The following is a 57,476-nucleotide window of genomic DNA, read 5'->3' as shown; positions in this document are numbered from 1 at the left end:
TCAATCCAAATGCAAAATTGTTTGCGGAAATGGAACAGGATGAGGTTCTACAAAAAATTAAATTAATCGCAGAGCCTTGGGATATAGGCCATTACGGTTACCAAGTTGGTTATTTTCCAGCCTATTTTTCTCAATGGAATGATCGTTTCCGTGATGATATGTGTCGTTTTTGGTTATGGCAAAGTGGTGAAGTGGGTGCTTTTGCAGAACGTTTTGCTGGCTCGAGCGATATTTTTAAACGAGAAGGACGATTACCACATGGTAGCTTGAATTTTATTACTGCCCATGATGGTTTTACATTACGAGATTTAGTGAGCTATAACCATAAACACAATGACGCTAACGGTGAAGAGAATCGTGACGGACGCAATGAAAATTACAGCTACAATCATGGCATAGAAGGTTCTCAACTCGATTTAGCCGATGAATGGCAAAGAGCGGTCGAAAAACGCCGTGTTTTATCGGAAAAAGGCTTGTTAGGCTCTTTATTACTGGCAAATGGTGTACCCATGCTGCTTGCTGGGGATGAGTTTGGTAACAGCCAATATGGCAATAACAATGCCTATTGCCAAGATAACGAAATTACGTGGTTAAAGTGGAATGATTTTAACCAAACCTTATTTGACTTTACCAAGCAAACCATTGCATTACGAAAAAAAATTCAAAGTCTGCAACAGGAGGCTTGGTGGTCGGATGAAAATGTCGAGTGGTTGAATACTGGGGGAAACCCTATGACCCTAGACGATTGGCATAATCGGGAAAGCAAAGCCCTACAAGTTATGTTGGACGGCAAATATCTTTTCTTAATTAATGCAAAAACTGAACCGCAATCTTTTTATTTGCCAAAGGGTAAATGGAAAAAGATTGCCGAAACTGAAAATAGCGTGATTCAACAATGTGATGTGAGCGGTATAGCATTTGAAGTGTTGGAACATATGGATGATGAAAACGATGGAGTTTGTTATGAAAAGTGATCTTAATAAATATGAATTAGTTAAAGATACTTTAGTGCTTATTTTGGCTGGTGGTCGTGGTTCCCGTTTACATGAATTAACCGATAAACGTGCTAAACCTGCGTTATATTTTGGCGGTAATCGTCGCATTATTGATTTTGCGCTTTCCAACTGTATTAACTCAGGTCTGAATCGCATTGGGGTTGTGACCCAGTATGCCGCTCACTCTTTATTACGCCATTTACAAACAGGTTGGTCATTCTTACCGCAAGAGCGTGGTGAATTCGTTGATATGTTACCTGCCCGTCAACAAATTGATGATTCTACGTGGTACCGTGGGACAGCGGATGCGGTATATCAAAATATGGCGATTATCCGTAATCACTATCGCCCAAAATACATTTTGATTCTTGCTGGCGACCATATTTATAAACAAGATTACAGTGTCATGTTGATGGATCACGTGAGAAGTGGAGCTAAATGTACAGTAGGCTGTATTGAGGTGCCTCGTTCTGAAGCGAGTGAATTTGGTGTCATGGCGGTAAACGAAAATCTTAAAGTGAAAGCCTTTGTTGAGAAACCAAAAGATCCACCAGCAATGGTCGGTAAACCAGATATTTCATTAGCGTCTATGGGGATTTATGTCTTTGATGCAGAATATCTCTATAAAATGCTAGATAGAGAAGTGAACACACCTTGCACATCTCATGACTTTGGTAAAGATGTCTTGCCAAAATGCTTAGAAGAAGGTGTGCTTTATGCGCATCCATTCAGCCGTTCTTGTATGGGGCGTAACACTGAAGGTGAAATTTATTGGCGTGATGTAGGGACACTCGATAGCTTCTGGCAAGCGAATATTGATTTAGTTTCAGAGCATCCACAATTAGATCTTTACGATCAAAGTTGGCCAATTCGTGGTAATCCAGTACAGGCTTATCCATCTAAATTTTTCTATAAAAAACCCAATATTAAACCGGTAGATAATTCGCTTATTGGTGGGGGCTGTGTGATTACCGATGCATCTATTAGTAATTCAGTGTTGTTTGATAGAGTCAAAATTGATGAAGACTCCACTGTTGATCACAGTGTCGTGTTACCGCAAGTACAAATTGGTAAAAATTGTACATTGAAAGATTGTATTATTGATCGCCATTGTATCATCCCTGATGGTATGGAAATCGGTGTGGACAAAGCCCTTGATAGTAAACGTTTCCGTGTAAGTTCTACCGGTAAAGTTGTACTTGTAACCTCAACAATGTTGAAAAAATTGCAAGGTGAAGAAGTCACTAACGAAGAACATTTGGACTAAAGTGCGGTCAATTTTGACAGTGTTTTAAGTGAACTAAAAAGATTGTGCTGTTATCAATGACAGCACAATTTTAAGTATAAAAGGAAAATTATGAGAGTTTTACATGTTTGCTCGGAGCTGTATCCCTTATTAAAAACTGGCGGACTCGCTGATGTTTTAGGAGCGTTACCTTTTGCACAAAAAGAAATTGGTATCGATACGCGTATTTTATTGCCGGCTTATCCAAAAATTTCTGCAGGTATTGAGAATACGCATGTTGTCACAGAATTTGATAATTTTGCTGGTCATGTTGTATTGCGTTATGGCGAATACAATGGCGTGGGGATTTATCTGATTGATGCACCACATCTCTATTGGCGAGAAGGAAATCCTTATCATGATACCGATTACAACGATTATGCCGATAACTATAAGCGTTTTGCGTTATTAGGTTGGGTGGGGGCAGAGCTTGCGACAGGCTTAGATAGTTGGTGGCGAGCTGAAGTGGTTCATGCTCATGATTGGCATGCAGGTTTAGCCGCCGCTTATCTCTTTAATAAAGGTCGTCCTGCAAAATCAGTATTTACGATTCATAACCTGGCATATCAAGGACAATTTGCCCACCGTCATTTACATGAAATTGGATTGCCAGAAGGGATGTTCCATGTTGATGGTTTAGAGTTATTTGGTCAAATTTCATATTTGAAAGCAGGTCTCTATTATTCTGATATGGTCACAGCAGTGAGTCCAACTTATGCGAAAGAAATTACCACACCAGACTTTGCTTATGGATTGCAAGGCTTGTTAACAGGTTTACGTGAAGCTGGCAAGTTGGTGGGGATTTTAAATGGTGTTGATCAAGAAATTTGGCATCCAAGTTGTGATGCTTATATTCAGCATCACTACAAATTGAAAGCCATCGCGGGTAAGAAGAAAAATAAAACGGATTTACAAGCTTATTTTAATTTGCCACAACAACCTGATGCACTTTTATTTGTGATGGTGACTCGCTTAACAGAACAAAAAGGCGTAGATTTACTGATTGCCACAGCGGATGAAATTGTTAAACAAGGTGGCCAACTAACCATTCTCGGTTCTGGTGCAAAACATTTGGAAGAGGGTATTTGCCAATTAGCACAACGTTACCCAGAAAATATTGCAGTAAAAATTGGCTATGATGAAGCACTTTCACATTTAATGGTTGCCGGTGGTGATGTCATTTTGGTACCAAGCCGCTTTGAACCTTGTGGATTAACTCAATTATATGGGTTGCAATATGGCACATTGCCGCTTGTTCGTGCGACGGGAGGATTAGCAGATACTGTCACGAACAGTACAAGTGAAAGCATTAAAGTGCGTACTGCAACAGGTTTTGTATTCCAAAAAGCCGAAGCAGATGATTTACGAAGTGCTATCCAGCATGCCTTTGCCTTGTGGCAAAAACAACGTGTTTGGGCGATGGTGCGTAATAATGCCATGGCACAGGACTTTAGTTGGAAAAATGCGGCCGCTCAATATGAGCAGCTCTATTTAAGCATTTTAAACTCATAATTCAATGGATTGACTCCCTCTTCGAAATAATCGCCTTTGAAGGGGGAATTTTTGTTGTTTTTTTCGTAAAAAAGCTTAAAATTTGCGCGATTTTTTTATTGAGGTTTTATTTTCTATGATCATGGACAATTTTGATTCGCCATTTCTCTACAATCGACCAAGTCTTGATGTTGAAGGCGTGAAAAAAGCAATTGTTTATAAATTAATTTTCTTAATTGGTCGTTCACCAAAAGAGGCGAGTCAACGCGATTGGCTAAATGCGACCCTTCATGCGGTACGTGATTTAGTGACTGAAGGCTGGATTACCACCGCTCGTCAATCTCGTGCAGAAGAAACCCGTCGTGTTTATTACCTTTCTATGGAATTCTTAATCGGCCGTACACTTTCTAATGCGATGATCGCAGAAGGTGTTTATGACGTGGCAGAAAAAGCCTTGGCTGAATTAAATGTTGATTTGGAAGAGATTATTGAAAAAGAAGTGGATCCTGGTTTAGGTAATGGGGGGTTAGGTCGCCTTGCTGCTTGCTTTATGGATTCATTGGCAACATTAGCCATTCCTGCGATGGGTTATGGTATTCGTTATGAATACGGTATGTTCCGCCAAAAAATTGAAAATGGTCAACAGGTTGAACGTCCAGATGATTGGTTGGAAAAAGGTGCACCTTGGGAATTTATGCGTCCATCAAAACGTTTCAGTATTGATTTTGGTGGTCATATTTATTTTGAAGATAAAAAATGTATCTGGAATCCGGCTGAAAAAGTGACCGCACTTGCATACGACCAAATGATCCCAGGCTATAAAAATGATTCGGCATCGACTTTACGTTTATGGTCTGCGCATGGTGGAGAGTTATTTGATTTAGCTGAATTTAACCGTGGTGATCATTTAGCGGCGGTGGCAACGCGTTCCGCTAACCAAAACCTTTCTCGTGTACTTTATCCTGATGATTCCACCTGGAATGGTCGTGAGTTACGCTTACGTCAAGAGTACTTCTTAGTATCAGCTTCTTTGCAAGATATTCTCCGTCGCCATTTAAGAACACACGGTACATTGAATAATCTTGCTGATAAAGTGGCGATTCACTTGAATGATACCCACCCAGCATTAGCCATTCCTGAGTTGATGCGTATTTTAATCGATTTACACGGTTACTCATGGCAAAACGCTTGGGATGTGACTCGTCGTATTTTCTCTTACACTTGCCATACTTTAATGTCAGAAGCATTAGAAACCTGGCCGGTAGAAATGATGGCGAAGATCTTACCTCGTCACTTACAAATGATTTTTGAAATTAATGATCATTTCCTTGAATATGTGAAAACGTATGTTACGACTGATATGGACTTTATCCGTCGCGTTTCACTTATCGAAGAAGGATATCAACGTAAAGTGCGTATGGGATGGTTGTCTGTTGTGGGTTCGCATAAAGTGAACGGTGTTGCGGCGATTCACTCAGATCTTATGGTGACATCAACCTTTGCTGATTTTGCTCGTATCTATCCAGAACGTTTCACCAATGTAACAAACGGTGTGACACCGCGTCGTTGGCTTGCCGTAGCGAACCCGAAATTAGCGGCTTTATTTGATCAATATATTGGTTCTGAATGGCGTTGCGATTTAAGCCAAATTGAAAAACTTAAAGCGTTTGCAGATAAAGGTGAATTTAAGCGTGCAGTAGCAGATATTAAATACGATAACAAAGTGAAATTAGCACAATATGTGAAGAAAACACTTGATATCGATTTAGATCCACATGCTTTATTTGACGTACAAGTAAAACGTATTCACGAATACAAACGTCAAATGCTTAATGTGTTACACATTATTGCACGTTATAACGAAATGCTTGCTCATCCAGAAAAAGATTGGCAGCCACGTGTGTTCATTTTAGCGGGTAAAGCGGCTTCAGCTTACTATGCAGCAAAACAAACCATTCGTTTGATTAACGATGTGGCAAGTGTCATCAATAATGATGAACGCTTAAAAGGTCGTTTAAAAGTTGTCTTTATTCCGAACTACAGCGTAAGTCTTGCACAATTAATCATTCCAGCGGCAGATATTTCTGAGCAAATCTCTCTTGCAGGAACAGAAGCATCGGGTACCAGTAACATGAAGTTTGCCTTAAATGGAGCGTTAACATTGGGTACGCTTGATGGTGCGAACGTTGAGATTTTAGATAATGTTGGTGAAGACCACATCTTTATCTTTGGTAATACGGTTGAACAAGTGGAAGCATTACGTCGCGAAGGTTATCGTCCGTTTGATTATTATCAAAATGACGAGCAATTACGTGAAGTTATTGACCAAATCATTCGTGGTGACTTCTCTCCGGAAGAACCGAACCGTTATCACTCTCTCATTCAAGGTTTACAATACCACGATTATTACCAATCTTTTGCTGATTTCCGTAGTTATGTGGAAGCGCAAAAAGCAGTAGATAAAAAATATCAAGATCGTGACGTATGGATAGCAAGTACCATTCAAAATATGGTGAACATGGGCTTCTTCTCATCAGACCGTACAATTCTTGAATATGCGAAAAATATCTGGAAAATTGAACCGTTAAAACTCGAGAAGTAAGTTCTTTTCCACTCATAGAAAACCCTGTCGGATTATTTCCACAGGGTTTCTTTTTATGCTAAAATCCACCGTCAAATTTATTGTTCATTCAGATTAGGAAAAAGTATGAAAGTTTTAGAAGGAGCGGTAGCGGCGCCAAATGCTAAAATCGCAGTGGTGATTGCTCGTTTTAACAGTTTTATTAATGAAAGTTTATTAGAAGGTGCGGTAGATGCATTAAAACGTATCGGCCAAGTGAAAGATGAGAATATCACAATCGTTCGTGCACCAGGTGCCTATGAACTTCCACTAGTGGCACGTCGTTTAGCTGAAAGCAAAAAATTTGATGCAATCGTCGCATTGGGTACGGTAATCCGTGGTGGAACAGCTCATTTTGAATATGTAGCGGGTGAAGCAAGCAGCGGTTTAGGTCAAGTGGCAATGCAAGCTGAAATTCCTGTCGCATTTGGTGTTTTAACGACTGAAAACATTGAACAAGCTATCGAGCGTGCGGGCACTAAAGCAGGTAACAAAGGTGCTGAAGCAGCATTAACAGCACTTGAAATGGTGAACCTTTTACAACAAATTGATGCGGCATAATTCCAATGACAGAGAAAAAAGAACCTGTAAAAAAAGTATCGCCACGTCGTAGAGCGAGAGAATGTGCAGTTCAAGCATTATATTCTTGGGCGATTTCTGGTAACGCACCAGAACAAGTGGAACTCACGTTCGTTGTGGATCAAGATTTAAAAGGTGTGGATAAACCTTATTTTAGCCGCCTTTTCCGTCAAACTGTAGCGAATGTAGAAGCCGTTGATTTTTCAATGAGCCATTATTTAGATCGTACATTGGATGAATTAGATCCGATTGAAAAAGCGATTTTACGCTTAGCGGTTTATGAACTTCAATTTGAGCCAGATGTGCCGTATAAAGTGGCGATTAACGAGGCGATTGAAGTGGCGAAAGTGTTTGGTGCAGATGAAAGCCATAAATACATTAACGGTGTATTGGATAAAGTCGCTCCTGCATTAGGTCGCAAATAATAATTCAAATGTAGGGTAGACAAATGTCTGCCCTTTGTTTTTTAGTGCAAAGATAAAATGAGTACGGGTGAATTTGATCTTATAAAGCTATATTTCTCAATACAAAAAGGCAATCAACACTTTGTTGATTTCAGTATTGGGGATGATTGTGCGATCACCCATATTCCTGAAGGCTATCAGCTTGCCATTACCACCGATACAATGGTCGAGGGCACGCATTTTTTATCTTCCATTTCTCCCCAAGATTTAGCGTATAAAGCTATCGCGACAAATCTAAGTGATTTAGCTGCTATGGGCGCGAAACCCGCTTGGATTTCTCTCGCACTCACATTACCTGAAATTGATGAAAACTGGATAAGCCAATTTAGTCAAAGCTTGTTTGATATATTAAATCAATATGATGTAACATTAATTGGTGGTGATACAACAAAGGGCCTACTTTCTGTAACCATTACGGCACAAGGTTTCGTATCAAAAGGAAAGGCTTTATTCCGACACAAAGCGAAAGTCGGTGATTTAATTTATGTATCGGGCACGTTAGGTGATAGCGCGGCGGGTTTAAATTGGATCTTACAAGGTAAAAGTGTGGTCGGTTTTGATACTGAATTTTTAGTCAAACGTCATCTTCACCCAACACCACGTGTTGAATTGGGTCAAACCTTAGTGGATGTAGCGCATTCATGCATTGATATTTCAGATGGTCTTGTCACTGATTTAGGACATATTTTAACAAGAAGCCAATGTTCTGCAGAGATTGAGTTATCTTCCTTGCCTTTATCTACATCACTCAAAAAAACATATAGCTTAGAAAAGGCAGAAGCGTTTGCATTAAGTGGCGGGGAAGATTATGAGCTTTGCTTTACGATTCCCGCAAATAAAAAATCTGAGATTGAGAAGTTATCCCAATCGTTGAATGTACCTTGCACTTGTATCGGAAAAATCGTTTCGCAAAATAACAATCCGATTACTTTTTTAAAAGATGGACGTGTAATCAATTATCAAGTGCCGTCTGGCTTCGATCATTTTAAGGATAAATAATGAATAGTTCACCTCTTGATAAAATTAGCTTAAAAAATCCAGTTCATTTACTTGCATTAGGTTTTGGTTCAGGATTAATTCGTCCTGCTCCGGGCACATGGGGAAGTTTAGCCGGAACGATTTTAGGTTCGGCATTATTAGCTTGTCTTGGACTAAAAATCTTTCTAATTTTGACCGCACTTTGCTTTGTGCTTGGCTGTTATCTATGCCAAAAAACCGCAGATGATATGGGCGTTCATGATCACGGTTCCATTGTTTGGGATGAATTTGTTGGGGTATTTATCGTGTTAGCCGCGATTCCAACTTTGTCGTTCCCTTGGATTGTGATTGCCTTTGTATTGTTTCGTTTCTTCGATATTTTAAAACCTTATCCTATCCGTTATTTTGACCAAAAACTGGAAAGTGGTTTTGGGATTATGGTGGATGATGTTTTAGCAGCAGGCTACGCTGTTATCGTAATTGCGATATTACGTATCGTAGGCTTGCCATGCTAAATTTGATGATTATTCATCTTGTTGGCTTGCTTTCGCCTGGCCCTGATTTTTTCTATGTCAGCCGAGTTTCAGCGATGAGTTCTCGTCGAGAAGCCATTGGTGGTGTGATTGGGATTACCATTGGTGTATTAATTTGGGCAACAGCAGCTGTTTTAGGGCTCGCCATTATTTTTGCCACTATGCCAATTATTCAAGGCATTGTGATGATGCTTGGTGGAGCCTATTTAGTTTATCTCGGCATTAAAATGGTAAAAGTGAAAACCAATGCGGTTTTTGATGAAAAGCAGAATGCAAATGTGTCAAATCAATCTACTTTAACGAGCATTATGAAAGGGTTATTAGTCAATTTATCTAATGCGAAAGTTGTGATTTATTTCAGCAGTGTGATGTCATTAGTTTTAGTTCACATTACTGAAACATCACAAATTTTGACCGCACTTGCTGTGATTACCGTAGAAACCTTTTTATATTTCTACATCATTTCGGTGCTTTTTTCGCGTTCTGTTGCAAAACAGTTTTATAGCCAATATAGTCGCTATATTGATAATGCAGCAGGGCTGATTTTTATTTTCTTCGGAATCTATTTAATTTATAGTGGCGTTCAACACGCTTTAATTTGATTAAAAAAGGACAAAACATGACATTAAAAATTGCGATCGCCGGTGCAGGCGGAAGAATGGGGCGTCAATTAATTCAAGCTGTACATAATGCAGAAGGGGCAGAATTAGGTGCTGCTTTTGAACGTAAAGGTTCCTCTTTAGTCGGCGCAGATGCTGGCGAGCTTGCGGGTATTGGTGCATTAGGTATCAAAGTATCAGATGATTTAAATGCAGAAAAAGATAACTTTGATTTGCTGATTGATTTCACGCGTCCGGAAGGCACGCTTGAGCATATCGTATTTTGTGTCGCTAATAATAAAAAGATGGTAATTGGTACCACAGGTTTTGATGATGCAGGCAAAGCCGCAATTCAAGCTGCATCGGAAAAAATTGCCATTGTATTTGCCTCAAACTTTAGCGTAGGGGTGAATTTGGTGTTTAAACTATTAGAAAAAGCCGCCAAAGTGATGGGCGATTATTGCGATATCGAAATCATTGAAGCACACCACCGCCACAAAGTGGATGCACCATCGGGTACGGCGCTTTCTATGGGCGAACACATTGCGAAAACCCTTGGTCGTGATTTGAAAACACATGGCGTATTTTGTCGTGAAGGTATTACAGGCGAACGCAAACGCGATGAAATTGGTTTCTCTACCATTCGTGCTTCAGATGTAGTAGGTGAGCATAGTGTCTGGTTTGCAGATATTGGTGAGCGTGTTGAAATTGCTCATAAAGCATCAAGCCGTATGACTTTTGCCAATGGCGCAGTGCGCGCAGGTAAATGGTTAGAAAAACAATCTCACGGATTGTTTGATATGACTGATGTATTGGATTTGAATAATTTATAACGATTGTCTTTGTTTTTTTAATACACTTACCATATAAAGGCACGCGCTTCTCAGCGGGTGCCTATTTTTTAAGTAACTAGCAGTAATACCAAATAGAGGATAAATAATGGCTTATCATGTTTCTTTAGTGAATACGGAAGATAATTCTCATAAATTAATCTTTAATAAAAATGATTTTAGAGATTTCCTCTTAAAAGAATTCAACATGCAGGAATCCTTAGATGAATATGGTCAGCTTGAATTCTATTATGATAAGGAAGATGAATCTTTTACTATTTTTTATACGGAAGGGATTGAGGGCGAATATTACATTAATACTACGGATGATGAACATATCGAGAAATTGATCGCCATTGCCAACAAACTAAATGATGGTACAAGAGTAAGAGGTGATGAAGGTGAAACATATCTCTCTTTAGAAGAGGTATATATTCACCCGGATGACATCCAAGTAACACATTTATCTTTGATGGATCGATTTAAACGATGGGTTCGGCGTAATACATGTCTCATTATATGGGCGTGTATTAGCATTAGCCTATTGATGTATAAAATCATTACGCGTGGATAAGCAAGATAGTTTTAAGTAGCTTATATAAAACACAATGAGATCAAGGTAGTTAGGGGAAAGTATCTTAATAAATATGCTTATCACAGTTCCAATTCAATATCCGTTTCCACCCGACAACAACACAGCAAAATCTCATCGGGTTGAATAAAGGCAAGGGGCTCTTCAGCGTAGGAAACCTTGCCTTTTTTGATCTTCACGCGGCAAGAACCACAATAACCTGAACGACATTGATATTCATGGTGAATCTGATGTTGTTCTAAAAAGTTAAGCAGGGAAGTTTGGTTATCAAAATCTAAGGTGATTTGGCGCTGAATAAGATGAATTTTCATGAAATAAAATAAAACAAAATTTTGCTCATTATAGAAGAAAGAGAAGTAAAACTCACGGCTCTTTTGTTGTAATATAGCGAGCTAATATTCATCATAAGGGAAGAACATGCAAACCTTTCTAAAATTAACGTGGATTTCAACCGCACTTTTATTAACGGCTTGTAGCACCATTTCAAAAGAGCCGGTTAAGCATATTGATATGTATGTAAAGCCTTATTACGATGCCAGAGATGGGCGACTTGAACAGATTAATGTGAATAAAGATATTGATGCGTTATTACTGAAAAACACACAAAAAGATTTTGAAAGTGCGGTCAATATTATTGAGAAAAAAGTGGATTTTGTTTCTCCTATGACAATGTTTGCACTTTCTGCTCGTGCTTATGATTTTGGCCTGCGGGATGAAGCGGTAAAATGGTTTTATCGTGGGCAAAACCGTTTAATCACCGCGTTATATGTGTTGGATTTAGATAAATTAACAGTATCGAATAACACAGCATTTGGGCAATTAGTGGGACAGCATGTTAATCCCTATGCGTTCTGTGATTTGAACAAGCAACACAAAGCAGCGCAAGATGCGATTGACTGGGTGAAAAATCACCCGTATCAGACTGTATTTTTACCTCAATTACCAAGCAAACATCCAGATAGAAAACAGGCATTAAAGGAAGCAGAGGCAAAACTTGATGCGCGTTTAGTTGAGCAAGACCGTTATTTTGCTAATCCTGAAAATAAAGCGAAATGGGAAAAAGAACGCCAAGATAACTTGGTGAATGAGCGATTTTGTTGGTGATTTTAAAAAAATTTAAAAATCTTAAGGTTGCTTAAGATTTCATTAAGATTTGTTGTGTTTAATAAGCATCAACAAGGCGGCAATGAGGATAATCCTTCGCTTTGAAACATGATTAATTTATGCTTAATTCTATTTAGGAGAACATGATGAAAAAATTAGCTTTAGCAACCCTTTTAGCTTTATCTACTTCAGCAGCATTTGCTGGTTTTAATGGCAATACTGCACAAGGTGGCTTCCAAGGTGGTAACCAAGGTCAACAACTTACTGTTAAACAAGCATTATCTGCGAAAGATAATTCTATGATTACCTTAGTCGGTAACATCACTCAACAAATTGATGGTGATGAATATGTTTTCACCGATGGTACAGACCAAATCAAATTAGAAATTAAAAACCGCGTTTGGAATGGCTTAAATGTGGGACCTCAGGATAAAATCCGCGTTTACGGTAAATTGGATAATGACGCTTTTGAAAAAGCTGAGCTTGAAGTAATTAGCGTTGAAAAAGCGCAATAATTCATATAATTTGAAGTGGTGGGCAAAAGCACGCCATTTTTTCGTTTTGAGAAAGAGAAAAGTGCGGTCAATATTATGCGAGTTTTATTAGTAGAAGATGATGCTCTCATCGGCAATGGTCTGCAAATTGGTTTAACGAAATCCGGCTTTATTGTAGATTGGTTTACTGATGGGCAAAGTGGATTAAATGCCTTAATCGGTGCGCCTTATGATGCAGTGGTATTGGATTTAACCCTGCCTAAACTAGATGGTTTGGATGTATTAAAACAATGGCGCTCAAATAATCAAGATGTGCCTGTGTTGATCTTAACTGCACGTGATACATTGGATGAACGGATTAAAGGCATTCAACAAGGTGCTGATGATTATCTTTGCAAGCCCTTTGCTTTGGCTGAAGTGGTGGTGCGATTACAAGCATTAATTCGTCGTCGTTATGGGCAAGTTAAACCACAGATTGAGCATGGCAATGTCAAACTCGATCCTGCTCAGCGTAAGGCTTGGTTGAATGAGGATGAAATTACATTAACCGGACGTGAATATAAATTACTCGAACTTTTTATGCTGAATAAAGAACGGGTGCTTTCTCGAGCAACCATTGAAGAAAAACTATCAAATTGGGATGAAGAATTAAGTAGCGGTGCATTGGACGTACATATTTATAATTTGCGTCAAAAACTGGGTAAACAATTTATTCGTACTGTACATGGCGTAGGCTATGCTTTAGGACAAGTTAATGAAAAATAAACGACTGAGTTTTCGTCTCTTAATCGGTTTAATTGTGACCGCACTTTGCGTGTGGTGCATTGCCACGGCTGTCGCATGGACGGTCGTCAAAAAAGAAGCTAAAGATGTGTTTAATGCACAACAAGTGCTTTTTGCTGAGCGTTTAGCGACGTCTGATTTGAAAAATGTCTTATTAGATGAAAATGCTAACTTTCCACGTGGTGGATTTAAACCACAGAAACGTCATTATGATAATGATGCTTTAGCCTTTGCTATATTTTCTAACAAAGGCGAAAGGCTATTAACCGATGGCGATAATGGCGACAAATTTATTTTTCAAAATAAGACGGGTTTTAGTAAAGAACATATTTTAGATGATGACGACGAATGGCTGATTTATTGGCAACCTGTCGGTAACGGTGAACTTGTCATTGCGGTGGGACAAGAATTGGAATACCGCGAAGAGTTGGTCAATAAAATGGTTTTCAGCCAAACAGGGATTTGGTTTGCTGGATTGCCAGTACTCTTATTGGTCGCGTTTATTGTGATTTATCGTGCATTAAAACCAATTAATCGATTGAGTCGAAACGTACAAGCTCGCCGCCCAGGTGATGTATCGTTATTAGACACCGATGATGTACCAACGGAGATTTTACCGTTAGTCCAAAACTTAAATCAATTTTTCACACGTACCAGTGAGCAGTTGGAACGGGAGCGCCGCTTTGTTTCTGATGCAGCGCATGAATTACGCAGCCCATTAGCAGCCTTGCGTATTCAAACGGAAGTCGCACAGTTGGCTGGCGATGATGCACAAACTCGTGAAATGGCTTTAGCGCATTTAACCCAAGGTATCGATCGAGCAACTCAATTAATCGAACAGCTTCTAACACTTTCCCGTTTAGATAATCTCAAGGAATTAGACAATCAAGCCCCAATTCATTGGTCAGAAATTATAACTTCACTTATCGGTGAGTTGTATTTCAGTGCACAGCAACGCCAAATCGAATTGCAGTTTGATCATCAGGGAGATCCTGCCGTTAAGCAAGGGCAGCCATTATTACTTGCTCAAATGTTGAGAAACTTGTTGGATAACGCCATTAAATATTGTCCTCAAGGCACTCTGGTTCGTGTGATTTTACAGCCACGTAAAATTCTTATTAAAGATAATGGCGGTGGTGTTGCGCCAGAAGAATTAGCAAAATTAGGGCAGCGTTTTTATCGTCCTGCAGGACAAAATGAAAAAGGAAGTGGTCTTGGATTGTCTATTGTGGCAAGAATAGCGGAATTGCATCACTATCGTTTCCGATTAGAAAACATTGAATCTAACGGGCAAATTCAAGGTTTACGAGCTATCATTGAGTTATAAAAAAGGGCGTTTAATACGCCCTTATTGTTAAAACATTCCACCAATTAATTCTAATCGACCTTTCTCAACTTTAATTTCTTTGGCGAATTTCTTAATCAGCATTTGTTTCATGTCACTTTCATCCAAGGTATAAACTGGCATCCGGCTTAATAAGGCTGCAACACCATCACTTAATAGCGGCATAACATCTTGGAGTTGCTCCATTGCACTATTAGGTTCGCCGGACCAGCGTAAAATTCGCAAGTTTTTCAAATAAAGCGCACCTTCCTGTGCGTTATATTCTGGAACGGCATCAAAGGTTAAATGCAATTTAGCTGGGTAGGTTTTACCAGATAAACGAATAAGCGTATCAACCAAACCGCTCATTTCAACACGATTGCTTTCAGTTTGCCCGATTTGAGTCACCAAATCTTTCAGTGCGTAATCGACAGAAAATAATCCAGGGATACCGAGCTTGTCATTAATCGTGCCTTTTTCACTTAAGTACTGGTTAATTTGTTGCTCGCTGATGCTAAAAGGGGAAGCTTGTACAGATAGCGTGAAGAAACCTAATGTCAGTACGGTAAGCACTTTTTTGAAAAAATGCATATTTTTCTCCTTGATTGAAAAAGAATAAAAATTTTGTAGAATGTATCGCTTATCTTTTCACGACACAATAAAAACTTTAATAAAAGAAAATATTCTTGCTATTAATTAAAACAGTCTAGTCCTATTAATTATTAGACAAATGTGTTAGCGTATGTGAAAAATTAAGTCGTTTTATTATCTTTTACTTCCGTTCAAACAGATTGCACGAACGGACCTATTGGCCGTTTATCGGTTATTTGAACATTTAACAAAGGAAAATCTATGAAAAAATTATTTTTAGTGGCTGTATTAAGTGCTTTAGTGAGTGCTTGTTCTGTTGGTGTAGGTGCTGGCGGCGGCAGTAATGGCGTAGGCGTTGGTGTAGGTCTAGGTACTGGCTTTGGATTCTAACTATTACTTTAGATAAAGCAAAGTGCGGTCAAAAAATCTTACGTTTTCAAGAAAATTAGTAGAAACTGCTTGATCTTTTGATTTAGATCACTATAATACTCCCCATATTTCGGACGCGGGGTGGAGCAGCTTGGTAGCTCGTCGGGCTCATAACCCGAAGGCCGTCGGTTCAAATCCGGCCCCCGCAACCAATAACAAGTTCAGTAATAAGAACCCCAAGTTTGGGGTTTTTTTGTACGAGAAATTTAGAAACTGGGCTTAGGTTCATTGACGAACCTAACCCTTTTTTTATGTCTGAATTTTAAGATTAGGAGCAAAAATTGGCAACATTAGAACAAAAATTGCAAGAGATGCTTCAAGGTGCAGTAGAAGACTTAGGCTGCGAACTTTGGGGGATTGAATGCCAACGTGCAGGTCGCTTTATGACCGTGCGTTTATTCATTGATAAAGACGGTGGCGTAGGCGTTGATGATTGTGCTGATGTAAGTCGTCAAGTGAGCGCGATTTTAGACGTGGAAGATCCAATTGCGGATAAATATAACCTAGAAGTGTCATCACCAGGTCTTGATCGTCCGTTATTTACGCTTGAACAATTCCAACGTTATGTGGGTGAGGATATCGCTGTGCATTTACGTATTCCTGTTTTAGATCGCCGTAAATGGCAAGGTAAATTGGAAAAAATTGAAAATGACATGTTGACACTTATTGTTGATGGTCAGGAACAAGTTCTTATTTTTGGCAACATTCAAAAAGCCAATGTAATCGCAAAATTTTAAAGGAGAAAAAGGAAAATGAGTAAAGAGATTTTGTTAGCTGCTGAAGCAGTATCTAACGAGAAGTTATTACCACGCGAAAAGATTTTTGAAGCGTTAGAGAGTGCGATTGCACTTTCAACAAAGAAAAAATATGACTATGAAACCGATATTCGCGTATCTATCAACCCTAAAACGGGTGAGTTTGATACATTCCGTCGTTGGTTGGTGGTTGATGAAGTTAAAGTGCCAACAAAAGAAATGACATTAGAAGCGGCACAATTTGAAGATCCGAATGTTCAACTTGGTGATTATGTTGAAGACCAAATTGAGTCTATCGCATTTGACCGTATTGCAATGCAAACTGCTCGCCAAGTAATCAGCACTAAAATCCGTGAAGCAGAACGTGCAAAAGTAGTTGAGCAATTCCGTTCTGAAGAAGGCAAGATTGTTACGGGTACGGTGAAAAAAGTAAATCGTGAAAGCATCATTTTAGATTTAGGCAATAAAGCTGAAGCCGTGATTATGCGTGAAGATATGCTTCCACGTGAAAACTTCCGTCCTGGCGACCGTGTTCGTGGTGTGCTTTATAAAGTGAATCCAGAAAGCAAAACGGCACAACTATTTGTGACTCGTGCGAAACCTGAAATGTTAATCGAGTTATTCCGTATTGAAGTACCAGAAATCGGCGAAGAAATGCTTGAAATTCGTGGTGCGGCACGTGATCCAGGTTCTCGTGCGAAAATTGCAGTGAAATCAAATGACAAGCGTATTGATCCAGTGGGTGCATGTGTGGGTATGCGTGGTGCACGCGTTCAAGCAATTACCAATGAGTTAGGTGGCGAACGTGTGGATATCGTACTTTGGGATGATAATCCAGCACAATATGTAATTAATGCGATGGCGCCAGCTGATGTGACTTCAATCATTGTGGATGAAGATAATCACTCAATGGATATTGCGGTTAATGCTGACAACTTAGCACAAGCAATTGGTCGTAACGGTCAAAACGTACGTTTAGCGACACAATTAACCGGTTGGACATTAAACGTCATGACTACCGAACAATTAAATGAAAAACATCAAGCTGAAGATACCAAAGTATTAAATTTATTCATGGATAAATTAGGCCTTGATGAAGAGTTTGCTCAAATCTTAGTGGATGAAGGTTTTACTTCATTAGAAGAAGTGGCTTATGTTCCAGTGAGCGAACTGACTGCAATTGATGGTTTAGAAGATGAAGATCTTATCGAAGAGTTACAAGGTCGTGCAAAAGATGCGATTACTGCAGCCGCAGCGGCAGAAGAAGAAGCCTTGAAAAAAGCGAATATCGAAGATCGTTTATTAAACCTTGAAGGCATGAATCGTCATATTGCCTTTAAATTAGCTGAAAAACAAATTACTACACTTGAAGAACTTGCAGAGCAAGGTGTAGATGATTTAGCTGATATTGAAGAATTAACCGCAGAGCAAGCCGCTGACTTTATTATGGCTGCTCGTAATATTTGCTGGTTTAGCGAAGAGTAAGGAGTTTAATAATGACTGAAGATGTAAAAAATGCGGATGCAAATGCACCGAAAAAACTAAGTATTCAACGCAGAACAAAAACAACCGTAAGCAGTACAACAGCTGGCGGTAAAGCAAAAGCGGTACAAGTTGAAGTACGCAAAAAACGTACCGTACCAACAGATGCCGCTAAAAAAGCGGAAGAAGCAGCAAAATTAAAAGCACAGCAAGAAGCTGAAGCAGCTGCAAAGAAAGCAGCTGAAGAAAAAGCACGTTTAGCCGCTGAAAAAGCGAAAGCCGAAAAAGCTAAGGTTGAAGCAGAAAAAGCTGTGAAACCAGTACAAAGTGCGGTTGAAAATAAACCTAAATCTGTTGATCCAGAAAAAGAAAAACGTAAAGCGGAAGAAGCTGAACTACGTCGCAAAGCGGAAGAACTTGCTCGTCAAAAAGCAGAAGAGCAAGCGCGCAAAGCGGCTGAAGACGCTAAACGTTATGCTGAGTCAGACTCTTCAAGTAATGATAGTTCATCAGAAGATTACACAGATTATAATTTAAGCTCTCGTTATGCTTTAGAAGCTGAAGATGAAGAAGAACGTCGTAACGAAAATCGCGGCCGTGGTAAAAATAAAGTCGCTAAAGCGAAAAAAGAACGCGATGACGTGAAAGGCGGCAATAAAAATGAGCGCGAATCTAACCGTAAAAATCAAAAAGACGGTAAATTCGGTAAAGGTAAAAATGGTAAGAAAGGTGCAGCATTACAACAAGCCTTCACAAAACCTGTTCAGGTTGTGAAACAGGATGTTGTTATTGGTGAAACGATTACTGTTGCAGAATTAGCAAATAAAATGGCAACCAAAGCGACTGAAATCATCAAAGCGATGATGAAGATGGGCGAAATGGTGACCATTAACCAAGTGCTTGACCAAGAAACAGCGCAATTAGTGGCTGAAGAATTAGGTCACAAAGTGATTCTTCGCAATGAAAATGAACTTGAAGAAGAAGTATTAGGCGATCGCGATGTTAATGCTGAAAAAGTAACTCGTGCACCGGTTGTGACCATTATGGGTCACGTTGACCATGGTAAAACTTCATTGCTTGATTACATTCGTAAAGCGAAAGTTGCTGCCGGTGAGGCGGGTGGTATTACTCAGCACATTGGTGCGTACCACGTAGAAATGGATGACGGCAAAATGATCACCTTCTTAGATACGCCGGGACACGCCGCATTTACCTCAATGCGTGCACGTGGTGCGAAAGCAACGGATATCGTAGTTCTTGTTGTTGCTGCAGATGATGGTGTGATGCCTCAAACCATTGAAGCGATTCAACACGCGAAAGCAGCAGGTGCGCCTTTAGTGGTTGCGGTGAACAAAATTGATAAACCAGAAGCAAATTCAGACCGAGTAGAACAAGAATTACTTCAACACGAAGTTATTTCAGAGAAATTCGGTGGTGATGTGCAATTCGTTCCAGTTTCTGCTAAGAAAGGTACCGGTGTTGATGACTTATTAGATGCCATCTTGCTTCAATCAGAAGTACTTGAATTAACGGCTGTAAAAGACGGCATGGCAAGCGGTGTAGTGATTGAATCTTACCTTGATAAAGGTCGTGGTCCGGTAGCGACAATTCTTGTTCAATCTGGTACTTTACGTAAAGGTGATATTGTACTTTGCGGTTTTGAATACGGTCGTGTTCGTGCAATGCGTGATGAAAACGGTAAAGAAATCGATGAAGCAGGCCCATCTATCCCTGTTGAGGTGTTAGGTCTTTCTGGTGTACCAGCTGCGGGTGATGAAGCAACTGTAGTACGTGATGAGAAAAAAGCACGTGAAGTGGCGTTACACCGTCAAGGTAAGTTCCGTGAAGTGAAACTTGCTCGTCAGCAAAAAGCGAAACTTGAAAATATGTTTAGTAATATGACTGAAGGTGATGTTGCTGAACTGAATATCATCGTGAAAGCAGACGTACAGGGTTCTGTGGAAGCGATTATTCAATCGTTACAAGATCTTTCTACTGATGAAGTGAAAGTGAAAGTTGTTGGTTCTGGTGTCGGTGGTATTTCTGAAACTGATGCAACCCTAGCGGCAGCCTCTAATGCGATTATTGTTGGCTTTAACGTACGTGCGGACGCTTCTGCTCGCCGTATTATCGAAGCAGAAAATATTGACCTTCGTTATTACTCTATCATTTATGAACTCTTAAATGATGTGAAAGCAGCGATGAGCGGTATGTTACAACCTGAATTCAAACAAGAAATCATTGGCTTGGCTGAAGTGCGTGATGTGTTCAAACATCCGAAATTTGGTGCAATCGCAGGTTGTATGGTGACCGAAGGTGTAGTAAAACGTAACAACCCAATCCGCGTATTACGTGATAACGTGGTGATCTTTGAAGGTGAATTGGAATCTCTCCGTCGCTTTAAAGATGATGTCTCTGAAGTCCGTAATGGTATGGAATGTGGTATCGGCGTTAAAAACTACAATGACGTAAAAGTCGGCGACCAAATCGAGGTGTTTGAAGTCGTTGAAATTAAACGTTCAATCTAATCGATAAAAAGAGCGGTCAAAATTCAACGTATTTTTGACCGCTTTTTAATAAGAGAAATATTATGGCAAGAGAATTTAAACGCAGCGATCGTGTTGCACAAGAATTACAAAAAGAAATCGCCATCATTTTACAACGTGAAGTGAAAGATCTCCGTATTGGCATGGTAACCGTGTCTGATGTGGAAGTATCAAGCGATTTAGCTTATGCAAAAGTGTTTGTGACATTTTTGTTTGATCATGATGAAGTGGCGATTGCACAAGGCATGAAAGGGTTAGAAAAAGCGGCACCTTATATTCGTTCATTAGTAGGTAAAGCAATGCGCTTGCGCATTGTGCCGGAAATTCGTTTCTTCTACGATCAATCCTTAGTTGAAGGGATGCGTATGTCTAATTTAGTGACAAACGTGGTACGTGAAGACGAGAAAAAACACGTTGAGGAAAATGACTAATGTCGAGACCTCGTAAGCGTGGACGTGATATTGATGGCGTATTTTTATTAGATAAGCCACAAGGTATGTCATCTAATGACATTATGCAAAAGGTGAAACGCTTATTCCAAGCGAATAAAGCAGGGCATACCGGTGCGCTCGATCCATTAGCAACAGGTATGCTACCTATTTGCTTAGGCGAAGCGACAAAGTTTTCCCAGTTTTTATTAGATGCAGATAAACGCTATGTGGTCACAGCAAAATTAGGTGAACGTACGGATACCTCAGATGCAGAAGGACAAGTGGTCGAGACGCGACCTGTCAATGTAGAAACATCACAAATTTTGACCGCACTTGAACAATTCCGTGGTGATATTTTACAAGTGCCAACCATGTTTTCTGCATTGAAGCACAATGGAAAACCGTTATATGAGTATGCTCGCGTAGGCATTACAGTAGAACGTGAAGCACGTCCTATCACGATTTTTGAGCTAAACTTTATCGAGTATCAAGCACCTTTTCTAACCTTAGAAGTGCATTGTTCTAAAGGAACTTATATCCGTACATTAGTGGATGATTTAGGTGAGGTATTAGGTTGTGGCGCTCATGTGACAGTGTTACGTCGAACTGCAGTTGCGGATTATCCAACAGAAAAGATGATGAAATGGGATGCTTTGCAAGCGCTTGCAGAGCAAGGCGATCTTGCACAACTTGATCGACATCTTTTACCGACAGATACAGCAGTCAGTAAATTACCCGCATTACAGTTAACTGCTGAGCAAAGTAAAGGTATTGGCTTTGGACAACGAGTCAAATTTGCTAATGAAGCCAAATTACATGGTCAAGTGCGGTTGTTTTCTGACGAGAATATCTTTTTAGGCGTAGCTCTTGTAGATGATAATAATGTAATTCGTCCACAACGTTTGATTACACAATCTCTCTAATCATTTGCCTTTCTGTTTTAATTCCAGTAATCTCACCTGTAACCTTTTAATTGCAATCTATGTAAATAAGATATTACAGGTGAATTATGGATGTCCTTAATCATTTACGTCAGGAAATTGATGCGCTCGATCGCGAACTGATTCAACTTTTTGCTAAACGCCTCGAATTGGTGACCCAAGTCGGCGAAGTAAAGCACGAAAAAGGTTTACCAATTTATGCACCTGATCGTGAATTAGCGATGTTACAAGCACGCCGAGAAGAAGCGGCTAAAGCAGGAATCTCTCCACAACTCATTGAAGATGTGCTCCGTCGTTTCATGCGTGAGTCTTACTCCAATGAAAATCAATTTGGTTTTAAAACCCTGAATCCAGCCATTAACAAAATTGTTATCGTCGGTGGTTATGGAAAAATGGGGCAGTTATTTGCCCGCTATTTGCGTGCTTCCGGTTATCCTATTTCTATTTTAGATCGTGATGATTGGGATGTGGCAGAACGCATTTTAACGAATGCGGATGTTGTTATTATCTCAGTACCGATTGATCACACGTTAGAAACCATAGAACGTTTAAAGCCCTATTTAACGGAAAATATGCTACTGGCGGATCTCACTTCCGTGAAACGTGCTCCATTAGCTAAAATGTTAGAGGTGCATAAAGGGGCGGTAGTTGGATTGCATCCAATGTTTGGCCCTGATATTGCGAGCATGGCAAAACAAGTGGTTGTACGTTGTGATGGGCGTTTTAGTGAACGTTATGAATGGTTGCTAGAGCAAATTCAAATCTGGGGTGCAAAAATTTACCAAATTGATGCAGCGGAGCACGACCACAATATGACGTACATTCAAGCATTACGTCACTTTTCTACCTTTGCGAATGGTCTGCATCTTTCTAAACAGCCCGTCAATTTAAGCAATTTATTGGCATTATCTTCCCCGATTTATCGTTTGGAATTAGCCATGATTGGTCGTCTATTCGCCCAAGATGCGGCACTTTATGCCGATATTATCATGGATAAGCCAGAAAATTTAGATGTGATTGAAAGCTTGAAACAAACGTATGAAGAGGCATTACAATTCTTTGAAAAAGGCGATCGCCAAGGATTTATTGATGCTTTCCATCAAGTGAGAGAATGGTTTGGGGAATATTCCGATCAATTCTTGCAAGAGAGTCGCCAGTTATTGCAACAAGCTCACGATTTACGACATGTGTAAAATAAAAGTGCGGTTAAAACTAACCGCACTTTTTTGTTGCAGCTATTGTCTTGCTAACCGTAGGTTTTGTGGAATTGCCTCAAAGTTAGAACGGAATGGATTGATGTCCAATCCACCACGACGCGTATAACGTGCATAGACGGTGAGTTTTTCTGGTTTGGCGTAATGCATCAAGTCACAGAAAATACGCTCAACACACTGCTCGTGAAACTCATTATGTTGACGGAAAGACACGATGTAGCGGAGAAGTTTTTCGCGATCGATTTGTTTACCCACATAATGAATTTGTACGGTTCCCCAATCCGGCTGACTCGTAATAAGACAGTTAGATTTCAATAAATGGCTTACTAAGGTTTCTTCCACCACGTTATCAGACGTACAATTTTGCAAAATATCCGCATTAAATTCGTAGCTGTGGATTTCGATATCCTGATCATCAATGCAATCGCCGGCTAACGTATCAATACTTTGTCCTTGATAATGGGATAAAGGATGCAAATGTACTTTGACCTCACCTTGAGCACAAGCACTTAGATCTTCACGCATAGTGCGTTCTACGCTAGCAAAATCAGCAAATTGACTTTGGTTAAAGCTGTTTAAGTAAAGTTTAAAACTTTTCGATTCAATTAAATTTTCACTGCGGTAATCAATTTCCACATCGGCAATAGCCACTTGTGGCAAACCTTTTGGATTTAACCAAGAAATTTCATAGGCAGTCCAAATATCCGCACCTTGGGTAAATGGCTGCTGTTCAGTTATGCCCAAGCCATCACGATTGAGTTTACGAGGCACCGGTTGTAACAAAGTGCGGTCATAATTCGCTGCATATTCTGTTGCTTGACCGAGTTTTAAGGATTGAAGGCTTTTATCTTGATAGTTCATGTGTTTTCCTAAATGACGAAAGCGTTATAAAAAATTCCACGACACATTCGAGACTAATCGACATTGGTCGCATTTAAAGTAAATTACATCAAATAGTGGCACGTCTAATGCCCAATCGCCAGCACAATGCGGGCAACAGCGTTGTTGTTCGGATTTTAAAGAATGGCCACCGACACGGTATAAATAATAATAGGTCGGTATGCCGCTTTCTTTTTCGATTTCAGCAGCAAGGTAGCGTCCATGTTTACTGAGCGTGCTATTAATCTCGGAGATTTCATTTAATGCTTCTTTTTCTAAAGCTGAACCATTCATTTGCAACTGATCGCAGGCCTGCCAATTCTCTTGCCATTTAATCAAATCTTGGCTTAAGTGCGGTTGATTTTTTAGCTGTTTATAAAGTGGAATTGGGGAGAAATCATCTCCGCTATGTAATGGCGAGCAAGATTGCAAATGTGTGGTATAAAGCATCTGCCATGCAGGATGGCTACATTCTGCGGTGCTGTCCGCATTTAAATCATCGGCAATAATTTGAAAACCTTGAAAATTTAGACCGCACTTTTCAGCATGTTCCATCGCCAGATTTACAGTTTGGTTATTATTCTCGGGTAAAAGGCTATCTTGCTCAGGGCAAATAACTCGCATTGCAAAACCTTGTTCGCCGTCTTCCTCCGTCAAATAAAGCGGGATTTCACGGCCGATAATTTGCCCGTTATAACGCCATTGGTCGATGATTGCATTGAGCAAACGGCTTTGTTGGCCGATATCGTTTTCTAAGGCAGTTAATTTAAAAAAGGGTTCGATCAGATACATAATTACAGATTGTGCAAGATTTCTTCAATTTGTTTTAAACCGTTTAAGCGGGTTTCACTTAAGCGGGAGGCAACACCAAGCTCATCAAAAAATTGACGAATATTAAATTGTTGTAATTGGTTTCGGGTTTGGCCGTTGATGTTTTGTAACAACAACCATAACAAGCCATTCATAATGCGCGCTTCGCTGTAAGCTTGAAATTGAAACGTATCGTCATGTTGTGGAATGGGCATAAACCAAAGTCCCGCTTCACAGCCTTGAATCGATTGCATTTGAGCCAATTCATCAGGAGAAGGTTGAGGGAGATGCTTACCCGCTTGAATAATAAAACGGTAGCGATCTTCCCAATTTTTTGCCTGTTTAATGTTTTCTAGCATGCTAATAACTCTAAGGATTTATCTAATGCCGCAAAAAAAGCGTCCACATCTTGTGGGCTATTGTAAGGCGCAAAAGAAAGTCGTAATGTAGTGCGCTCACCAAGGCGGGCTAAATAAGGTTGTGCACAATGTTCACCCACACGCAACGCAATTTTCTGTTCACTTAATAGGGTAGCAAGATCCGAAGCAGCAATCCCATCAAAAACAAAACAGACCACAGAACTTGGTTGCGGTGAATTGAATAAACGACAATTCGGATAGTTTTTCAATCGCACTTTACTTTGCTCGGCAAGCTCAATAGCATGTGTCTCAGCTGCCTGAAAATCCCATTTTTTGAGCCAATCTAGCACCGCACCAAAACCGATCACGCCAGCAATATTCGGTGTGCCGGCCTCTAATCGATAAGGTAAATCGGCAAAGGTAATACATTTATGGGAGACTCGTTCGATCATTTTTCCACCGTAAAAAAGCGGTTGTAGCAGGGAAAGTGAGCTTAATTTTCCGCTTAATACACCAATGCCGTTGGGACCATAAATTTTGTGTGCAGAAAAAGCAATAAAATCCGCATCTAATGCCTGTAAATCAATCTGTATATGGCTAATAGCCTGAGCCGCATCGACTAAAACAAGCGCATTGCTATGTTGACGAATTAGGCGAATTAAATGCTGGATATGTTGTTCCGTTCCCGTTACGTTGGAAACAAAATTGAGTGCCACTAATTTTGTTTTCTCATTCAATGCTGCAATTAAAGCATTTTCATCAATTAACCAATTATCCAAAATAGGCAACACTTGAATTTTCGCCCCACATTTTTTCGCTGTCTCATGCCACGTAACAAAATTAGCATGATGGTCTGCTTGGCTAATTAGAATCTCGTCATTTGCATGCAAAGAGGGGAGTAAACCGTTGGCAACCAAATTAATGCCATGCGTTGTTCCGGAAGTCCAAATTACGGCTTTTTCATCTTCTGCATTAATTAAGGTTTTGACTAAGTGACGGGCATTTTCATATTGTGCTGTTTGTGCGGCTTCATACTGACTACGATGTACGGAGCCAGCTGATTGATAAAAAGTACTTGTTGCATCAATTAATGCTTGAGGTTTTAGTGCTGTTGCCGCATTATCCAGATAGACCACAGCATTTGGCGATTTAAAATAAGGAAATTCATTTTTAAATGATTGATAATCAAAAGCCATGTTGACCTCCATGTTTACCTGCTTTGTTCTGTTTGCGCCATTCATAAGGGGCGGTAGGGGTAGGATCACGCCATAAGCCAATTTTTTGTTGTTGGGCAAAATCTTGAGCTTGAAAGTAGAGTGGATTTTTAGCATATTGCGGATAAACCCACGCCATACCGTTTTTTACCATTTCTAAGTTGATGTTTTGTTCTTGCAGGTAAACTGTTGCCAAAATACGCTGGTAGCGATCGTAACCAGAAACCGACAACGTCACATTTTGTTTGAAAACCAGCTGGGAAAGATATTGTTTAGCTTTCTTTCCAAACGGTTGACCTTTTTCCGGAGCATCAATTTCTTGTAATCGCACTTTGAGTTGTTTTTTAGTGGGTAAGAGGCAAGTTAAGGTATCGCCATCACTTACACCAACGACCCAACACGCCATTTGGCGTTCAGTAGCCACTGAAAATTGCGTCCAAAGTGCGGTCAAAATTAGGGTTAAAAATAAGAAGAATTTTTTAATCATTGGAATTTCTTTGATCTGCATCGCAAAATTTCGCTAAAATGGATGGGTAATTTTAACAAAAAAGCGTAAAATAATTTTTAATTGTTATTAAAAAAGTTGATAGAGGAAATATGTTACTCCAAAAAGGCGTTCAACTCGCTCGTTCGCTCATCATTTTATACATTATGTTACTACTCGGCAATTTGATTTCTCACTATATCCCAGTGGGGATTCCAGGCAGCATTTGGGGCTTGTTATTACTTTTTTTAGGTTTAACGACACATGTGATTCACCTGGAGTGGATTTATTTCGGCTCGAGCTTATTGATCCGCTACATGGCCGTGCTTTTTGTACCGGTGAGCGTGGGCATTATCAAATATTATGATTTACTCGTGGCTCAGTGGAAAGTTTTACTTATTCCCAATATTCTCAGTACCGTTCTGACACTTTTAGTTATTGCATTTATAGGAAACTATTTATTTTATAAACAATCCTTTACCCATAAACGTAAAAAAGTATTGGAAAGACGCAATCTTCAAGCTGACTAAGGTTTTATTATGCAGTATGCAATTTATCTTTATACCATTTTAACGATTTTCGGATTTTGGCTCGCATTACAAATCAGTAAACGTTGGAAATCGATGATTTTCAATACTTTTGTGCTCACAGTATCAATTCTTGTGCTGATTTTAGTGGTTAGCGATATTCCTTATGACGATTATATGGCGGGCAATGCACCGATTAATAATTTATTAGGCGTGAGTATTGTTGCTCTGGCGTTACCGTTGTATGAACAACTTCGCCAAATTGCGAAACAGTGGAAAATTATTCTTTCTGTGGTGACATTAGCTTCTTTGTTTTCCATGTTTACCGGTGCCATTTTTGCGATTATTTTAGGGGCAAGCCCTGAAATGGTGGCGACCGTATTACCAAAATCAATTACCACGCCAATTGCGATGGAAGTTTCTTCACATTTAGGCGGTATTCCAGCCGTTACAGCGGTAGGGGTGATTGTTGCGGGTTTGCAAGGTTCGGTTTTTGGTTATCTCATTTTGAAAAAACTCGGTATTAAACAGCAAGAAGCCGTTGGTTTATCTGTTGGGGCGGTTTCTCACGCACTGGGCACCGTAAGCTGTATGGAAGCTGATCCGAAAGCGGGGAGTTATAGTTCGATTTCTTTGGTTCTTTGCGGTATTATGAGTTCCATTTTAGCGCCCTTAGTATTCCATGTTATTCGTCTATTTTTATGAGAACCCAGTTAGCTGATTTTTGGACTGAACGTTTCCTTCCTGATCCGCCTCGCGAAAAAGATCACCGACCGCCATTTCGTCGTGATCGCGGGCGGATTTTACATTCTGCCGCTTTCCGTTGTTTGCAAGCCAAAACACAGATTCATGCGGTGGGCGAAAATGATTTTTATCGCACTCGTTTAACCCATTCCCTTGAAGTGGCACAAATCGGTAGCAGCCTTGTTTCCCAATTAAAATTTGCGGAAAGTTATGTTGCTATTTCAGACCAGCTTCATATCGAAAAAAGTGAATTACAGAAACAACTCAAACCTTTATTACCAAGCAATGATTTAATTGAAAGTTTGTGCTTTGCGCATGATATTGGTCATCCACCGTTTGGCCATGGTGGGGAAGTAGCGCTCAATTATATGATGCGTAACCACGGTGGTTTTGAAGGTAATGCGCAGACATTTCGTATTATTACTAAACTTGAGCCTTATACCGAAACAGCAGGGATGAATTTAACGCGTCGTGCCATTTTAGGTGTAGTGAAATATCCGAATATTTTAGACTTATCTTCCCCTCAATATGCTCAGTTGCCGCATACTGAAAACTCTGATCCACGTTATGTCAAGATTAGCGATTGGAAACCAGGAAAAGGGTTGTTCCGTGATGACGTCACAATGTTTACTTGGCTGTTGCAAAATCTTTCTGAAAATGACCGCACTTTATTTGGCTCATTTCAAAAAACGCGGTCAAATCCTGCCGAGTTTTTAAAAACACAATTTAAATCTTTAGATTGCAGTATTATGGAGTTGGCGGACGATATTGCGTATGGGGTACATGATTTAGAAGATGCGATTGTGACCGGTGTCGTAAATCAACATCAATGGCAAGAAGCATTGACTGAACTTAAAATGATTCCTTCAGATTGGTTGGCAAAAAATATAGAACAAGTCAGCCAACGATTATTCTCCAACCATCATTTCGAGCGTAAAAATGCCATTGGTGCATTAGTGAATTTCTTTATTACCCATGTGCGTTGGAAAGTCACCGGCAATTTTGACGAACCTTTGTTACGTTATAACGCGGAACTACCACAAGATGTGATTGCCGCATTAAATGTATTCAAAAAGTTTGTGTGGAAATACGTGATTCGTCATGTAGAAACACAACGTATTGAATATAAAGGACAACGTATTCTCACAGAAATGTTCCAGATTTTTGAGTCTGACCCCGAACGTTTATTGCCAACGAATACGGCTAATCGTTGGAGAAATGCACCGGAGCAGGGTAAAAAACGTATTATTTGTGACTATATCGCGGGCATGTCAGATGCTTATGCCTTAAAGGTTTATCATCAGCTCTAAAGTGCGGTTATTTTTATTGATATTTTGAATTTATAGGACAATTTTGTGGCATTAATTAGTTTAACTAACGCTTATCTTTCTTTTAGTGATCACCCGTTACTTGATCACGCTGAACTGCATATTGAACCGAATGAGCGCGTATGTTTGGTGGGGCGTAACGGGGCAGGTAAATCAACGTTATTAAAAATAATTGCACAGCAAGTCACCATGGATGACGGCAAAGTGCAGTATGAAAAAGATTTAGTAGTTTCTCGTTTAGAACAAGACCCGCCGCGCCATGCTGAAGGGAATGTATTTGATTATGTGGCTGAAGGGATTGAGCATTTAGCGGATTTGTTAAAGGAATATCACCATATTTCACAAGAGTTGACACAAAATTATAGCGAACAAATTCTTAATCAACTGGCACAAGTGCAAGCTAAATTAGAGCATGCCAATGGCTGGCAGTTTGAAAATAAAATCAATGAAGTTCTGCAAAAGCTCGAGTTAAATCCCGATACTAAATTAGCAGATTTATCTGGTGGTTGGCTGCGTAAAGCGGCCCTTTCTCGTGCGCTGGTGTGTAATCCTGATGTCTTGTTATTAGATGAACCGACCAACCACTTGGATGTGGATGCAATAGAATGGTTAGAAAACTTCTTATTAGAATTCACTGGAAGTATTGTGTTTATTTCTCATGACCGTTCTTTTATCCGTAAAATGGCGACTCGTATTGTGGATTTAGATCGCGGTAAATTAGTGTCTTATCCTGGTGATTATGATTTATATCTCACCACGAAAGAAGAAAACTTACGTGTCGAAGCATTACAGAACGAGCTTTTCGATAAGCGATTAGCGCAAGAAGAAGTTTGGATTCGTCAAGGTATTAAAGCGCGTCGTACGCGTAATGAAGGACGAGTGCGCGCTTTAAAAGCCATGCGTGAAGAACGTCGCCAACGTCGTGAGGTGATGGGTGCCGCCAAGTTACAATTAGATAACTCAAGTCGTTCTGGCAAAATTGTGTTTGAAATGGAAGATGTGAGCTATGAAATTGAAGGCAAACAACTTCTCAAAGATTTCAGCACGACCATTTTACGTGGCGATAAAATTGCTTTAGTGGGACCAAATGGTTGCGGAAAAACCACCTTTATTAAACTTTTATTAGGTGAAATCAAGCCAACCAGCGGTCGCATTCATTGTGGTACAAAATTAGACATCGCTTATTTTGACCAATATCGTGCTGATCTTGATCAGGAAAAAACGGTGATGGATAACGTTGCCGATGGCAAGCAGGATATTGAGATCAATGGTGTAAAACGTCATGTGTTGGGCTATTTGCAGGATTTCTTATTTCCACCAAAACGAGCGATGACACCCGTAAAAGCGCTTTCAGGTGGTGAACGTAACCGTTTGTTATTGGCTAAATTATTACTGAAACCGAATAACTTACTGATTCTCGATGAACCAACCAATGACTTGGATGTAGAAACCTTAGAATTATTGGAAGAAATCCTCACGGATTATCAAGGCACGCTATTGATTGTCAGCCATGATCGTCAGTTTATTGATAATGTCGCGACTGAGTGTTATTTCTTTGAAGGCGACGGCGTATTGAATAAATACGTGGGCGGTTTCTTTGATGCAAAGGGACAACAAGCCAATTACTTTGCGATGAAAGCTGAGCAAGAAGCTCAAAAAGCCAAAAAAGAAGCACCAAAAGCACAGGAAAGTGCGGTCAAAAATGACGTAGTTTCTCAAAAGTCAAAATCCGTTAAACTTTCTTACAAAGAACAACGTGAGTTAGAACAGCTTCCGCAATTATTGGAAGAATTGGAAGAGAAAATTACCGCACTTCAAACTGAAATTGGTGATCCCCACTTTTTCCAACAAGCCCATGATGTAACAGATGCAAAGCTAAAAGAATTAGCGGATACGGAAGCGGAGCTTGAAACTGCATTTATGCGATGGGAAGAACTTGAAGAGAAAAAGATTCAAGCTGAAACCAAATAGAGAATAGATAAAAAGAAACCGAGCGAAATAGCTCGGTTTTTTTATTACATATTACTAATAAAAATCACCAAAATAATCACAGGAACCACAAATTTCACATAGTTAAACCAAATTGTGGTGAAAAGTGAATTTGGTGTCGGTGATAATTCTTTTTTTGCATCATCTTTTAATACGAAACCAACGAAAATGGCACAACCAAGTGCGGTCAGCATAAAGAGAATATTGCCGCTGACGAAATCAAAGGCATCGAAAATGCTTTTACCGAAGATAGTGAAATCTTTCCAAAGGTTGTCACCTAAAATAGAGGGTACATTACCTAATAAGAAAATTCCCATCAAGGTAACAAAAATCGCTTTACCACGGCGCATTCTGAGTTTTTCTTGTAATGCGGTGATGATGACTTCGTAAATCGTAATTGATGTGGTTAATGCCGCAATAAGCAATAAGCCGAAGAACACGATAGCAAAGAATTTACCCGCCCATAAATGTGAGAATACAATTGGTAAACTTTGGAAAACCAAAGTTGGGCCAGCGTTAGGTTCAATGCCAAAAGTGAATAATGATGGGAAGATCATAAAACCACATAGCACAGCGATAATGGTATTGGTGAAACCTGTAATCACTGCTGTGTGAATAAGGTTTTCTTCTTTGTTTAAATAGCTGGAGAGGGTAATTAATACACCGAAACCAAGGCTTAATGCGAAGAATACTTGACCTAATACGAAAATGAATAATTTAGGTGTGATTTTGCTGAAATCTGGTTTTAAGTAGAAAGTCACACCCTCCATTGCACCCGGTAAGGTAAGATTACGAATTACCATGCCAATGAGGAAAATAAAGAGCAATGGCATTAAGTATTTTACGGAACGTTCAATCCCGCCGATGATACCTTTTGCCAAAATAATGTAATTCACCGCCACGAACAAGAAGGTGTAAAGCATGATTTCCCATGGGCTGTTGCTGATGTGTAAATCGTAGAAATCTTTGGCCACTTCTTTTGTAATTGGGGCGCTAATATCAAGGGTGTTATTCATCAGACTAATGATATAAGACATCACCCAACCACCTAATACCATGTAATAAGCCATGATACCAAATGCGCCAAGAAGCCCCATGTAACCAAGAATCTTCCAATATTTGGAGATGTTTTTACCTTTATCTTGGATTTTGTCGCCAAAAGCATCAATGGAATTTACACGCAAACGGCGACCAATAACGTTTTCTACTAAAATCATTGGGATACCAATCACAATCATCGCGATACAAAAGAGGAGTACGTAAGCACCGCCGCCATTTTCACCCACTAAATAAGGAAAGCGCCACGTTGCCCCAAAGCCAACTGTCGCACCCGCAACGGTGAGCACATAAGTTAGTCGGCTAGACCACGTTTGGCGAGATTGATTGTTTGTTGTCATAATATATTCCGTTTGATTTTATTCGTTTAATAATCTGTTTTTTCTTTGTATTCGCAGAGATCTTCAATAATGCAAGCACCGCAGCGAGGTTTGCGCGCGGTACAAGTATAGCGACCATGTAAAATAAGCCAGTGATGTACATCCACTTTAAATTCTTTAGGCACAACTTTGAGCAATTTTTCTTCCACTTTTACCACATCTTTGCCTGGGGCAAAATTGGTGCGGTTGCATACGCGAAAAATATGAGTATCCACTGCAATAGTCGGGTGGCCGAAAGCGGTATTTAATACTACATTCGCTGTTTTTCTGCCGACACCCGCAAGGGCTTCTAAGGCTTCACGGCTTTCAGGTACTTCGCCGTTGTGTTTCTCAACTAAATCACGGCAGGTTTTAATGATATTTTCTGCTTTGCTGTTATAAAGCCCGATGGTTTTAATATATTCTTTTAACCCCTCTAAGCCAAGATCTAAAATGGCTTGTGGTGTATTTGCGACAGGGAATAATTTTGCCGTCGCTTTATTAACCCCTTTATCGGTGGCTTGAGCCGATAAGATCACGGCGATGAGTAATTCGAAAGGCGAATTATACTCTAATTCCGTGGTGGGATGCGGGTTTTGCTCCCGAAGTCGAGTGAGAATTTCAATTCGTTTAGCTTGGTTCATTTTTTCATATCAATTCGGTTTTTAATCGCCAGTAGAATGCCTAATCCAATAAATGCACCTGGCGGAAGAATAAAGAGTAAAAAGCTGCTATCAGCGTGATAAATATGTAATGTCAGGAATTTGGCGCCTTGACCAAATAAGTTTTCAATGCCTTCAAAAAGGGTACCTTGGCCTAAAATTTCACGTAACGCACCTAATACAGTGATACTTAATGCCATACCTAATCCCATTGAAAAACCATCCCAGGCAGCATGTGCAACGCTATTTTTAGAGGCAAAGGCTTCTGCACGACCGATGACGATACAGTTAGTCACGATTAAAGGAATAAAAATCCCAAGTGCTTGATAGAGTGTATAGGTATAAGCATTCATCAATAATTGCACCACGGTTACGGTGGTAGCAATAATCATCACATAAATTGGAATACGGATTTCATGAGGGATTTGTTTACGAAAAAGCGAAACAACGGTGTTTGTACAGGTTAAAACTAACATAGTCGCCAAACCTAAACCTAATGCATTTGTTGCAGTACTTGAAACAGCCAACAGCGGACAAAGCCCCAATAATTGCACGAGGGTAGAGTTGTTTTTCCATACGCCTTGAATAAAGATTTCTTTCCAAACAGAAGGCGTTGGCGTTATTTCTTCTGAATTTTCAACCGCACTTTGCTCATCAAGTGCGGTCGTTTTTTCGGTTAAATCAGTCATAATAAATATCCTATTGCGCGTATTTTTTTGCCATCTCGTTGAGTAATGCCTCATTTTCAAGCATCACGAGAGCAGAACGTTTTACTTGATTTACAATCGCGCGTGGCGTAATGGTTGCGCCGGAAAATTGATCAAATTTACCGCCATCTTTTTTGACCGCCCAATCTTTTAGGCTTTCCGGTACGATAACTTGGTTTGTAAAACTTAAAATCCAGTCAGAAATGCGAAGTTCGATTTTATCGCCTAATCCAGGGGTTTCATGATGTTCGATGACTCGCACACCTAAAACTTCACCTTTTGGAGTGATACCTACTAATAAACGGATATTCCCTGAATAACCATCTGGTGCCGTTGTTTCATAAGCATAGGCAGTGGGTACATGATCTTTAATAGCAAAATAGAGTTTTTGAATGCCTTTGAGTTTATCTTGCTCAGGTGTTTCTACGCTTTCAAGCAAGTTATTATTAAAATAATCTTGGGGGATGACTTGGAGCAATAACGCTTTTTGTTGTTCAGCCATGGCTTCATCAATTTTATCTTTTGTCAGCATATAAATGCCTGCAGAAACAGCGGTACATACAAGCGCAATAAAACCTAATAACAAACCAAAACGGGAGGTGACTTTAAAAATACCCATTATTTTCTCCCTTTTGCAAAGTGTCCCGCTACGCGAGGACGGGTGTAGTAGTCGATAAGTGGCACACAAATATTACTTAACAAAATCGCAAATGCCACGCCGTCAGGATAGTTTCCAAAGTAACGAATGAGGTAAACCAATAATCCGACCAAGGAACCAAATACAAGCTTGCCGCGAGGTGTAATAGACGCTGTAACGGGGTCAGTCGCAATAAAGAACGCGCCAAACATCATCGCGCCGCTAAAGAGTTGGCTAATCATACTTAAATGATGATGGCCTGACATCGCAGTGATTGTAGCTAAGGTCACAAAGGTCACGAGCATTGAAACGGGAATTTGCCAGTGAATTTTTTTCTTTAAGATTAATATAATTCCACCAAGCATGAATGCCAGATTGACTTGCCACCAACCTTCAGCAAAGTCAGTCCCGTTTTGTAATAAAATCGGTAATTTTACAAAATCATGGAATACGCTTTCATCGCCTTGATGCAAGTTATAGAAGATTTTGGCACTGTCTAATGGCGTCGCTTGTGTAATTCCATCAATGGAATGAACAAGTTGACTTAAGCTAAAACCGTCAGTGGTTAAGCCAGTGAAAATTAAAGAAAGAGAGTCCGCAAATGTTGGGGGTTCATTCAATAATGAAATAGGTGGCATCCAACTTGTCATTTGTAGTGGGAAAGAAATCAATAGCACCACATAACCCACCATAGCTGGATTAAATGGGTTTTGCCCCAAACCACCATAAACATGTTTACCTAAAATAACAGCGGAAAGCGTACCAATTAAAATCACCCAATAAGGGGCATAAGGCGGAATCGCCATCGCTAAAATTAAGGCAGTAAGCACCACACTAAAATCTGAAATATAGACAAGATTTGGCTTGTTACGTAATTTGGTTACAACAAACTCAAGCAATAATGCGAAAGAAATAGCCAAAGCGGACTGCACCAAAACCCCCATTCCAAAATAATAAATCTGTGTGAGCAGGGCAGGCAGCATGGCTGCAATCACCCATAACATAATACGGGCGGTTAATTTGCCTGAATGGGTATGAGGCGAACTCTCCATTTTCTTAAACATAATCTTTTCCTGCGTTATTCTGTTTCTTTGGCAGCTTCAGCGGCCGCTTTTTTTGCTTTAGCTCTTGCTATGGCTGCTGCGATAGCGGCTTTTTTCGGATCAAGTGCGGTTGGGTTTTCATTTGTTTTTTCGACTGCACTTTCAGTTACATTTGTCGTAACCGTTTCACCTTGAGCAGCAGCTTTCTTAGCTTTGGCTCTTGCTATGGCTGCAGCTACTGCGGCTTTTTTCGGATCAAGTGCGGTTGAGTTTTCATCTGTTTTTTCGACCGTGCTTTCAGTTACATTTGTCGTAACCGTTTCACCTTGAGCTGCCGCTTTCTTAGCTTTGGCTCTCGCAATGGCTGCAGCTACTGCGGCTTTTTTCGGATCAAGTGGGGTTGAGTTTTCATCTGCTTTTTCAACCGCACTTTCAGCTGAATTTTTCGCAACCGTCTCACCTTGAGCGGCGGCTTTCTTCGCTTTCGCTCTTGCTATAGCTGCAGCTACTGCGGCTTTTTTCGGGTCAAGTGCGGTTAAGTTTTCATCTGTTTTTTCTACCGCGCTTTCAGTTGCATTTGTCTCAACTGTTTCACCTTGAGCGGCGGCTTTCTTGGCTTTTGCTCTTGCTAGAGCTGCAGCAACAGCTGCTTTCTTTGCATCTTTTTCATCAGTTTGTGACGGTGTTGCATCCGACACAGTGCTTGTGTCTGCTTGTGCTTGTTGTCTAGCAAGACGGCGGGCTTTACGTTGCTCCATGAGTTCATGGTTATCCGGTAAAATCTCTCCTTTCTCAGATACGATAGTTTTCGTTTCTTTATTTGCTGCTGAACCCGCTTGTTTTGCTTTCAAGCGTTCTAACGCTGCTTTAACTGGGTCTTCACCTTTTTGTTTTGCAAGTTCTTCTCGACGAGCTTCTGCCGCACGTTGTGAACGCGCTTTACGTTCTTGCTCTTCACGTTCCATTCGAGCTTGTTTTGCTTCAAAACGGATTTTAGCCTCTTCGGCTTTTTTCGCTTTTTCTTTAATTTCCCAAATTTTGGCTTTTTCTTGTCGGAAATATTGAATAAGCGGAATATGGCTTGGACAAACATAAGCACACACGCCACATTCAATACAATCTTTTAAGCAATATTCTTCTGATTTTTGGTGATCCTCACTGCGAGCATACCAATAAAGTTGCTGTGGCATTAAATTGACAGGGCAAGCATCAGAACAAGCAGAACAGCGGATACAAGATTGTTCTGGTTCGGGTTCACCATATTCAAAATGATCAGGTGCTAATAAACAGTTAATTAATTTAGTGACGGGCGCATTGAGATCTGAAAGTTGCAATCCCATCATCGGTCCACCTGCGAAAACAGGGAAACGTTCGTCATATTGGTAGCCAACTTGCGCTAATAAGTGATCAACCGGTGTGCCCAAGCGAACCCAGTAGTTACCTTTCTCTGAAATTTTATCACCAGTCAGCGTAACGACACGCTCAATTAAAGGCTCATCATTAATAACCGCTCTTTTTACTGCAAAAGCTGTACCGACATTATGCATTAATACGCCAATATCGTAAGAACGTCCGCCACTTGGCACTTCCATGCCGGTGAGCAAATAAATCAGTTGTTTGGCTGCACCAGATGGATATTTAGTCGGAATAACGCGCAATTCAATGTCATTTGCACCATGCAGCGATTGTTGAATAGCTTGAATCGCTTCGGGTTTATTGTCTTCAACCGCAATCACCACTTTTTCAGGACGTAAGATATAACGTAAGATGCGAATCCCTTCGATCATTTCATCCGTGTAATCACGCATTAAGCGGTCATCACAGGTAATATAAGGTTCGCATTCCGCGCCGTTAATAATTAAGAGTTTAACTTTCTTTTCAGCTGATTGGATTTTGGCGGCAGTCGGGAATACCGCACCACCTAAGCCGGCAACCCCTGCTTGATAAATACGATCAATGAGTTGTTCGACAGGTTGTGTGAAAAATTCTTCAAGTGGAAATTGCTCACGCCATTTATCCAAGCCATCCGCTTGAATATGAATCATGTCCTCGGTTAAACCAGAAGGATGCGGTGCGACGTGTTTTCCGATAAATTTTACCGTACCAGAAGTTGGTGCATGAACAGGCAAGATTCTTAAGCCATTACATTGTGTCAAAGGTTGGCCTTTTAGGACATAATCGCCTTCTTTAACTAATACATTTCCTGCAGTGCCGGCATGTTGTTTAATCGGCACATAAAAATCATGAGCAAGTTCTGATTGCTGAATAGGGGATTGGTTTGATTGAGATTTCATTTCAGGTGGATGAATACCACCTTTAAAATCCCAAATTTTGCCGGAGTTAAATCTTGTTAATACATCAGCCATGTGACTCCGACTCCCCAACCACTAATTTTTTCTCAATTTCTGTGGTATTTACGACTGGAATGACTAATTTAGGATCAAATTTCCAGTTCCAATTATCAATATCTTTTTTCACTTTAATCATGGAAATACAATCTGTCGGACAAGGTGCCACACAAAGTTCACATCCCGTACAGAGATCGGGAATAATTGTATGCATGGCTTTGTTTGTACCGATAATGGCATCAACAGGGCAGGCTTGAATACATTTAGTACAGCCGATACACATATTTTCATTAATAAAGGCAACCATTTCTTCTGGTTCAGCGACATCATCCATTGCAGGTACATCAACACCCATGATTTCGGCAATTTTTACTACCGTAGGACGACCGCCAGGCACGCATTTTGTGATAACGTCACCATTAGCAATTGCTTCAGCATAAGGCTTACAGCCAGGATAGCCGCATTGCCCACACTGGCTTTGCGGTAAGATGGCATCAATTTTTTCGACGACAGGATCTGCTTCAACTTTTAATTTAATCGAAGCAAAACCTAAAATCGCACCAAAAATTAAAGCGAGAATAGTTACTGAAATTAAGATAAACATTATTTTTTAGTGTTATTCCAAAATAATCCGAGAAAAATCACTGTTACAGTAATAAACATTAAGAGATAAATCATTTCACTAATCCAGTGAAGCCCATAAAGGCAAGAGACATCAAACCGGCCGTAATTAATGCGATAGACGAGCCACGAAACGTAATAGGAACATCTGCGGCAACAAGGCGTTCGCGCAATGCTGCAAATAAAACTAAAACTAGCGCAAAACCTAAAGAGGCGCCAAAACCATAAATGACGGATTCAGTTAAATTGTGTGTCAAATTGACGTTTAATAATGCTACACCGAGTACCGCGCAGTTTGTGGTAATCAGTGGTAAGAAAATCCCTAATAATCGATAAAGTGATGGGCTTGTTTTATTGATCACCATTTCGGTAAATTGAACCACAACGGCAATCACTAAAATGAAGACTAACGTACGCAAAAATGTGGCGTTTAGCGGCATTAAAATATAATTATCGACTAAATAAGAACACAGTGATGCTACAGTTAATACGAATGTCGTAGCAAGCCCCATACCAATCGCCGTTTCAATCTTTTTGGATACGCCCATAAATGGACAAAGTCCTAAGAATTTGATCAAAACGAAGTTATTGATTAATGCAGTACTGATAACAAGTAGAATATAATGTGTCATTGCGTCTAAATTTATTTTACATAGGTGGCGTATTATCGCTATTTATCTCCTTGAGAACAATAAAAAATTTGGGTTAGTGCGGTCAGTTTTTCCTTTGTTTTTATTTGATCATTGGTTCTACCTGGCTATGTTGGAAATAGCGATATAGCTGAGGTAGCAATTGAGAAATCAAGTTAAGTTGCTGGTATGGCAACGCAAAGACCGAATTGTTTTTGGCTTGGGTTTCATCCCACTGAATTTTTTTAAGGCTTTGTTCAATACTATTTTGGAGCTTTTCAAAAATTTCAGGACGAAGTTTTTCGATATTTTCCAGTGCATATAAAACCTTTTTCGCAACAGGATAAAAGTCTGACAAAAACTCGGTAGTTTGTTGTAATTGCGCCATTTTATTGCGATATGCCCCTAAAGCAGAAATGTAGCTCAATAGGGAATAATTCATTTTTAACAAGTCAAAACCTTCCTGCAAATAGGCCTGATATTTCTTCGGCTCATTATTCATATTGGAAAGCGTGGTACTTAATGCTGCCGCATATTGATGAGCGTTACGGCGTGCAATACGGTATTTTAAATTATCGCTTTTACCAAATTGTAGTTGGCTAATAATGTGTAAGAAATATTGTGCATCACTTTGAATCGCTTGACGGCTCACTTTATCAAGTTGGAGATATTTCCAATCCGGCCATAAATAAGAAACGGCAAACCATGCAATGGCAGAACCTAATACGGTATCAATGAGACGAGGGAAGAGCGCTGATTGTGTGTCAAATCCCATTACATCGAAACTGATCAATACTTGTAAGGTAATAAAGAACGTGGAGAAACTGTAATTATTACTGCGGAAGAAGAAAAAGAGCGTACTGGTCACCACCATTAAGCCAAGTTTCATCTCTAATGTTGGGTTGAGATATGGCAATAAGGAACCAATAATTACCCCTAAAATCGTACCAATAATACGCTGGCGTAACCGCACTTTGGTTGCAGAATAGTTTGGTTGACACACAAAGACCGCAGTAAGCAAAATCCAGTAACCCAAATTAAATTGGAAAAATTCAACAATTGCACAACACAAAAACACCACGATAGACAAACGTACAGCATGGCGGAAAAGTGGTGATTCAAAAGTGAAATTACTTCCAATAACAGAAAGAATATTTTTTAAGCCCGTAATTTGTTCGGTATGGATCTGTGCAGTTTGCTCATTTTCACTGGTTTCTTGCTCGAGCTGACGTAGCTGCCAGTTAATGCTTTGCAGATTATCAATAAGTGTTTGAAGGGCTAGCAAAACATTGTTTTGATTGGTATGTTCTTTGCTATAAAGCTCAAGGGATTGAATTGTACCCATTAACGCTTTTTCTACGCGAATATTATAGTGATAAGGCGTATTTTGACGCAGGCAAGCTGTAATATCGTGACAGGCTTGCGCTTGTAATTCGAGCAAGCGCTGAATACGGAAAATTAAATCTGTATTTTTGAGTTGTTCCGCAATTTGTCGATAATCAAAATGTGTCGAATTTGCACGCTCATGAATGTCTTGCGCAGCAAAATAATAGCGAATCATGCGTTGTGTACGAGCATGGCGATGTTGCCCACGAATACGATAGAAAAGTGCGGTTCTAGCTTGGTTGAAAGCCTCCACCACATTGGTATTTTTCATCGCAAAATTAAGGTGTTTTTTCTCGATTTCATCAATCTCATCAGGATCAAAAAATTCTGATTTTGCATCTAGATAATTACCTAAGGCACAAAACGCTTTTGCCACGCTTTCTTGTACTGGACGGTTTGGGAAAAAGAGATAAACAATGATAGTCACAATACTGTAGAGCAAAGTGCCTAATAAAATCATCACTGGATTGATAAACCAGCTTGCAGAATTATCCGGTGTATAAGTGAGGGTGGTATAAATGGCTACCACCAGCGTACCAAATGCAATGGTGCGATAACGTTCACCCACGGCGCCAACCATCGTAAATAAAAAGGTGATGATGGTCATCAGCAATATGTATTGAATGGGTTTACCAATATTGAGTTGAACGATAAAGGTTGAAATAGAAAAGGCAATTAATGTGTAAAAAATATTTTTTAATCGCCCAGTTAGACGGTTATCTAAATCCACTAAACCGCCTGCAATAATCCCTAAAATTAAGGGCATAGATTGCGTAGAAATATCAAAAAACCAGACGCCGAACGCTGCGATATTCACTGCAATAAAAATAGGTATTGAAGCGATTACTTTTGCATTAAGCCATTGATTCATGTTGATATCCTTGCTTATTATTTTATGACTAAAAAATGGATGATAAAAAAGTGAGCGGGGAGGCTCACTTCTTTATCAAAGTGCGGTTAAAAAAACGATTATTTTTGTTTTTTTGCCCAGTTTAAGAAACGAGTTTGGGTTTCTTTATCTGCTTGTTGGAACCAGTATTGTAATTGTTGTTCAGCAACGTTTTCACCTTGTACAACGACTTTACCTTTTGCTACTTTTCCTGATGCTGCAGGCATCATACCTACTGCTGGTGCTGCTAAAGCTGAAACCGCTGCGGGTGCATTAGATGCATTATACTCAGCGAGGTCGTTAACAATATTTGCTGATGGGAATAAACCTTCTTGTTTTAAGGTATCCACTTTAGCATCAATCACATTACCTGATTTTGTTTTAACGGTAATTTGTGGTTGCGCATTAAATTTTTCACCATCTTCTTGCGAACGAATTTTTTCTGCAGATACGACAACATCATCAGCCGTACCTTTGAAGGTCACAATAACAGGGTTAGACTCAAAAAGCCCTTGGCTAGAACCTGTACCGACGATCTCACCTAAACGTACCACAACCTGTTGTGTTTGGTCAGCTTCAGCATTGAATGATTTTTTTTCTTTTAGAAGAGATTTGCTGGCTTTTTGGCCGTTGATAGCAAGAAACTCAAGGTTTGATGAGGTGGTGACCATGCCGGCTAAGCTGCTCGCACTGACTGCAAGGGCAACAACACCTAAAGCAAACTTACATAATTTCATAATTACTCCTTTTATTTTTTGAATGAAATTAGATGGTTGTAATGCTATGCTAAATTTTAAAAAATGGGAATAGGAAAGTGCGGTTAATTTTTAAAAAGTTTTTGTAACAAAGGAGCAAATCATGGCAAAACGATTTGTCGTATATGGTCGAGTTCAAGGTGTCGGGTTTCGCTATTTTACGTGGAAAGAAGCAGAGAAAATTGGTATTAAAGGCACGATAAGAAATTGTACAGACGGAAGTGTCGAAATCGTTGCGGAAGGTAACGATGAGCAACTACAACACTTTTATGATTGGTTAAAAGTCGGGCCAAGAACTGCAACTGTTGAACGGGTATTAGTCGATAATATTGAAGATAAACGGTATTCTGACTTTTCGATTATTCATCGTTAAAACTGACCGCACTTTACAGTGTGAATTGATGCTCGTAGAATACGCCGCTTATTTATAGATAGGAAAAATCATGCGTAATCAAACAAAACTTCATCTTCAACAATTACAACTTGCTATGCAAAAACTTGATTTATGGCAAGCCGTTCCTCCTTCACAAGATGCTTTTTTAAGTGAAGAGCCTTTTGCTATTGATACCATGTCACCAGAAGAATGGTTGCAATGGATTTTTATTCCAAGAATGTTTGCCTTACTTGAAAGTGGCGCTGAGTTACCCTCAAAAATTGCGGTGTCGCCTTATTTAGAGGAAGTGTTTAAAGAAGCAGAAGAAGATTTTTTAGTTGAATTATTAACGCCGTTACGTGAATTAGAAGCCTTATTACAAAATCAATAAATGTTAGAAATCTTATACCAAGACGAATATCTTGTCGCCGTTAATAAGCCTGCAGGTATGTTGGTACATCGTAGCTGGCTTGATACTCATGAAACGCAATTTGTGATGCAAACCTTGCGCGATCAAATCGGGCAGCATGTTTTTCCTATTCATCGATTAGATCGCCCCACATCAGGTGTTTTGCTGTTTGCTTTAAATAGTGAAATAGCGAATTTAATGTGTCAGCAATTTGAACAGAAAACGGTGCAAAAATCTTATTTGGCGATTGTGCGAGGGTATTTGCAAGGTAAAGGACAGATTGATTATCCTCTTAAAATCCAATTAGATAAGATTGCAGATAAGTTTGCCCAGGAAGATAAAGCCCCTCAAGAGGCGGTAACGGATTATGAGAGCTTAAATATTGTGGAAATGCCTTATGCAGTAGGGCGTTATCAAACAACAAGATACTCTTTAGTGAAGTTAATTCCTCAAACAGGCAGGAAACATCAGTTACGACGTCACATGAAACATATCTTTCATCCTATTTTAGGGGATACACAATATGGGGATTTACATCAAAATCGTGCATTGACGGAACATTCAGGCTGCCAGCGTTTATTTTTACACGCAGATACACTTATTTTTGAACATCCTATTCATTCAATAAAAATAGAAATTAAAGCTAATTTAGATGAACAATGGATGAAAGTGATGGAATTATTTAATTGGTCTATTTAACGAGAAGAAATAATGTTAGATATTAATTTAACCCACGAACAGCAACAAAAAGCAGTAGAGCAAATTCAGGAATTAATGGCACAAGGAATGAGCAGCGGTGAGGCCATTCAAATTGTGGCAAAAGCATTGCGTGAAATTCATCAAAAAGGTGAGAAAGAGGCTTCTGACAGTGAATAAATAAAAATTTTTGTGATCAATGTATCATTTTTAAAGTTTCCTTGTTGCATAAAAAAATAAAATGTTTGAATATATTTCCAATTGAGGTGATAAGGCATGAGTCTTATTGTTTTTAAGTATTAAGGGCGAAGCCTATAGAGGTCTACTATGGAAATTGGTGTAGTAAAATGGTTTAATAACGCAAAAGGATTTGGATTTATTTCTGCAGAAGGCGTGGATACAGACATCTTTGCACATTATTCAGCAATTGAAATGGATGGTTACCGTTCATTGAAAGCGGGACAACGCGTGCAATTTGAAGTGATTCACGGCGACAAAGGATCTCACGCCACAAAAATAATTCCGATTGCGGAATAAGCGAAACGCTAAAACGTTTCAAAATCTTCTCTATTTAGCATAATCAAAAGCCAAGGTTTCGGCCTTGGCTTTTTTTTCATCTTATTTATTGAGTAAGTTTTTCAAACCGGCTTTCATTGCTGTCATTTGGCTTTCATATAATGCTTTGCTTTCACGTTCATCAATCATATAAGTGATGGTTTCAGAAAGTGTCATTTTCATTTTTCTTGAATATTTAGACAAACGAAGCCAAACGCCATATTCTAAATCAATAGATTTTTTCTTCGTTGATTGTTTTTCTGCATTAAAAAAGCGTTTACGTCTTGCACGAATAGCCTGATCAAGCTTAATAGGTAAATCAAGAGAAAGGTGATTTTTAATCCATTCCTCGATTTTTTCAGGATAATTCTGACATTCTATTAATTCTTGAACTTTGCTTTCTTCTAAGCTTTTTTCTTCGTAACGGGTAATTTTTTCCCCTTCGCGATGTTTGCGAATGAGATAAATCCATTTCCAGTTTGCTTCTTGGTTTTCTAATTTTTGATATTTCATCGTTTTATTATGCTTTTTAGTGACGTGGTAACCTCATAAATATACGCGCTTTAAACAAAATTTTCCAGTAGATTTTTATAACGGATTTTCACTCAGTGTGAAGTGTGCGATAATACCGCCAATTTAATTAAAGCGAGATATGTCGTGACTTCAACATCTTCGGAACAAGCCTTAAATTGGCAAGCCTTACAACCAGAATTATCGATTACTGAACTTTCAGCTGAAAAGGCTGATTTTTGGTCATTACAAAAACATGCCACAAAAGCGATTTCTTTATTCTTAAAACAACCTCGTCGTTCTTTGTTGATTTTAAAAGCCGATGATCAAGCAGAATATGCAGATTTATTGGCAGAACTTATTCGAAAAGAACAGCCAAAAGAGCGGTCAGTTTTTGGGGTAAATTATGTGGTTGAACAAGGAGATTCTTTTTCTTTCCCTCGTATTTATACTGAGCCCGCTCAATCACCTGCTGATAATTTTGCCGCACAAGGTGATGTTCTGAAGGCATTACATGCCGATCAATTTAGTCTTTTTGGTAGTGTACGTGTTCATCCAAGTTCGCAAGATATTTTGCTTACACCAGGTTTAGTGCATCAAGCCAATGGTGGTGTGTTGATTTTAAGCGCAGCAACGATGCTAAGCCAATTTGATTTATGGCAACGCTTAAAACATATTTTACAAACGCAAACTTTTGATTGGTATTCAGCTCATCCATTTAAAACCTTGCCTTGTGATATTCCAAGTTATCAACTTAATTTAAAAGTGGTGATTTTAGGCAATCGTACTGAAATTGCGACCTTAGGTGAGTTAGAAGAAGATCTTTACAGCTTGGCGGATTACGCGGAAATTGAAAGCTATTATTCTGTTGCACAACCGAAAGCACAAGAAAATTGGGCTAATTATGTGTTGGCATTAGCCTCAAAATATGAGCTTGATTTAGATTTAACCGCATTAAATAAACTTTATCAGTTATTGGTTCGTGAGAGTGAAGACCGCTTTTTAATTAACATTTCCCCATTAAAAATAACAGAAATGTTGCTTAATGCCGCGACGTTGTCACAAAAACAAACCTTAAGTGCGGTTGATTTTGAGCAAGCTTTTAAACAAAAGAACGAACAGCATGGTTTTTTACGTGAACGCACTTATGCAGATATTCTCAACGAGCAAATTTATGTGGAAACCAACGGTGAAATTGTTGGGCAGATTAATGGCTTGTCTGTGATTGAATATCCAGGCACTCCGGTTTGTTTCGGTGAACCTTCTCGTATCAGTTGCTTAGTGCAGTTTGGTGATGGTGAAGTCGTGGATGTGGAGCGTAAAAACGAATTAGCGGGTAACCTTCACGGAAAAGGCATGATGATTTCTGAAGCGTGCTTAGCAAGTATCTTAGAATTGCCATCACAGTTACCATTTTCAGCTTCTTTAGTGTTTGAGCAATCTTATGGTGAAATTGATGGTGATAGTGCGTCTCTAGCTATTTTCTCCGTATTGGTCAGCGCGTTATCTGATTTGCCGTTGCCACAAAATATTGCGATTACCGGTACCATTGACCAATTTGGTTTGGTGCATGCAGTAGGCGGCGTGAATGACAAAATTGAAGGCTTTTTCACTATTTGCCAACGTCGTGGTTTGACGGGTAAACAAGGGGTGGTTATTCCCGCGACAACAATTCAACAACTAAGCTTATCTGATGAAGTGGTTGAAGCTGTGAAAAATGAACAGTTCTTTATTTATCAAGTCGAAGATATTTATCAAACAGCCAAGATTCTATTTGACCGCGATTTATTAGAAGAGAAAGAAGAATATGCCAAAGGCAAAGAACCTATTGCACGTTTAATTCAAAATCGAATTGCTTTTCGTTCGGAAACGCCGAAAAAAAACTGGTTAGATTTCTTTAAATCTTAATTCCTTTAAAGCGAACCTTGGGTTCGCTTTTCTTTTATGTGAATTTTACTGACTGATCCGACAAGTTGAGCTAACAAGTGTTCGCTGTTTACATTTCTTATAAATCCCCATAGAATCTACACTTATTGTTTGTAACCAAGCAAAACTATATATACAAGGAAATAAAGAATGGAAAACACCTGTACACCCAACATCAAAAGCAGCTACACTTATGAAGATTTATTAGCTTCTGGTCGTGGTGAATTATTTGGTAAAGAAGGCCCGCAACTTCCAGCACCAACCATGTTGATGATGGATCGCATTGTAAAAATGACCGAAGACGGCGGTGCGTTTGGTAAAGGGTATATTGAAGCGGAATTAGATATTCATCCAGATTTACCGTTTTTCGGTTGCCACTTTATCGGTGACCCAGTCATGCCAGGCTGCTTAGGTTTAGATGCGATGTGGCAATTAGTGGGTTTCTTCCTTGGCTGGGTAGGCGGTAAAGGTAAAGGCCGTGCATTAGGCGTAGGTGAAGTGAAATTTACTGGACAAATCTTACCAACCGCGAAAAAAGTGGTTTATCGCATCAATATGAAACGCGTAATTAATCGCAAATTAGTAATGGGAATGGCTGACGGTGAAGTGGAAGTAGATGGTCGCGTTATCTACACCGCAACTGATTTAAAAGTTGGTTTATTCCAAGATACATCAAGCTTCTAATTCAAATAAACACAACATCATATAAAAATAGCCCGAGTTAATCGGGCTTTTCTTTTTCTATTCTTCGTCAATAATATCGACAAATTCAGCATTCAGTAATTTGGCTAAATCCTGTGGGGATAATTCAACGCTTAATCCACGTTTCCCGCCTGAAACAAAAATCGTATCAAACTCAAGTGCGGTCGAGTTTATCACTGTTTTTACCCGTTTTTTTTGACCTAATGGGCTAATGCCACCGACTAAATATCCCGTACTTTTTTGTGCGGCATCTTTATCGGCCATTTCAACTTTTTTCACACCAATTGATTTTGCGGCTTTCTTTAAACTCAACATATTTGCCGTGGAAAGCACAAAACACGCCAATTTTTTCTGATCACCATTTTCGGCGACTAAAAGTGTTTTAAAGGATTGGTGCGGATCAAGTCCAAGTTTTTCAGCAGCTTCATCGCCAAAATGCGTATTGTTAGGGTCATGATCGTAAGTATGGAGAGTAAAAGGAATTTTATTTTTCTTTAGTAAATCAATTGCTGGTGTCATCTGATTTCCTTATGTATTTATGCGTCTTTTTTCTGTAGAATGAATCGGTTCAGAACATTTTACAGCGGAGAGAAAAATGGACGCAAGCCTAAATATTGCTATTGCAGCAGAATTTGATCTATGTGAAAAAATTGCCGAAGCACTTGAACAAAGTGAGCTAGATGTAGGCAAAATTTCTATCGTAGAAATTTATCCTTTTGAAGAAGAGCAAGCGGTGCGTTTTCGCAATAAAGCCGTTGCTCAATTAGCCACTGATGAGATTGAGTGGGACAGCGTTAATTATCTTTTCTTCGCAGGCCAAATTGACCAAGCGCCTCTATTAGCTCAAGCTGCAGAAAGTGGCTGTTTGGTGATTGATTTAAAAGGGATTTGCTCTGCATTGTCTGATGTACCCGTCGTAGTTCCTACAATCAATGAAGAAAATCTGACTGAATTAAGACAACGTAACATTGCGAGTTTACCCGATCCGCAAGTGAGTCAATTAGCCTTATCTCTATTACCAATTATTCAACAAACAAATTTAACTCAAGTCTTTGCAACGTCACTTTTACCGGCTTCTTATACAGATGGTGAGACCGTGAATAAACTTGCTGGACAAACCGCTCGTTTACTGAATGGTATGCCATTAGAAGAAGGTGAACCCCGTTTTGCCTTTGATGTGTTTCCACAACAAGCGGCTAATTTAAATCTGCAATTACAAAAAATTTTTCCACAGTTAGACAATGTAATTTTCCATCAAATTCAAGTGCCTGTCTTCTACGGAATGGCACAAAAAGTGACCGCACTTTCGGATTATGAATTTGATTACCAGCCACAACAAAGCGAATTGATTGAATTACACGATAGCCTTATTACGCCTGTGATTAACGGTGAAAACGAAAATGGTGAAGAAAGCGTGAAATTACATATCAGCCAACAAAGTGCGGTTGAAAATGGCATCGAATTTTGGACGGTTGCAGATGAGCAACGTTTCAATATTGCCTTGTTAGGTGTGAAATTACTTGAGTCAATTTATCACCAAGGTTATTAATTTAAGTTAAGGGGAAGACAATGCAACAATCTTTACTTGAACGCCTTTTTTCCATTAAAGAAAAGGGCAGTACGACCAAAACCGAAATTATTGCTGGTATTACCACCTTCTTTACCATGGTGTATATCGTGTTTGTGAACCCATCCGTATTAGGTGATGCAGGAATGGATAAGCAAGTTGTTTTCGTGACCACTTGTTTAATTGCTGCACTGGGTACCATTGCGATGGGATTATTCAGTAATTTACCTATCGCCCTTGCGCCCGCTATGGGGCTCAATGCGTTCTTTGCTTATGTAGTCGTTGGCAAGCTCGGTTATTCTTGGGAAGTGGGCATGGGTACCATTTTCTGGGGCTCGATTGGTTTATTTGTTCTCACCCTATTCCAAATCCGTTATTGGTTAATGGCTTCGATTCCGCTTTCACTGCGCGTGGGAATTGGTGCAGGTATCGGCTTTTTTATTGCATTAATTGGCTTTAAAAATATGGGGTTGGTTGTAGCGAATCCCGCGACCTTAGTGGCATTAGGCAATTTGCATGATCCAAAAATTCTACTTGGTGTATTAGGCTTTTTCATTATTGTGGTGCTAGCGGCACGTAATATTTTCTCTGGGGTTTTAATTTCTATCGCGGTAGTAACTGGCTTAGCGCTTTTAATTGATGACCAAGTTACTTTCCATGGCATTGTTTCTATGCCACCAAGCTTAGGTGCAGTTGTGGGTAAAGTGGATATCGCCGGTGCTTTAGACACGGCTTTGCTCGGCATCATTTTCTCATTCTTATTAGTAAACCTATTCGACTCATCAGGCACCTTGTTAGGCGTGACCGATAAAGCAGGTTTCAGCGATGAAAAAGGTCGTTTCCCGAAAATGAAACAAGCCCTTTATGTAGATAGCGTGAGTGCGGTAGTAGGGTCTTATATTGGTACATCCGCTATCAGTACCTATATCGAAAGTGGTGCAGGGGTTTCTGTCGGTGGTAGAACAGGTTTAACAGCAGTAACAGTCGGTGTTTTATTCTTACTTACCATTTTCTTCTCGCCACTTGCTAGTGTCGTACCGGCTTATGCAACCGCAGGGGCATTAGTCTATGTAGGGATTTTAATGGCATCCAGCCTTATTCGTGTACACTGGGATGATTTAACTGAAGCAACACCTGCTTTTATCACCGCTGCGATGATGCCATTTACCTATTCAATAACTGAAGGTATCGCATTTGGTTTTATTAGCTATTGCGTCATGAAGGCCTGTACAGGTAAAATACGCGAGGTCAATGCCTCTGTGTGGGTAGTGTCTTTACTGTTTGTAGCCAAGTTCGTTTGGGTTGGCTGATTTCATAAAGGCGTAATTTATTACGCCTTCGTTTTATAGCATTGCAACAAGGAGTGCGTTATGCAAAATATTCTTTTTATTGTCAATGATTCCACATATAGCGGAGAAAAAACGTTCAACGCTGTTCGTTTCGCCATCAATATGAAGGAAGAGCACAGCAAGGATGTTAATATTAAATTATTCTGCTTTTCTGATGCGATTTTATGCGGTATTGCTGGGCAAAACCCAAATGAAGGTTTCAATATCCAACAACTTATCGATATTTTAGCGGCACAAGGTGCTGAAATTAAATTATGCACCAGCTGCGTAAAAGCACGTGGTTTATTAGATGCTAAATTAATTGACGGCGTGACCCTTGGTACTTTAGATGATGTCTCAGAATGGACATTATGGGCGGATAAAGTTTTAACGTTCTAATTTCTGATAAAACTGACAAAATAAAAAGGTGCAATCATATAGAGTGCACCTTTTAAATTCTATATAGTTGGTTTAAGTTTTTAAACCTCGCCACCAATCCCAACAAACTTCTCAACAAAGGCAACGATCTTTTGGAAAATGCTTTGTTTTTTCGTGAGATATTGCGGATTAAGCGGACTCATTTTCGGTAAGGCATCATTTAAATCCGTACCTTGTTCACTAGCATATCCGCGTTTTAAGGATACGTTAATATAACGCTTCGCGGCATCAATATTCAGCCCTTCACTGCTAATTAATTCGTCAGCTTCTTTCTGTTGCTCTTTTTGGGCAAATTGGAAGAAGGATTCAATAATACCGGCTTTATCGACTATGCTATCTAAGTCCGTTTGATTGATAAAATCTACGATTAAACTTTCTTTGGCGCGATTACCTAGGCTCGCTCGGATTGTGGTTCGAATTTCATCAATCAGCTCAGCTTTATTTTTCATTTTTTTGTTGTGTTCAAAAATCAATTCTAAGATGTAATCTAGATTGATTTCTTGAGATTTTAATAAATCTACTTCAAACACTACATCGTCCCAATCAATGGTCGATTTTGCTTTTTCCTCGCCATCTTTTTGACGACGGAGCCAATCCCGAATATCGTTGTAAGTCGAACGGTAATTTTGAATGCTACGTTCGCTTGGCATATCAATAGGTTGCATTTCAGCAAAAGCTTCATCCGTTAAATAATATTTTTCTTTAAAGGCTTCAACAGCTGTTGTATTGCTGGTATCGAGCGATTGAAATGCTTGTAAAGCAGCGAACTCATCATAGTTTTGTAGAATGTTTTCAACTCGCAAATATTCACCAAATAATTTTACAAAGTCTTTCTTGTCTTTTTCCGTTTGAATTTCATCTGGATCAGGGAAGCGTTCTTGCAATTCAGCAATAACCTCTAAATACCCACGACGGGCTTCACCTGCATCGGTAAAGCCTTCCATATATTCTTGGTAACTTTTTTCTAATACGATATTACGTGTATTGGATTTACCGAAAAGGGTAATCGCATCAATGGTATCTTGTTCCAAATCACGGAAAGTGACGATATTGCCAAAACTTTTGGTGCTGTTGTAAATGCGGTTTGTACGAGAGTAAGCTTGAATCAAACCATGGTAACGCAAGTTTTTATCCACAAATAACGTGTTTAAGGTTGGGGCATCAAAACCAGTTAAAAACATTCCAACGACAATCAGTAAATCCACTTCTTTGTTTTTGACGCGTTTGGCGAGATCACGATAGTAGTTTTGGAACGATTTCGCATCCACATCATAATTGGTGGCAAAATAGCCGTTGTAATCATCAATGGCAGATTTTAAAAATTCCTTAGCCGAGGAGTTCATCGCTTCCACTTCAAAACTTTCATCAACAATATCGCCAATCGCATCTTGCTCTTCATTCGCAGCAAACGAAAAGATTGTTGCAATTTTAAGTGGATTTTTGACCGCACTTTGTAACTGTTTAAACGTTTGATAATAAGCTTTGGCCGCATCCACGCTACTTACCGCAAACATCGCATTAAAGCCATTGTTACCCGCATTAAAGCGATGGGTCTTTTGTTTGAAATTATCTAGAACATATTGGGCAATTTGCTCAATACGTTTAGGTTGTAAAAAGGCTTGTTTTTTCTCGAGTTTTGTTAGCTCTTCAAGATTCTTTTCAGTTTCAATGCTCTTGAATTGTGGCCGTACATCATTGTAATCCACTTTAAATTTCAACACTTTTTCATCACGAATCGCATCGGTGATAATGTAAGAGTGGAGTTCAACGCCAAAAACGCTCGCAGTAGTTTCGGCACCTAATGCGTTAGTTGGAAAAATCGGTGTACCGGTAAAACCAAATTGATAGTATTTTTTAAATTTTCTCGTTAGATTTTTTTGCGCTTCACCAAATTGAGAACGATGGCATTCATCAAAGATAAAAACAACCTGTTTATCATAAATCGGTAATTTATCTTCCGATTTCATCAGGTTGTTGAGTTTTTGAATGGTGGTAACAATGATCTTATTGTCGTCTTTGTCGATATTGCGTTTTAGCCCAGCCGTACTTTCTGAACCATTTACACTATCCGGTGAAAAGCGTTGGTATTCTTTCATAGTTTGATAGTCCAAATCTTTTCTATCTACTACGAAGAATACTTTTTCAATAAAGTCTAATTCTGTTGCAAGGCGTGCGGCTTTAAAGCTGGTGAGCGTTTTGCCTGAGCCTGTAGTGTGCCAAATGTAGCCGCCACTTTCTTTATTGCTCCAATTTTTCGCCTGATATGAACTTTTAATTTTCCATAAAATACGCTCGGTGGCGGCTATTTGATACGGGCGCATAATCAATAGGGTATCGGAAACATCAAACACGCAGTAATTCACCAACACATTAAGCAGAGTGTGTTTTTGTAGGAATGTCGCTGTAAAATCCTTTAAATCTTTAATCAGAGTATTTTTCGCCGTTGCCCAATTCATTGTGAAGTCATAGCTATTCTTATCGCGCTTGGTGGTATTGGCAAAATAGCGAGTATCCGTGCCATTAGAAATGACAAAAATCTGAATATATTTAAAGAGAGAATTTTCTTTATTGAAACTTTCTTTGCTGTAGCGATGAATTTGATTAAAGGCTTCACGAATTGCCACGCCACGTTTTTTCAGTTCAATATGCACAAGGGGTAAGCCATTCACCAAAATCGTCACATCATAACGATTGTCATAGCTGCCGGTTTGCTCAAATTGATTGATGACTTGCAGGGCATTGTTGGCAAGATTTTTCTTATCTAGCAGATAAATATTCTGAATGTGTCCATCATCAAATACAAAATCATAAATATAGTCATCATGAATTTTACGGGTTTTCTCAATCAGACTATCGCTCAGTTTATCCAAATATTCCTCTAAAAAACGTTGCCATTCCGCATCGGAGAAAACTACATTATTTAAGCGTTGTAATTGTGCCCGTAAATTTTTAATTAACGCATCATGACCATTGAGACCTTGCAAATACTCATAGCCCTGTGCCTGTAAATCACGGATAAATTCACGTTCAAGACTTCCTTCTGTTTGGTAGCCTGCATTGGGTTCTTCAACAAACTTTTTGTATTGATCTAAAACGATAAAGTGGTTGGATTCGGCGATGGTTTTGTATTGGATCATAGTGGTTCCTTAGTATATTTTTCAGTTATTCAGTATTACTGAATAACTTGAGTTATTATAAGTCATTGAATAATAATCTTATTTTCATTGGATATGTTTTCAGGTAGTATTTTATAGTTTAAATATTAATCAAGAAAACTTTAGTTTTAACTAAAGGACTTGACCTCGGATCCGTATTTTTATACTATGCGCACCAACAGTTCCCCTAGCTTTGCCAACTCAAGTGGTTGGACTCACAAGGCTAGGGGCCATTTTTTTCCACAGTTTCCATTCTTTTGGCTCAATGTTTACACCAATATCTTCTAGTGAAATTGCCCCATTTTTTACTTTTGGAAATTCATCAAGTACAGCCAAGAAACGTTCCCCCCAAGTTGAATTAGGGCAAATAATATCTAGCATTTTTTTCATCAAGCAAAAATAAACAAATACTTGGTTAGAAGACAACGCTTTCCATTTTGGATCATCTAATCCTTTTAAGGTTGCATTAATTGGAATTGCGCGATTCCACAGTCTTCCATGGTGAGCAGAAATGTTACGAATAACGTTGAATGCATGAAGATATGTTTGTAAATGTCTTCCACTTTTTAAGCGATAGATTTTTGCAATATAGTCTTTATCTTTTTCATTCATGCCGCTGTAAAGTTTTGACATTGTGCCAAAATCCCAAATTTCACAGCATACCCAAATAGGTAAGTCTGAATATTGCTCTAAATGATGTTTCACAAAACTGGTCTTTCTTTCTCGGCCAATTAGCTTTTCAAGCTTATCTAGCCAGTCGGAATGGTTAAATTCAGCGTCAAAATATTCAATTTTTTTATGTGCTAAAGGATGATATTCACCTAATCGGTAAGCAATACTCACACGCATCGCGACTTCTATTCTTTCTAGAGCATCAAGCGCAAGTTGTCGTAATTTCTTGTCAAAAAGATAAAGTTGTTTAATATCCGAAAAATGAGTGTTATCAATAAAATTATCTAATTTTATCTTGGAATTGCCTGTATCACTTTGACGAAAAGGGTAGAGATAGCCACTTAAGCGATAATATCCAATGGTTTTTAAATAACCTAAGGTCTTGGTTTCGTTATCAATGATAAGTCCTCTTTCTTTTAAACGGGAAAGCTGCTCATCAAAATTTTTCCATTCTTTTAATGTTTTTGGCATAGTTGTTTTTATTCAAAATTTAATAACAATTCTCTGTAATATTCATACCGCTTTTGGCTTTGTTCAATCGCCAAAGGCAAGCCATCGGTGATGGAATTGGTTAAGGTTTCAAATTTATCGAGGATTGAAACGATACGTTGTTGTTGTTCGAGTGGAGGTACGTCAAACTCATATTGTAAAATTGCAGATTTATCCCCTCGAGGCATTTTTGCACCTTTTGAATATTTAATGTTGTATTCAAAGAAATGTTCATTTGCCAATATATGATAAAGATAACGAGGAAGAATGTTTTCGTCTGTTAAGCGTATAACTAACACATCTCCATTTGTTCCTCCTTTTCGATCCGATAGCCAAATTTTTCTTAAATAGGGACGAATATTCCCAATCAAAATATCATTGGGAAGATACTCAATAAATGCACCATCAGTTGGTACATAATTGGAGCTTGTTTTACCCAGTTTATTTTGAAGTAAATTTTCTACACCTACGTAATTTTCTTTATCCAACTTATCAGCCAAGATGCGTACTTTTGCATAAATTGCAACATCAATAAGTTTCTTCTTCGCCCCCCCCATATTTAATTGTTCTAAACTATCGAAAGATAACAATTTTTCCCGATAGTATTTATACTGCTTCCGGCGTAGTGTAAGCTCGCTGGTAAGCTCGCTGGTAAGCGCTGTCAATGCATCCAAAATTTTTACGATTTCGGTTTGGACGGGGAGTGGGGGGATGGGGATTAGAAATTTCCTAAATCCATTCATATCAACGGAGGCAAAACTAGACATAGTGGTATTTTTCTGACACCAATCATCAAGCGTAAAACAATAATGGTATAGAAAATAAATATTAAATTTATCAATATATTCAGGTTTTAAAGATAAAACCGTAAATCTTTGATTTGCTAGAAATGGTATGGTGATTAAGGCGTGCTCCCCAATAGTTGCTGAGGTTGCAATAATAATTGAATTTGCGGGAAAAAGTTTTCCGCCTTTAACCGCACTTTCTGAAACCTTTTGTAATGCTGTATTTAAAACGCGTCCATTTTCTCGAATATCTTCCATTCTAAACCAAGGGATTGAGCCATTTTCCCAATATTCTTTTACTCCTTTTGATGGGGTATAGCCATTTCTTAAATGGAATATTTCGTCTAGCGTTTTCCACTCAACCTCAGCCCCATCTAATAATTTTTCTAAAAAAGTGCGGTTGTTTTTCATGGTGTTTTACCCCTCAATCTCCGTCACAATCTTATCAATCTCGGCACGCAAGCGGTCGATATTGGCAACTGTTTTACGAATTTCCGCGTTGAGTTCATCAATATTAATTACTTCTCGAGTGTCTTTTTGTTCTACATAAGAACTCACCGCAAGGTTGTAGTCATTTTTAACGATTTCTTCAAAGGACACGGATTTGGCTAAATGTGGCACATCTTCTTTATCGGCAAACAATTTGAGAATTTGCTCAATATGTTCCTCTTCCAAAATGTTGTTATTGGTGGCGGATTTAAATAAACCGCTAGCATCAATAAATTGGGTTTGGGTATCGGGTTTATGTTTGGAAAGTACCAAAATATTCACCGCAATACTGGTGCCGAAAAAGAGATTGGGCGCTAAGGCAATTAGCGTTTCTACATAGTTATTATCCACCAAATATTGACGAATTTTTTGCTCCGCACCGCCGCGATAAAAAATGCCGGGGAAGGACACAATCGCCGCGCGCCCTTTTGCTGAAAGATAACTTAACGCATGCAAAATAAAGGCAAAGTCCGCTTTGGATTTTGGCGCAAGTACACCGGCTGGGGCAAAGCGTTCATCGTTAATTAGTGTTGGATCGTCTGAGCCAATCCATTTCACGGAGTAAGGCGGGTTAGAAACGATAGCATCGAAGGGTTTATCATCACCAAATTGCGGGTTCATTAAAGTGTTGCCAAGGGCGATATCAAACTTGTCGTAGTTGATGTTATGCAAAAACATATTCATACGAGCAAGGTTGTAAGTGGTGTGATTAATTTCCTGCCCGAAGAATCCCTCTTCAATGATGTGTTCATCAAATGGTTTTTTCGCTTGCAATAATAAAGAACCCGAACCAGCCGCTGGGTCGTAAATTTTATTGACCTTATCTTGTCCATATAAAGCCAGTCGAGCAATCAGCTTGGAAACGCATTGTGGCGTAAAGAACTCGCCCCCCGACT

The 57,476-nt window shown here is 39.3% G+C and carries 59 protein-coding genes, 1 tRNA gene and 1 pseudogene (2 of these 61 running past the window's edge); 38 read left to right on the top strand and 23 right to left on the bottom strand.

Annotated features, from left to right (window positions below):
* The 11 genes from glgX to DPV81_RS00775 form a co-directional block, all read left to right on the top strand.
* A protein-coding gene (gene glgX, locus DPV81_RS00825) for a glycogen debranching protein GlgX (RefSeq protein ID WP_111386191.1) crosses the window boundary here: on the top strand, window positions 1-974 show its end. 1,045 nt of this gene lie to the left of the window's left edge; the window shows 974 of its 2,019 coding nt (coding positions 1,046-2,019); its start codon lies beyond the left edge, outside the window; it ends in the stop codon at window positions 972-974.
* Window positions 964-2,262, top strand: a complete 1,299-nt coding sequence (glgC, locus tag DPV81_RS00820) for a glucose-1-phosphate adenylyltransferase (protein WP_111386189.1) — start codon at window positions 964-966, stop codon at window positions 2,260-2,262. Before glgX ends, glgC begins: the two co-directional genes overlap by 11 nt.
* Before the next feature lie 90 nt (window positions 2,263-2,352).
* Window positions 2,353-3,792 carry a glycogen synthase GlgA gene (glgA, locus tag DPV81_RS00815; protein WP_111386187.1) on the top strand — a complete coding sequence of 480 codons (1,440 nt, stop codon included), beginning with the start codon at window positions 2,353-2,355 and terminating at the stop codon, window positions 3,790-3,792.
* A gap of 115 nt (window positions 3,793-3,907) precedes the next feature.
* Window positions 3,908-6,373 carry a glycogen/starch/alpha-glucan phosphorylase gene (locus DPV81_RS00810; protein WP_111386185.1) on the top strand — a complete coding sequence of 822 codons (2,466 nt, stop codon included), beginning with the start codon at window positions 3,908-3,910 and terminating at the stop codon, window positions 6,371-6,373.
* A gap of 105 nt (window positions 6,374-6,478) precedes the next feature.
* Window positions 6,479-6,952 (top strand): 6,7-dimethyl-8-ribityllumazine synthase, encoded by a 474-nt coding sequence (ribH, locus tag DPV81_RS00805; RefSeq protein ID WP_005695997.1) that lies wholly within the window; start codon window positions 6,479-6,481, stop codon window positions 6,950-6,952.
* Between the two features lie 5 nt (window positions 6,953-6,957).
* Complete coding sequence (gene nusB / locus DPV81_RS00800) at window positions 6,958-7,395, top strand: transcription antitermination factor NusB (protein ID WP_111386183.1); 438 nt, start codon at window positions 6,958-6,960, stop codon at window positions 7,393-7,395.
* Window positions 7,396-7,452: 57 nt separating this feature from the next.
* Window positions 7,453-8,433 carry a thiamine-phosphate kinase gene (gene thiL / locus DPV81_RS00795; protein ID WP_111386181.1) on the top strand — a complete coding sequence of 327 codons (981 nt, stop codon included), beginning with the start codon at window positions 7,453-7,455 and terminating at the stop codon, window positions 8,431-8,433.
* Window positions 8,433-8,927 (top strand): phosphatidylglycerophosphatase A family protein, encoded by a 495-nt coding sequence (locus DPV81_RS00790; protein WP_165818944.1) that lies wholly within the window; start codon window positions 8,433-8,435, stop codon window positions 8,925-8,927. Before thiL ends, DPV81_RS00790 begins: the two co-directional genes overlap by 1 nt.
* Window positions 8,921-9,547: a LysE family transporter gene (locus DPV81_RS00785; protein WP_111386178.1), complete on the top strand. Its 627-nt coding sequence runs from the start codon at window positions 8,921-8,923 to the stop codon at window positions 9,545-9,547. Before DPV81_RS00790 ends, DPV81_RS00785 begins: the two co-directional genes overlap by 7 nt.
* 17 nt (window positions 9,548-9,564) lie before the next feature.
* Window positions 9,565-10,377 carry a 4-hydroxy-tetrahydrodipicolinate reductase gene (gene dapB / locus DPV81_RS00780; protein WP_111386176.1) on the top strand — a complete coding sequence of 271 codons (813 nt, stop codon included), beginning with the start codon at window positions 9,565-9,567 and terminating at the stop codon, window positions 10,375-10,377.
* Window positions 10,378-10,483: 106 nt separating this feature from the next.
* Window positions 10,484-10,948 carry a hypothetical protein gene (locus DPV81_RS00775; RefSeq protein ID WP_111386174.1) on the top strand — a complete coding sequence of 155 codons (465 nt, stop codon included), beginning with the start codon at window positions 10,484-10,486 and terminating at the stop codon, window positions 10,946-10,948.
* A gap of 80 nt (window positions 10,949-11,028) precedes the next feature.
* Here the strand turns inward: DPV81_RS00775 and yfaE are convergent, their stop codons facing one another.
* On the bottom strand, window positions 11,029-11,277 hold the full coding sequence (gene yfaE, locus DPV81_RS00770; RefSeq protein WP_014065311.1) for a class I ribonucleotide reductase maintenance protein YfaE: 249 nt from the start codon (window positions 11,275-11,277) through the stop codon (window positions 11,029-11,031).
* A 106-nt stretch (window positions 11,278-11,383) separates the two neighbouring features.
* Here yfaE and DPV81_RS00765 point away from each other — a divergent pair, with 106 nt between their 5' ends.
* The 4 genes from DPV81_RS00765 (at window position 11,384) to qseC (ending at window position 14,674) form a co-directional block, all read left to right on the top strand.
* Window positions 11,384-12,070, top strand: coding sequence for a hypothetical protein (locus DPV81_RS00765; RefSeq protein WP_111386172.1), 687 nt, complete (start codon window positions 11,384-11,386; stop codon window positions 12,068-12,070).
* A 146-nt stretch (window positions 12,071-12,216) separates the two neighbouring features.
* Window positions 12,217-12,585, top strand: a complete 369-nt coding sequence (locus DPV81_RS00760; RefSeq protein ID WP_165818952.1) for a YgiW/YdeI family stress tolerance OB fold protein — start codon at window positions 12,217-12,219, stop codon at window positions 12,583-12,585.
* A 75-nt stretch (window positions 12,586-12,660) separates the two neighbouring features.
* Window positions 12,661-13,329, top strand: coding sequence for a response regulator (locus DPV81_RS00755; protein WP_054419433.1), 669 nt, complete (start codon window positions 12,661-12,663; stop codon window positions 13,327-13,329).
* Complete coding sequence (gene qseC, locus DPV81_RS00750) at window positions 13,319-14,674, top strand: quorum sensing histidine kinase QseC (protein WP_111386168.1); 1,356 nt, start codon at window positions 13,319-13,321, stop codon at window positions 14,672-14,674. The genes DPV81_RS00755 and qseC overlap by 11 nt, the downstream gene beginning before the upstream one ends.
* A 27-nt stretch (window positions 14,675-14,701) precedes the next feature.
* Here qseC and DPV81_RS00745 read toward each other — a convergent pair whose 3' ends face one another.
* Complete coding sequence (locus DPV81_RS00745) at window positions 14,702-15,262, bottom strand: YceB family lipoprotein (RefSeq protein ID WP_111386166.1); 561 nt, start codon at window positions 15,260-15,262, stop codon at window positions 14,702-14,704.
* A gap of 172 nt (window positions 15,263-15,434) precedes the next feature.
* Between DPV81_RS00745 and DPV81_RS09535 the strand changes: the two are divergent.
* The 9 genes and pseudogenes from DPV81_RS09535 to tyrA all read left to right on the top strand — a co-directional run.
* A pseudogene (locus DPV81_RS09535) lies at window positions 15,435-15,527 on the top strand (protein kinase family protein); the annotation flags it as partial.
* The gene (locus DPV81_RS09505) at window positions 15,524-15,652 is read left to right on the top strand and encodes a hypothetical protein (protein WP_005696016.1); all 129 of its coding nucleotides are present in this window, start codon (window positions 15,524-15,526) and stop codon (window positions 15,650-15,652) included. The pseudogene DPV81_RS09535 and the gene DPV81_RS09505, both read left to right, overlap by 4 nt.
* A gap of 114 nt (window positions 15,653-15,766) precedes the next feature.
* Window positions 15,767-15,843 (top strand) — tRNA-Met (locus DPV81_RS00735).
* Between the two features lie 129 nt (window positions 15,844-15,972).
* A complete protein-coding gene (gene rimP, locus DPV81_RS00730; RefSeq protein ID WP_049364144.1) occupies window positions 15,973-16,428 on the top strand; it encodes a ribosome maturation factor RimP in 456 nt (151 codons plus the stop codon).
* A 15-nt stretch (window positions 16,429-16,443) separates the two neighbouring features.
* Window positions 16,444-17,931: a transcription termination factor NusA gene (nusA, locus tag DPV81_RS00725; protein ID WP_049373488.1), complete on the top strand. Its 1,488-nt coding sequence runs from the start codon at window positions 16,444-16,446 to the stop codon at window positions 17,929-17,931.
* Window positions 17,932-17,942: 11 nt separating this feature from the next.
* A complete protein-coding gene (gene infB / locus DPV81_RS00720; RefSeq protein ID WP_111386164.1) occupies window positions 17,943-20,456 on the top strand; it encodes a translation initiation factor IF-2 in 2,514 nt (837 codons plus the stop codon).
* A 62-nt stretch (window positions 20,457-20,518) separates the two neighbouring features.
* Entirely contained in the window at window positions 20,519-20,905 is a 387-nt protein-coding gene (gene rbfA, locus DPV81_RS00715) for a 30S ribosome-binding factor RbfA (RefSeq protein ID WP_111386162.1), read from the top strand.
* Window positions 20,905-21,828 carry a tRNA pseudouridine(55) synthase TruB gene (gene truB, locus DPV81_RS00710; protein WP_111386160.1) on the top strand — a complete coding sequence of 308 codons (924 nt, stop codon included), beginning with the start codon at window positions 20,905-20,907 and terminating at the stop codon, window positions 21,826-21,828. The genes rbfA and truB overlap by 1 nt, the downstream gene beginning before the upstream one ends.
* A gap of 86 nt (window positions 21,829-21,914) precedes the next feature.
* Window positions 21,915-23,039, top strand: coding sequence for a bifunctional chorismate mutase/prephenate dehydrogenase (gene tyrA, locus DPV81_RS00705; RefSeq protein WP_111386158.1), 1,125 nt, complete (start codon window positions 21,915-21,917; stop codon window positions 23,037-23,039).
* A gap of 42 nt (window positions 23,040-23,081) precedes the next feature.
* Here the strand turns inward: tyrA and queF are convergent, their stop codons facing one another.
* The 5 genes from queF to DPV81_RS00680 are packed head-to-tail and all read right to left on the bottom strand — an operon-like array spanning window position 23,082 to window position 26,809.
* Entirely contained in the window at window positions 23,082-23,921 is an 840-nt protein-coding gene (gene queF / locus DPV81_RS00700; protein ID WP_111386156.1) for an NADPH-dependent 7-cyano-7-deazaguanine reductase QueF, read from the bottom strand.
* Window positions 23,922-23,945: 24 nt separating this feature from the next.
* Entirely contained in the window at window positions 23,946-24,731 is a 786-nt protein-coding gene (locus DPV81_RS00695) for a Zn-ribbon-containing protein (RefSeq protein WP_111386155.1), read from the bottom strand.
* 2 nt (window positions 24,732-24,733) lie between these two features.
* Complete coding sequence (locus DPV81_RS00690; RefSeq protein WP_070592165.1) at window positions 24,734-25,108, bottom strand: SufE family protein; 375 nt, start codon at window positions 25,106-25,108, stop codon at window positions 24,734-24,736.
* Window positions 25,102-26,304 carry a cysteine desulfurase gene (locus DPV81_RS00685; RefSeq protein ID WP_111386153.1) on the bottom strand — a complete coding sequence of 401 codons (1,203 nt, stop codon included), beginning with the start codon at window positions 26,302-26,304 and terminating at the stop codon, window positions 25,102-25,104. Before DPV81_RS00685 ends, DPV81_RS00690 begins: the two co-directional genes overlap by 7 nt.
* A complete protein-coding gene (locus DPV81_RS00680; RefSeq protein ID WP_111386151.1) occupies window positions 26,294-26,809 on the bottom strand; it encodes a thermonuclease family protein in 516 nt (171 codons plus the stop codon). The genes DPV81_RS00685 and DPV81_RS00680 overlap by 11 nt, the downstream gene beginning before the upstream one ends.
* Before the next feature lie 110 nt (window positions 26,810-26,919).
* On the opposite strand from DPV81_RS00680, the gene DPV81_RS00675 reads away from it, so the two are divergent.
* The 4 genes from DPV81_RS00675 to DPV81_RS00660 are packed head-to-tail and all read left to right on the top strand — an operon-like array spanning window position 26,920 to window position 31,376.
* Window positions 26,920-27,336 carry a CidA/LrgA family protein gene (locus DPV81_RS00675; protein ID WP_049368798.1) on the top strand — a complete coding sequence of 139 codons (417 nt, stop codon included), beginning with the start codon at window positions 26,920-26,922 and terminating at the stop codon, window positions 27,334-27,336.
* Window positions 27,337-27,342: 6 nt separating this feature from the next.
* Window positions 27,343-28,038, top strand: a complete 696-nt coding sequence (locus DPV81_RS00670) for a CidB/LrgB family autolysis modulator (RefSeq protein WP_049365532.1) — start codon at window positions 27,343-27,345, stop codon at window positions 28,036-28,038.
* Window positions 28,035-29,387: an anti-phage deoxyguanosine triphosphatase gene (locus DPV81_RS00665; RefSeq protein ID WP_111386149.1), complete on the top strand. Its 1,353-nt coding sequence runs from the start codon at window positions 28,035-28,037 to the stop codon at window positions 29,385-29,387. The genes DPV81_RS00670 and DPV81_RS00665 overlap by 4 nt, the downstream gene beginning before the upstream one ends.
* A gap of 45 nt (window positions 29,388-29,432) precedes the next feature.
* Complete coding sequence (locus DPV81_RS00660; RefSeq protein ID WP_111386147.1) at window positions 29,433-31,376, top strand: ABC transporter ATP-binding protein; 1,944 nt, start codon at window positions 29,433-29,435, stop codon at window positions 31,374-31,376.
* Between the two features lie 44 nt (window positions 31,377-31,420).
* Here the strand turns inward: DPV81_RS00660 and DPV81_RS00655 are convergent, their stop codons facing one another.
* The 10 genes from DPV81_RS00655 to DPV81_RS00610 all read right to left on the bottom strand — a co-directional run bounded on the left by DPV81_RS00655 (window position 31,421) and on the right by DPV81_RS00610 (window position 42,468).
* Complete coding sequence (locus DPV81_RS00655; protein ID WP_049373473.1) at window positions 31,421-32,791, bottom strand: sodium-dependent transporter; 1,371 nt, start codon at window positions 32,789-32,791, stop codon at window positions 31,421-31,423.
* Window positions 32,792-32,817: 26 nt separating this feature from the next.
* Window positions 32,818-33,453 (bottom strand): endonuclease III, encoded by a 636-nt coding sequence (gene nth, locus DPV81_RS00650; protein ID WP_111386145.1) that lies wholly within the window; start codon window positions 33,451-33,453, stop codon window positions 32,818-32,820.
* Window positions 33,450-34,160 carry an electron transport complex subunit E gene (gene rsxE / locus DPV81_RS00645; RefSeq protein WP_111386143.1) on the bottom strand — a complete coding sequence of 237 codons (711 nt, stop codon included), beginning with the start codon at window positions 34,158-34,160 and terminating at the stop codon, window positions 33,450-33,452. The genes nth and rsxE overlap by 4 nt, the downstream gene beginning before the upstream one ends.
* A 10-nt stretch (window positions 34,161-34,170) precedes the next feature.
* On the bottom strand, window positions 34,171-34,797 hold the full coding sequence (gene rsxG / locus DPV81_RS00640; RefSeq protein ID WP_049384776.1) for an electron transport complex subunit RsxG: 627 nt from the start codon (window positions 34,795-34,797) through the stop codon (window positions 34,171-34,173).
* Window positions 34,797-35,879 (bottom strand): electron transport complex subunit RsxD, encoded by a 1,083-nt coding sequence (gene rsxD / locus DPV81_RS00635; protein ID WP_111386141.1) that lies wholly within the window; start codon window positions 35,877-35,879, stop codon window positions 34,797-34,799. The genes rsxG and rsxD overlap by 1 nt, the downstream gene beginning before the upstream one ends.
* Window positions 35,880-35,893: 14 nt before the next feature.
* Window positions 35,894-38,224: an electron transport complex subunit RsxC gene (gene rsxC, locus DPV81_RS00630; RefSeq protein ID WP_111386139.1), complete on the bottom strand. Its 2,331-nt coding sequence runs from the start codon at window positions 38,222-38,224 to the stop codon at window positions 35,894-35,896.
* Window positions 38,217-38,810 (bottom strand): electron transport complex subunit RsxB, encoded by a 594-nt coding sequence (rsxB, locus tag DPV81_RS00625; protein WP_049368788.1) that lies wholly within the window; start codon window positions 38,808-38,810, stop codon window positions 38,217-38,219. Before rsxB ends, rsxC begins: the two co-directional genes overlap by 8 nt.
* Window positions 38,811-38,880: 70 nt before the next feature.
* Entirely contained in the window at window positions 38,881-39,459 is a 579-nt protein-coding gene (gene rsxA, locus DPV81_RS00620; RefSeq protein ID WP_049368787.1) for an electron transport complex subunit RsxA, read from the bottom strand.
* Between the two features lie 100 nt (window positions 39,460-39,559).
* On the bottom strand, window positions 39,560-41,713 hold the full coding sequence (yccS, locus tag DPV81_RS00615; protein WP_111386137.1) for a YccS family putative transporter: 2,154 nt from the start codon (window positions 41,711-41,713) through the stop codon (window positions 39,560-39,562).
* A 98-nt stretch (window positions 41,714-41,811) separates the two neighbouring features.
* Window positions 41,812-42,468, bottom strand: a complete 657-nt coding sequence (locus DPV81_RS00610) for a curli polymerization inhibitor CsgI-related protein (RefSeq protein ID WP_111386135.1) — start codon at window positions 42,466-42,468, stop codon at window positions 41,812-41,814.
* Window positions 42,469-42,589: 121 nt separating this feature from the next.
* On the opposite strand from DPV81_RS00610, the gene DPV81_RS00605 reads away from it, so the two are divergent.
* From DPV81_RS00605 to cspD, 5 genes are all read left to right on the top strand, one after another.
* On the top strand, window positions 42,590-42,859 hold the full coding sequence (locus DPV81_RS00605; RefSeq protein WP_111386133.1) for an acylphosphatase: 270 nt from the start codon (window positions 42,590-42,592) through the stop codon (window positions 42,857-42,859).
* Window positions 42,860-42,929: 70 nt separating this feature from the next.
* A complete protein-coding gene (locus DPV81_RS09465; RefSeq protein ID WP_049384275.1) occupies window positions 42,930-43,250 on the top strand; it encodes a YqcC family protein in 321 nt (106 codons plus the stop codon).
* The gene (gene truC / locus DPV81_RS09395; protein WP_049384276.1) at window positions 43,251-43,967 is read left to right on the top strand and encodes a tRNA pseudouridine(65) synthase TruC; all 717 of its coding nucleotides are present in this window, start codon (window positions 43,251-43,253) and stop codon (window positions 43,965-43,967) included.
* A gap of 12 nt (window positions 43,968-43,979) precedes the next feature.
* Window positions 43,980-44,144 (top strand): YoaH family protein, encoded by a 165-nt coding sequence (locus DPV81_RS09390; protein ID WP_070775368.1) that lies wholly within the window; start codon window positions 43,980-43,982, stop codon window positions 44,142-44,144.
* 147 nt (window positions 44,145-44,291) lie between these two features.
* The gene (gene cspD / locus DPV81_RS00590; RefSeq protein WP_005696050.1) at window positions 44,292-44,501 is read left to right on the top strand and encodes a cold shock domain-containing protein CspD; all 210 of its coding nucleotides are present in this window, start codon (window positions 44,292-44,294) and stop codon (window positions 44,499-44,501) included.
* 81 nt (window positions 44,502-44,582) lie between these two features.
* On the opposite strand, the gene matP is transcribed toward cspD, so the two are convergent.
* A complete protein-coding gene (gene matP / locus DPV81_RS00585; RefSeq protein WP_005696051.1) occupies window positions 44,583-45,032 on the bottom strand; it encodes a macrodomain Ter protein MatP in 450 nt (149 codons plus the stop codon).
* 102 nt (window positions 45,033-45,134) lie between these two features.
* On the opposite strand from matP, the gene DPV81_RS00580 reads away from it, so the two are divergent.
* Complete coding sequence (locus DPV81_RS00580; RefSeq protein ID WP_111386131.1) at window positions 45,135-46,937, top strand: AAA family ATPase; 1,803 nt, start codon at window positions 45,135-45,137, stop codon at window positions 46,935-46,937.
* 168 nt (window positions 46,938-47,105) lie between these two features.
* Entirely contained in the window at window positions 47,106-47,639 is a 534-nt protein-coding gene (gene fabA / locus DPV81_RS00575; RefSeq protein ID WP_005698958.1) for a bifunctional 3-hydroxydecanoyl-ACP dehydratase/trans-2-decenoyl-ACP isomerase, read from the top strand.
* Window positions 47,640-47,696: 57 nt separating this feature from the next.
* Here the strand turns inward: fabA and ybaK are convergent, their stop codons facing one another.
* Window positions 47,697-48,176: a Cys-tRNA(Pro) deacylase gene (ybaK, locus tag DPV81_RS00570; RefSeq protein WP_070775366.1), complete on the bottom strand. Its 480-nt coding sequence runs from the start codon at window positions 48,174-48,176 to the stop codon at window positions 47,697-47,699.
* 76 nt (window positions 48,177-48,252) lie between these two features.
* Between ybaK and DPV81_RS00565 the strand changes: the two genes are divergently transcribed.
* The 3 genes from DPV81_RS00565 to DPV81_RS00555 are packed head-to-tail and all read left to right on the top strand — an operon-like array spanning window position 48,253 to window position 50,951.
* Window positions 48,253-49,206 carry an oxidoreductase gene (locus DPV81_RS00565; RefSeq protein ID WP_111386129.1) on the top strand — a complete coding sequence of 318 codons (954 nt, stop codon included), beginning with the start codon at window positions 48,253-48,255 and terminating at the stop codon, window positions 49,204-49,206.
* 20 nt (window positions 49,207-49,226) lie between these two features.
* Window positions 49,227-50,534: an NCS2 family permease gene (locus DPV81_RS00560; protein ID WP_111386127.1), complete on the top strand. Its 1,308-nt coding sequence runs from the start codon at window positions 49,227-49,229 to the stop codon at window positions 50,532-50,534.
* A gap of 60 nt (window positions 50,535-50,594) precedes the next feature.
* Entirely contained in the window at window positions 50,595-50,951 is a 357-nt protein-coding gene (locus DPV81_RS00555) for a DsrE/DsrF/TusD sulfur relay family protein (RefSeq protein ID WP_005696059.1), read from the top strand.
* Window positions 50,952-51,031: 80 nt separating this feature from the next.
* On the opposite strand, the gene DPV81_RS00550 is transcribed toward DPV81_RS00555, so the two are convergent.
* The 4 genes from DPV81_RS00550 to DPV81_RS00535 form a co-directional block, all read right to left on the bottom strand.
* On the bottom strand, window positions 51,032-54,127 hold the full coding sequence (locus DPV81_RS00550) for a type I restriction endonuclease subunit R (protein ID WP_111386125.1): 3,096 nt from the start codon (window positions 54,125-54,127) through the stop codon (window positions 51,032-51,034).
* Between the two features lie 219 nt (window positions 54,128-54,346).
* Window positions 54,347-55,288, bottom strand: coding sequence for an Abi family protein (locus tag DPV81_RS00545; protein ID WP_049368776.1), 942 nt, complete (start codon window positions 55,286-55,288; stop codon window positions 54,347-54,349).
* A gap of 8 nt (window positions 55,289-55,296) precedes the next feature.
* Window positions 55,297-56,502, bottom strand: coding sequence for a restriction endonuclease subunit S (locus DPV81_RS00540; protein ID WP_111386123.1), 1,206 nt, complete (start codon window positions 56,500-56,502; stop codon window positions 55,297-55,299).
* Between the two features lie 6 nt (window positions 56,503-56,508).
* Window positions 56,509-57,476: the 3' portion of a type I restriction-modification system subunit M gene (locus DPV81_RS00535; protein ID WP_049368774.1), read on the bottom strand. The gene runs 580 nt beyond the window's last position; only the last 968 of its 1,548 coding nucleotides appear in the window; its start codon lies off the right edge, out of view; its stop codon occupies window positions 56,509-56,511.

Source organism: Haemophilus parainfluenzae, assembly GCF_003252795.1.
GTDB classification, from domain to species: Bacteria; Pseudomonadota; Gammaproteobacteria; order Enterobacterales; family Pasteurellaceae; genus Haemophilus_D; species Haemophilus_D parainfluenzae_K.
This window is presented reverse-complemented; position numbering and strand designations above follow the sequence as displayed.

Excerpts from the sequence above, each read along its gene's own strand:
- glgC (WP_111386189.1), top strand. The coding sequence starts at position 964 with ATGAAAAGTGATCTTAATAAATATGAATTAGTTAAAGATACTTTAGTG.
- glgA (WP_111386187.1), top strand. The coding sequence starts at position 2,353 with ATGAGAGTTTTACATGTTTGCTCGGAGCTGTATCCCTTATTAAAAACT.
- DPV81_RS00810 (WP_111386185.1), top strand. The coding sequence starts at position 3,908 with ATGATCATGGACAATTTTGATTCGCCATTTCTCTACAATCGACCAAGT.
- ribH (WP_005695997.1), top strand. The coding sequence starts at position 6,479 with ATGAAAGTTTTAGAAGGAGCGGTAGCGGCGCCAAATGCTAAAATCGCA.
- nusB (WP_111386183.1), top strand. The coding sequence starts at position 6,958 with ATGACAGAGAAAAAAGAACCTGTAAAAAAAGTATCGCCACGTCGTAGA.
- thiL (WP_111386181.1), top strand. The coding sequence starts at position 7,453 with ATGAGTACGGGTGAATTTGATCTTATAAAGCTATATTTCTCAATACAA.
- DPV81_RS00790 (WP_165818944.1), top strand. The coding sequence starts at position 8,433 with ATGAATAGTTCACCTCTTGATAAAATTAGCTTAAAAAATCCAGTTCAT.
- DPV81_RS00785 (WP_111386178.1), top strand. The coding sequence starts at position 8,921 with ATGCTAAATTTGATGATTATTCATCTTGTTGGCTTGCTTTCGCCTGGC.
- dapB (WP_111386176.1), top strand. The coding sequence starts at position 9,565 with ATGACATTAAAAATTGCGATCGCCGGTGCAGGCGGAAGAATGGGGCGT.
- DPV81_RS00775 (WP_111386174.1), top strand. The coding sequence starts at position 10,484 with ATGGCTTATCATGTTTCTTTAGTGAATACGGAAGATAATTCTCATAAA.
- yfaE (WP_014065311.1), bottom strand. The coding sequence starts at position 11,277 with ATGAAAATTCATCTTATTCAGCGCCAAATCACCTTAGATTTTGATAAC.
- DPV81_RS00765 (WP_111386172.1), top strand. The coding sequence starts at position 11,384 with ATGCAAACCTTTCTAAAATTAACGTGGATTTCAACCGCACTTTTATTA.
- DPV81_RS00760 (WP_165818952.1), top strand. The coding sequence starts at position 12,217 with ATGAAAAAATTAGCTTTAGCAACCCTTTTAGCTTTATCTACTTCAGCA.
- DPV81_RS00755 (WP_054419433.1), top strand. The coding sequence starts at position 12,661 with ATGCGAGTTTTATTAGTAGAAGATGATGCTCTCATCGGCAATGGTCTG.
- qseC (WP_111386168.1), top strand. The coding sequence starts at position 13,319 with ATGAAAAATAAACGACTGAGTTTTCGTCTCTTAATCGGTTTAATTGTG.
- DPV81_RS00745 (WP_111386166.1), bottom strand. The coding sequence starts at position 15,262 with ATGCATTTTTTCAAAAAAGTGCTTACCGTACTGACATTAGGTTTCTTC.
- DPV81_RS09505 (WP_005696016.1), top strand. The coding sequence starts at position 15,524 with ATGAAAAAATTATTTTTAGTGGCTGTATTAAGTGCTTTAGTGAGTGCT.
- nusA (WP_049373488.1), top strand. The coding sequence starts at position 16,444 with ATGAGTAAAGAGATTTTGTTAGCTGCTGAAGCAGTATCTAACGAGAAG.
- infB (WP_111386164.1), top strand. The coding sequence starts at position 17,943 with ATGACTGAAGATGTAAAAAATGCGGATGCAAATGCACCGAAAAAACTA.
- rbfA (WP_111386162.1), top strand. The coding sequence starts at position 20,519 with ATGGCAAGAGAATTTAAACGCAGCGATCGTGTTGCACAAGAATTACAA.
- truB (WP_111386160.1), top strand. The coding sequence starts at position 20,905 with ATGTCGAGACCTCGTAAGCGTGGACGTGATATTGATGGCGTATTTTTA.
- tyrA (WP_111386158.1), top strand. The coding sequence starts at position 21,915 with ATGGATGTCCTTAATCATTTACGTCAGGAAATTGATGCGCTCGATCGC.
- queF (WP_111386156.1), bottom strand. The coding sequence starts at position 23,921 with ATGAACTATCAAGATAAAAGCCTTCAATCCTTAAAACTCGGTCAAGCA.
- DPV81_RS00695 (WP_111386155.1), bottom strand. The coding sequence starts at position 24,731 with ATGTATCTGATCGAACCCTTTTTTAAATTAACTGCCTTAGAAAACGAT.
- DPV81_RS00690 (WP_070592165.1), bottom strand. The coding sequence starts at position 25,108 with ATGCTAGAAAACATTAAACAGGCAAAAAATTGGGAAGATCGCTACCGT.
- DPV81_RS00685 (WP_111386153.1), bottom strand. The coding sequence starts at position 26,304 with ATGGCTTTTGATTATCAATCATTTAAAAATGAATTTCCTTATTTTAAA.
- DPV81_RS00680 (WP_111386151.1), bottom strand. The coding sequence starts at position 26,809 with ATGATTAAAAAATTCTTCTTATTTTTAACCCTAATTTTGACCGCACTT.
- DPV81_RS00675 (WP_049368798.1), top strand. The coding sequence starts at position 26,920 with ATGTTACTCCAAAAAGGCGTTCAACTCGCTCGTTCGCTCATCATTTTA.
- DPV81_RS00665 (WP_111386149.1), top strand. The coding sequence starts at position 28,035 with ATGAGAACCCAGTTAGCTGATTTTTGGACTGAACGTTTCCTTCCTGAT.
- DPV81_RS00655 (WP_049373473.1), bottom strand. The coding sequence starts at position 32,791 with ATGACAACAAACAATCAATCTCGCCAAACGTGGTCTAGCCGACTAACT.
- nth (WP_111386145.1), bottom strand. The coding sequence starts at position 33,453 with ATGAACCAAGCTAAACGAATTGAAATTCTCACTCGACTTCGGGAGCAA.
- rsxE (WP_111386143.1), bottom strand. The coding sequence starts at position 34,160 with ATGACTGATTTAACCGAAAAAACGACCGCACTTGATGAGCAAAGTGCG.
- rsxG (WP_049384776.1), bottom strand. The coding sequence starts at position 34,797 with ATGGGTATTTTTAAAGTCACCTCCCGTTTTGGTTTGTTATTAGGTTTT.
- rsxD (WP_111386141.1), bottom strand. The coding sequence starts at position 35,879 with ATGTTTAAGAAAATGGAGAGTTCGCCTCATACCCATTCAGGCAAATTA.
- rsxC (WP_111386139.1), bottom strand. The coding sequence starts at position 38,224 with ATGGCTGATGTATTAACAAGATTTAACTCCGGCAAAATTTGGGATTTT.
- rsxB (WP_049368788.1), bottom strand. The coding sequence starts at position 38,810 with ATGTTTATCTTAATTTCAGTAACTATTCTCGCTTTAATTTTTGGTGCG.
- rsxA (WP_049368787.1), bottom strand. The coding sequence starts at position 39,459 with ATGACACATTATATTCTACTTGTTATCAGTACTGCATTAATCAATAAC.
- yccS (WP_111386137.1), bottom strand. The coding sequence starts at position 41,713 with ATGAATCAATGGCTTAATGCAAAAGTAATCGCTTCAATACCTATTTTT.
- DPV81_RS00610 (WP_111386135.1), bottom strand. The coding sequence starts at position 42,468 with ATGAAATTATGTAAGTTTGCTTTAGGTGTTGTTGCCCTTGCAGTCAGT.
- DPV81_RS00605 (WP_111386133.1), top strand. The coding sequence starts at position 42,590 with ATGGCAAAACGATTTGTCGTATATGGTCGAGTTCAAGGTGTCGGGTTT.
- DPV81_RS09465 (WP_049384275.1), top strand. The coding sequence starts at position 42,930 with ATGCGTAATCAAACAAAACTTCATCTTCAACAATTACAACTTGCTATG.
- truC (WP_049384276.1), top strand. The coding sequence starts at position 43,251 with ATGTTAGAAATCTTATACCAAGACGAATATCTTGTCGCCGTTAATAAG.
- DPV81_RS09390 (WP_070775368.1), top strand. The coding sequence starts at position 43,980 with ATGTTAGATATTAATTTAACCCACGAACAGCAACAAAAAGCAGTAGAG.
- cspD (WP_005696050.1), top strand. The coding sequence starts at position 44,292 with ATGGAAATTGGTGTAGTAAAATGGTTTAATAACGCAAAAGGATTTGGA.
- matP (WP_005696051.1), bottom strand. The coding sequence starts at position 45,032 with ATGAAATATCAAAAATTAGAAAACCAAGAAGCAAACTGGAAATGGATT.
- fabA (WP_005698958.1), top strand. The coding sequence starts at position 47,106 with ATGGAAAACACCTGTACACCCAACATCAAAAGCAGCTACACTTATGAA.
- ybaK (WP_070775366.1), bottom strand. The coding sequence starts at position 48,176 with ATGACACCAGCAATTGATTTACTAAAGAAAAATAAAATTCCTTTTACT.
- DPV81_RS00565 (WP_111386129.1), top strand. The coding sequence starts at position 48,253 with ATGGACGCAAGCCTAAATATTGCTATTGCAGCAGAATTTGATCTATGT.
- DPV81_RS00560 (WP_111386127.1), top strand. The coding sequence starts at position 49,227 with ATGCAACAATCTTTACTTGAACGCCTTTTTTCCATTAAAGAAAAGGGC.
- DPV81_RS00555 (WP_005696059.1), top strand. The coding sequence starts at position 50,595 with ATGCAAAATATTCTTTTTATTGTCAATGATTCCACATATAGCGGAGAA.
- DPV81_RS00550 (WP_111386125.1), bottom strand. The coding sequence starts at position 54,127 with ATGATCCAATACAAAACCATCGCCGAATCCAACCACTTTATCGTTTTA.
- DPV81_RS00545 (WP_049368776.1), bottom strand. The coding sequence starts at position 55,288 with ATGCCAAAAACATTAAAAGAATGGAAAAATTTTGATGAGCAGCTTTCC.
- DPV81_RS00540 (WP_111386123.1), bottom strand. The coding sequence starts at position 56,502 with ATGAAAAACAACCGCACTTTTTTAGAAAAATTATTAGATGGGGCTGAG.